The 54,144-nt window shown below is 68.2% G+C and carries 60 protein-coding genes and 1 tRNA gene (1 of these 61 only partly in view); 30 read left to right on the forward strand and 31 right to left on the reverse strand.

Annotated elements, in window-relative coordinates; translation table 11 throughout:
* Positions 1-489 (forward strand): aminotransferase class IV (locus C441_RS14180; protein WP_007275699.1); only part of this gene is annotated, 489 nt, incomplete at its 5' end.
* Between the two features lie 21 nt (positions 490-510).
* On the opposite strand, the gene C441_RS14185 is transcribed toward C441_RS14180, so the two are convergent.
* The 5 genes from C441_RS14185 to C441_RS14205 form a co-directional block, all read right to left on the reverse strand.
* Positions 511-936, reverse strand: a complete 426-nt coding sequence (locus C441_RS14185) for a Rieske (2Fe-2S) protein (protein WP_007275700.1) — start codon at positions 934-936, stop codon at positions 511-513.
* Positions 937-1,011: 75 nt separating this feature from the next.
* Complete coding sequence (locus C441_RS14190; protein ID WP_007275701.1) at positions 1,012-1,221, reverse strand: hypothetical protein; 210 nt, start codon at positions 1,219-1,221, stop codon at positions 1,012-1,014.
* 487 nt (positions 1,222-1,708) lie between these two features.
* Positions 1,709-1,783 (reverse strand) — tRNA-Met (locus C441_RS14195).
* Positions 1,784-1,843: 60 nt separating this feature from the next.
* Entirely contained in the window at positions 1,844-2,311 is a 468-nt protein-coding gene (locus tag C441_RS14200; RefSeq protein ID WP_007275702.1) for a GtrA family protein, read from the reverse strand.
* A complete protein-coding gene (locus C441_RS14205; protein ID WP_049920609.1) occupies positions 2,304-3,089 on the reverse strand; it encodes a glycosyltransferase in 786 nt (261 codons plus the stop codon). The genes C441_RS14200 and C441_RS14205 overlap by 8 nt, the downstream gene beginning before the upstream one ends.
* 96 nt (positions 3,090-3,185) lie before the next feature.
* Here C441_RS14205 and C441_RS14210 point away from each other — a divergent pair, with 96 nt between their 5' ends.
* Positions 3,186-5,549 (forward strand): DUF2298 domain-containing protein, encoded by a 2,364-nt coding sequence (locus tag C441_RS14210; protein ID WP_007275704.1) that lies wholly within the window; start codon positions 3,186-3,188, stop codon positions 5,547-5,549.
* Here the strand turns inward: C441_RS14210 and C441_RS14215 are convergent.
* The gene (locus C441_RS14215) at positions 5,546-5,806 is read right to left on the reverse strand and encodes an HAH_0734 family protein (protein WP_007275705.1); all 261 of its coding nucleotides are present in this window, start codon (positions 5,804-5,806) and stop codon (positions 5,546-5,548) included. The genes C441_RS14210 and C441_RS14215 overlap by 4 nt on opposite strands.
* A gap of 200 nt (positions 5,807-6,006) precedes the next feature.
* Between C441_RS14215 and C441_RS14220 the strand changes: the two genes are divergently transcribed.
* Genes C441_RS14220 through C441_RS14240 form a run of 5 tightly spaced genes read left to right on the forward strand, consistent with a single transcriptional unit; the run spans position 6,007 to position 8,320 of the window.
* Positions 6,007-6,288 (forward strand): 50S ribosomal protein L44e, encoded by a 282-nt coding sequence (locus tag C441_RS14220; RefSeq protein WP_004044234.1) that lies wholly within the window; start codon positions 6,007-6,009, stop codon positions 6,286-6,288.
* 3 nt (positions 6,289-6,291) lie between these two features.
* Positions 6,292-6,486 (forward strand): 30S ribosomal protein S27e, encoded by a 195-nt coding sequence (locus tag C441_RS14225; protein WP_004044235.1) that lies wholly within the window; start codon positions 6,292-6,294, stop codon positions 6,484-6,486.
* Positions 6,487-6,504: 18 nt separating this feature from the next.
* Positions 6,505-7,305 carry a translation initiation factor IF-2 subunit alpha gene (locus C441_RS14230; RefSeq protein WP_007275706.1) on the forward strand — a complete coding sequence of 267 codons (801 nt, stop codon included), beginning with the start codon at positions 6,505-6,507 and terminating at the stop codon, positions 7,303-7,305.
* Between the two features lie 4 nt (positions 7,306-7,309).
* Positions 7,310-7,501 carry an RNA-protein complex protein Nop10 gene (locus tag C441_RS14235; protein WP_007275707.1) on the forward strand — a complete coding sequence of 64 codons (192 nt, stop codon included), beginning with the start codon at positions 7,310-7,312 and terminating at the stop codon, positions 7,499-7,501.
* A gap of 51 nt (positions 7,502-7,552) precedes the next feature.
* On the forward strand, positions 7,553-8,320 hold the full coding sequence (locus tag C441_RS14240; protein ID WP_004970122.1) for a proteasome assembly chaperone family protein: 768 nt from the start codon (positions 7,553-7,555) through the stop codon (positions 8,318-8,320).
* Positions 8,321-8,419: 99 nt separating this feature from the next.
* On the opposite strand, the gene C441_RS14245 is transcribed toward C441_RS14240, so the two are convergent.
* A complete protein-coding gene (locus C441_RS14245; protein WP_007275708.1) occupies positions 8,420-9,319 on the reverse strand; it encodes a PhzF family phenazine biosynthesis protein in 900 nt (299 codons plus the stop codon).
* Positions 9,320-9,440: 121 nt separating this feature from the next.
* The gene (locus C441_RS20005; protein WP_004970126.1) at positions 9,441-9,611 is read right to left on the reverse strand and encodes a DUF7563 family protein; all 171 of its coding nucleotides are present in this window, start codon (positions 9,609-9,611) and stop codon (positions 9,441-9,443) included.
* 211 nt (positions 9,612-9,822) lie between these two features.
* Here C441_RS20005 and C441_RS14250 point away from each other — a divergent pair, with 211 nt between their 5' ends.
* Positions 9,823-10,536, forward strand: a complete 714-nt coding sequence (locus tag C441_RS14250) for a phosphoribosyltransferase (protein WP_004970128.1) — start codon at positions 9,823-9,825, stop codon at positions 10,534-10,536.
* A 210-nt stretch (positions 10,537-10,746) separates the two neighbouring features.
* On the opposite strand, the gene C441_RS14255 is transcribed toward C441_RS14250, so the two are convergent.
* Complete coding sequence (locus tag C441_RS14255) at positions 10,747-11,187, reverse strand: YybH family protein (protein WP_226908732.1); 441 nt, start codon at positions 11,185-11,187, stop codon at positions 10,747-10,749.
* A 358-nt stretch (positions 11,188-11,545) separates the two neighbouring features.
* Between C441_RS14255 and C441_RS14260 the strand changes: the two genes are divergently transcribed.
* Positions 11,546-12,520, forward strand: coding sequence for an AEC family transporter (locus tag C441_RS14260; RefSeq protein WP_049920618.1), 975 nt, complete (start codon positions 11,546-11,548; stop codon positions 12,518-12,520).
* Between the two features lie 45 nt (positions 12,521-12,565).
* Positions 12,566-13,426 (forward strand): S-methyl-5'-thioadenosine phosphorylase, encoded by an 861-nt coding sequence (gene mtnP, locus C441_RS14265; protein ID WP_007275711.1) that lies wholly within the window; start codon positions 12,566-12,568, stop codon positions 13,424-13,426.
* A 9-nt stretch (positions 13,427-13,435) separates the two neighbouring features.
* Here the strand turns inward: mtnP and C441_RS14270 are convergent, their stop codons facing one another.
* From C441_RS14270 to C441_RS14300, 7 genes are all read right to left on the reverse strand, one after another.
* The gene (locus C441_RS14270; RefSeq protein ID WP_007275712.1) at positions 13,436-13,912 is read right to left on the reverse strand and encodes a hypothetical protein; all 477 of its coding nucleotides are present in this window, start codon (positions 13,910-13,912) and stop codon (positions 13,436-13,438) included.
* A 32-nt stretch (positions 13,913-13,944) separates the two neighbouring features.
* Complete coding sequence (locus tag C441_RS14275) at positions 13,945-15,081, reverse strand: segregation and condensation protein A (protein ID WP_007275713.1); 1,137 nt, start codon at positions 15,079-15,081, stop codon at positions 13,945-13,947.
* Positions 15,074-18,775: a chromosome segregation protein SMC gene (gene smc, locus C441_RS14280; protein ID WP_007275714.1), complete on the reverse strand. Its 3,702-nt coding sequence runs from the start codon at positions 18,773-18,775 to the stop codon at positions 15,074-15,076. The genes C441_RS14275 and smc overlap by 8 nt, the downstream gene beginning before the upstream one ends.
* Before the next feature lie 83 nt (positions 18,776-18,858).
* Positions 18,859-19,179, reverse strand: a complete 321-nt coding sequence (locus C441_RS14285) for a DUF7518 family protein (RefSeq protein ID WP_007275715.1) — start codon at positions 19,177-19,179, stop codon at positions 18,859-18,861.
* Between the two features lie 138 nt (positions 19,180-19,317).
* The gene (locus tag C441_RS14290) at positions 19,318-20,655 is read right to left on the reverse strand and encodes an amidohydrolase (RefSeq protein ID WP_007275716.1); all 1,338 of its coding nucleotides are present in this window, start codon (positions 20,653-20,655) and stop codon (positions 19,318-19,320) included.
* A gap of 64 nt (positions 20,656-20,719) precedes the next feature.
* Positions 20,720-21,184, reverse strand: coding sequence for a hypothetical protein (locus tag C441_RS14295; protein ID WP_007275717.1), 465 nt, complete (start codon positions 21,182-21,184; stop codon positions 20,720-20,722).
* A gap of 1 nt (position 21,185) precedes the next feature.
* On the reverse strand, positions 21,186-22,070 hold the full coding sequence (locus C441_RS14300) for a DUF3100 domain-containing protein (RefSeq protein ID WP_007275718.1): 885 nt from the start codon (positions 22,068-22,070) through the stop codon (positions 21,186-21,188).
* Between the two features lie 166 nt (positions 22,071-22,236).
* Here C441_RS14300 and gatB point away from each other — a divergent pair, with 166 nt between their 5' ends.
* Positions 22,237-23,727 (forward strand): Asp-tRNA(Asn)/Glu-tRNA(Gln) amidotransferase subunit GatB, encoded by a 1,491-nt coding sequence (gene gatB, locus C441_RS14305; protein ID WP_004970148.1) that lies wholly within the window; start codon positions 22,237-22,239, stop codon positions 23,725-23,727.
* An 86-nt stretch (positions 23,728-23,813) separates the two neighbouring features.
* Here gatB and C441_RS14310 read toward each other — a convergent pair whose 3' ends face one another.
* Positions 23,814-23,993, reverse strand: coding sequence for a hypothetical protein (locus C441_RS14310; RefSeq protein ID WP_049920610.1), 180 nt, complete (start codon positions 23,991-23,993; stop codon positions 23,814-23,816).
* Positions 23,994-24,106: 113 nt separating this feature from the next.
* Positions 24,107-25,534, reverse strand: coding sequence for an MATE family efflux transporter (locus C441_RS14315; protein ID WP_306452314.1), 1,428 nt, complete (start codon positions 25,532-25,534; stop codon positions 24,107-24,109).
* A 299-nt stretch (positions 25,535-25,833) separates the two neighbouring features.
* Here C441_RS14315 and C441_RS14320 point away from each other — a divergent pair, with 299 nt between their 5' ends.
* Positions 25,834-28,356: a DNA topoisomerase I gene (locus tag C441_RS14320; protein ID WP_007275720.1), complete on the forward strand. Its 2,523-nt coding sequence runs from the start codon at positions 25,834-25,836 to the stop codon at positions 28,354-28,356.
* Here the strand turns inward: C441_RS14320 and C441_RS14325 are convergent.
* Positions 28,353-29,357 (reverse strand): restriction endonuclease, encoded by a 1,005-nt coding sequence (locus C441_RS14325; RefSeq protein ID WP_007275721.1) that lies wholly within the window; start codon positions 29,355-29,357, stop codon positions 28,353-28,355. The genes C441_RS14320 and C441_RS14325 overlap by 4 nt on opposite strands.
* Positions 29,358-29,461: 104 nt before the next feature.
* Between C441_RS14325 and C441_RS14330 the strand changes: the two genes are divergently transcribed.
* Positions 29,462-30,184 carry a phosphoglycerol geranylgeranyltransferase gene (locus tag C441_RS14330; RefSeq protein WP_007275722.1) on the forward strand — a complete coding sequence of 241 codons (723 nt, stop codon included), beginning with the start codon at positions 29,462-29,464 and terminating at the stop codon, positions 30,182-30,184.
* Between the two features lie 24 nt (positions 30,185-30,208).
* On the opposite strand, the gene C441_RS14335 is transcribed toward C441_RS14330, so the two are convergent.
* Both C441_RS14335 and C441_RS14340 read right to left on the reverse strand, forming a co-directional pair.
* Positions 30,209-30,985, reverse strand: a complete 777-nt coding sequence (locus C441_RS14335; RefSeq protein ID WP_007275723.1) for a DUF4013 domain-containing protein — start codon at positions 30,983-30,985, stop codon at positions 30,209-30,211.
* 78 nt (positions 30,986-31,063) lie between these two features.
* The gene (locus C441_RS14340) at positions 31,064-31,666 is read right to left on the reverse strand and encodes a cupin domain-containing protein (protein WP_007275724.1); all 603 of its coding nucleotides are present in this window, start codon (positions 31,664-31,666) and stop codon (positions 31,064-31,066) included.
* Positions 31,667-31,825: 159 nt separating this feature from the next.
* Here C441_RS14340 and aspS point away from each other — a divergent pair, with 159 nt between their 5' ends.
* The 5 genes from aspS to C441_RS14365 all read left to right on the forward strand — a co-directional run bounded on the left by aspS (position 31,826) and on the right by C441_RS14365 (position 36,181).
* Positions 31,826-33,130: an aspartate--tRNA(Asn) ligase gene (gene aspS / locus C441_RS14345; RefSeq protein WP_007275725.1), complete on the forward strand. Its 1,305-nt coding sequence runs from the start codon at positions 31,826-31,828 to the stop codon at positions 33,128-33,130.
* 275 nt (positions 33,131-33,405) lie between these two features.
* Complete coding sequence (locus C441_RS14350; protein WP_007275726.1) at positions 33,406-33,858, forward strand: SHOCT domain-containing protein; 453 nt, start codon at positions 33,406-33,408, stop codon at positions 33,856-33,858.
* An 82-nt stretch (positions 33,859-33,940) separates the two neighbouring features.
* Positions 33,941-34,774, forward strand: coding sequence for a pantoate kinase (locus C441_RS14355; protein WP_007275727.1), 834 nt, complete (start codon positions 33,941-33,943; stop codon positions 34,772-34,774).
* Positions 34,775-34,870: 96 nt separating this feature from the next.
* Positions 34,871-35,626, forward strand: a complete 756-nt coding sequence (locus C441_RS14360; protein WP_007275728.1) for a 4-phosphopantoate--beta-alanine ligase — start codon at positions 34,871-34,873, stop codon at positions 35,624-35,626.
* 78 nt (positions 35,627-35,704) lie between these two features.
* Positions 35,705-36,181 (forward strand): hypothetical protein, encoded by a 477-nt coding sequence (locus tag C441_RS14365; RefSeq protein ID WP_049920611.1) that lies wholly within the window; start codon positions 35,705-35,707, stop codon positions 36,179-36,181.
* Positions 36,182-36,484: 303 nt separating this feature from the next.
* On the opposite strand, the gene C441_RS14370 is transcribed toward C441_RS14365, so the two are convergent.
* Both C441_RS14370 and C441_RS14375 read right to left on the reverse strand, forming a co-directional pair.
* Positions 36,485-37,558, reverse strand: coding sequence for a molybdopterin-dependent oxidoreductase (locus C441_RS14370; RefSeq protein ID WP_007275731.1), 1,074 nt, complete (start codon positions 37,556-37,558; stop codon positions 36,485-36,487).
* Positions 37,559-37,655: 97 nt separating this feature from the next.
* On the reverse strand, positions 37,656-38,636 hold the full coding sequence (locus tag C441_RS14375) for a glutathione S-transferase family protein (RefSeq protein ID WP_007275732.1): 981 nt from the start codon (positions 38,634-38,636) through the stop codon (positions 37,656-37,658).
* A gap of 250 nt (positions 38,637-38,886) precedes the next feature.
* Here C441_RS14375 and C441_RS14380 point away from each other — a divergent pair, with 250 nt between their 5' ends.
* The 3 genes from C441_RS14380 to C441_RS14390 are packed head-to-tail and all read left to right on the forward strand — an operon-like array spanning position 38,887 to position 41,969.
* On the forward strand, positions 38,887-39,921 hold the full coding sequence (locus C441_RS14380; RefSeq protein WP_007275733.1) for a thiamine pyrophosphate-dependent dehydrogenase E1 component subunit alpha: 1,035 nt from the start codon (positions 38,887-38,889) through the stop codon (positions 39,919-39,921).
* On the forward strand, positions 39,918-40,928 hold the full coding sequence (locus C441_RS14385; protein ID WP_007275734.1) for an alpha-ketoacid dehydrogenase subunit beta: 1,011 nt from the start codon (positions 39,918-39,920) through the stop codon (positions 40,926-40,928). Before C441_RS14380 ends, C441_RS14385 begins: the two co-directional genes overlap by 4 nt.
* Positions 40,929-41,969, forward strand: a complete 1,041-nt coding sequence (locus C441_RS14390) for an NAD(+)/NADH kinase (protein WP_007275735.1) — start codon at positions 40,929-40,931, stop codon at positions 41,967-41,969.
* Between the two features lie 69 nt (positions 41,970-42,038).
* On the opposite strand, the gene C441_RS14395 is transcribed toward C441_RS14390, so the two are convergent.
* Positions 42,039-43,529: a 2-oxo acid dehydrogenase subunit E2 gene (locus C441_RS14395; protein WP_049920612.1), complete on the reverse strand. Its 1,491-nt coding sequence runs from the start codon at positions 43,527-43,529 to the stop codon at positions 42,039-42,041.
* A 90-nt stretch (positions 43,530-43,619) separates the two neighbouring features.
* Here C441_RS14395 and C441_RS14400 point away from each other — a divergent pair, with 90 nt between their 5' ends.
* A complete protein-coding gene (locus C441_RS14400; RefSeq protein ID WP_007275737.1) occupies positions 43,620-44,543 on the forward strand; it encodes a sulfide-dependent adenosine diphosphate thiazole synthase in 924 nt (307 codons plus the stop codon).
* An 81-nt stretch (positions 44,544-44,624) separates the two neighbouring features.
* Here C441_RS14400 and C441_RS14405 read toward each other — a convergent pair whose 3' ends face one another.
* The 5 genes from C441_RS14405 to C441_RS14425 all read right to left on the reverse strand — a co-directional run bounded on the left by C441_RS14405 (position 44,625) and on the right by C441_RS14425 (position 48,177).
* Positions 44,625-45,086 carry a hypothetical protein gene (locus tag C441_RS14405; protein ID WP_007275738.1) on the reverse strand — a complete coding sequence of 154 codons (462 nt, stop codon included), beginning with the start codon at positions 45,084-45,086 and terminating at the stop codon, positions 44,625-44,627.
* 66 nt (positions 45,087-45,152) lie between these two features.
* On the reverse strand, positions 45,153-45,890 hold the full coding sequence (locus C441_RS14410; protein ID WP_007275739.1) for a class I SAM-dependent methyltransferase: 738 nt from the start codon (positions 45,888-45,890) through the stop codon (positions 45,153-45,155).
* A gap of 12 nt (positions 45,891-45,902) precedes the next feature.
* Complete coding sequence (locus C441_RS14415) at positions 45,903-46,802, reverse strand: thiamine-phosphate synthase family protein (RefSeq protein ID WP_007275740.1); 900 nt, start codon at positions 46,800-46,802, stop codon at positions 45,903-45,905.
* Positions 46,799-47,386: a dCTP deaminase gene (dcd, locus tag C441_RS14420; RefSeq protein WP_004065038.1), complete on the reverse strand. Its 588-nt coding sequence runs from the start codon at positions 47,384-47,386 to the stop codon at positions 46,799-46,801. Before dcd ends, C441_RS14415 begins: the two co-directional genes overlap by 4 nt.
* Positions 47,387-47,436: 50 nt before the next feature.
* A complete protein-coding gene (locus tag C441_RS14425; RefSeq protein ID WP_007275741.1) occupies positions 47,437-48,177 on the reverse strand; it encodes a Yip1 family protein in 741 nt (246 codons plus the stop codon).
* Positions 48,178-48,274: 97 nt separating this feature from the next.
* Here C441_RS14425 and pth2 point away from each other — a divergent pair, with 97 nt between their 5' ends.
* Positions 48,275-48,613 carry a peptidyl-tRNA hydrolase Pth2 gene (gene pth2 / locus C441_RS14430; RefSeq protein ID WP_007275742.1) on the forward strand — a complete coding sequence of 113 codons (339 nt, stop codon included), beginning with the start codon at positions 48,275-48,277 and terminating at the stop codon, positions 48,611-48,613.
* Complete coding sequence (gene truD, locus C441_RS14435) at positions 48,613-49,995, forward strand: tRNA pseudouridine(13) synthase TruD (RefSeq protein ID WP_007275743.1); 1,383 nt, start codon at positions 48,613-48,615, stop codon at positions 49,993-49,995. Before pth2 ends, truD begins: the two co-directional genes overlap by 1 nt.
* Positions 49,996-50,040: 45 nt before the next feature.
* Here the strand turns inward: truD and C441_RS14440 are convergent, their stop codons facing one another.
* Positions 50,041-50,853 carry a hypothetical protein gene (locus tag C441_RS14440; protein ID WP_007275744.1) on the reverse strand — a complete coding sequence of 271 codons (813 nt, stop codon included), beginning with the start codon at positions 50,851-50,853 and terminating at the stop codon, positions 50,041-50,043.
* A gap of 126 nt (positions 50,854-50,979) precedes the next feature.
* Here C441_RS14440 and C441_RS14445 point away from each other — a divergent pair, with 126 nt between their 5' ends.
* Positions 50,980-51,705 (forward strand): DUF2103 domain-containing protein, encoded by a 726-nt coding sequence (locus C441_RS14445; protein WP_007275745.1) that lies wholly within the window; start codon positions 50,980-50,982, stop codon positions 51,703-51,705.
* A 27-nt stretch (positions 51,706-51,732) separates the two neighbouring features.
* On the opposite strand, the gene C441_RS14450 is transcribed toward C441_RS14445, so the two are convergent.
* Positions 51,733-52,737, reverse strand: coding sequence for an NAD-dependent epimerase/dehydratase family protein (locus C441_RS14450; protein ID WP_007275746.1), 1,005 nt, complete (start codon positions 52,735-52,737; stop codon positions 51,733-51,735).
* A 102-nt stretch (positions 52,738-52,839) separates the two neighbouring features.
* Between C441_RS14450 and C441_RS14455 the strand changes: the two genes are divergently transcribed.
* The 5 genes in view from C441_RS14455 to C441_RS14475 are tightly spaced (at most 43 nt apart) and all read left to right on the forward strand, a layout consistent with a single transcriptional unit that may run on beyond the window.
* The gene (locus C441_RS14455; protein ID WP_007275747.1) at positions 52,840-53,109 is read left to right on the forward strand and encodes a hypothetical protein; all 270 of its coding nucleotides are present in this window, start codon (positions 52,840-52,842) and stop codon (positions 53,107-53,109) included.
* Positions 53,110-53,142: 33 nt separating this feature from the next.
* Entirely contained in the window at positions 53,143-53,277 is a 135-nt protein-coding gene (locus tag C441_RS14460) for a DNA-directed RNA polymerase subunit P (RefSeq protein ID WP_004044283.1), read from the forward strand.
* A gap of 1 nt (position 53,278) precedes the next feature.
* On the forward strand, positions 53,279-53,548 hold the full coding sequence (locus C441_RS14465) for a KEOPS complex subunit Pcc1 (protein WP_007275748.1): 270 nt from the start codon (positions 53,279-53,281) through the stop codon (positions 53,546-53,548).
* Positions 53,549-53,591: 43 nt separating this feature from the next.
* Positions 53,592-53,975, forward strand: coding sequence for a prefoldin subunit beta (locus C441_RS14470; RefSeq protein ID WP_007275749.1), 384 nt, complete (start codon positions 53,592-53,594; stop codon positions 53,973-53,975).
* Positions 53,976-54,144, forward strand: the 5' portion of a protein-coding gene (locus tag C441_RS14475) for a DUF3194 domain-containing protein (RefSeq protein WP_007275750.1). Its footprint extends 104 nt past the window's final position; the window shows 169 of its 273 coding nt (coding positions 1-169); its start codon is at positions 53,976-53,978; its stop codon lies off the right edge, out of view.

Genomic DNA, 54,144 nt, shown 5'->3' on the forward strand with positions numbered 1-54,144 from the left:
GCCCCCGACCGGTCGCTCCCCGCGCGGGCGAAGACGCACAACTATCTCAACGGCATCCTCGCGCGCGTCGAACTCCGCGTCACCGGCGCGGACGAGGCGCTCATGCTCGACGCCGACGGCTACGTCACCGAGGGCGCGACGAGCAACCTCTTTTTCGTCGACGACGATGCGCTCTGCACGCCGAGTCTCGACGGCCCGGTCCTCCCGGGCATCACCCGCCGCGTCGTCCTCGACTTCGCTCGACAGGAGGGCATCCCCATTCGGGAGCGGCGCTTCACGCCCGACGACGTGCGCGACGCGAACGAGGCGTTCCTCACGAACTCGACGTGGGAACTCCGACCCGTCGAGACGGTCGACGGCATCGAGGTCGGCGACGGCCCGGTGACAAAACTGCTCTCGCGGCTCTACGACGACTACGTGGAGCGACGCCACTACGGCGGTGGCGGTGGCGGTGGCGACGGCGACAGTGTCGGCGACGACGAGAACTGAGTCGCGCCGCCGCGCTCGCCGTCAGAACTCGACGTTCGAACTCGAACTCCGGTCGGCCGGGTCGGTCTCGATTTCGCCCTGCCCGACGTAGTCGAACTCGTCGTCGGCGAGGAAGACGTGGTCGCCGTCGACCGTGATTTCGAGGTCGTCGAGCACCGCGCCCTCGCAGGGGCCGTAGTTGCAGTAGCCCGTGTCGGCCTCGAAGTACGCGCCGTGGTTCTGGCAGATGACCTCGCCGTTTCGCATCGGCGCGCCCGAGCCCTTGTCGAGTTTGATGTGCGTCAGGTGCATGCAGTAGTTCAGCCACCCTTGGATGCCGTCGTCGGTGCGCACGAGGATGGCCTCGCGCTCCTCGGCGTCGGCGTCGTCGGCCGCGCGGACCCGAAAGAGAAAGGTCGTGTCGTCGGGCACGTCGCCGACCGCGCAGATTCGTTCGAGGTCGCTCATTGTGCTCTCGTTGGGTCGGGGTCGAAAATCTCCTTCGAAAGCGGTCGATTGGGACGACGGCGCGAAGTCTCGCCCTCACTCGTCGAGACCCATCCGAAAGAGGGAGAGTATCCAGTAGCCAGCACCCACGAACAGGAGGAGTCCGAAGCTACCCACGAGGAGATTTCCGGTTCCCAGTTGGCGTGTCCAACCGAACCCGAGTATCGCGACGATGGCGAGGAGTCCGCCGAGTATCGCTCGCTGGACCGCAGACCAAAGCTCTGTTCCCGAATCTGTAGAGGGCATACTCGGGCCCTACTCGCGGAGTGATTATCAATATGTGTTTCAAATTTGAAACTTCTGAAGGTTCGGGACTCACGCTGTCGCGAGTTCGAGAACGTAGACGTAGACCTCATTCGCACCGGTTCGCGGCGCTCCCCGGTTCAGCTCTACTGCGCTATGCGGCTGACCTCGTGGGTCGCGCCGAGCCGAGACTCGGCGCTCAGGAGTTGAGGTCGGCAAAACCATAGCGGGAGGTAGATTTGAACGACGCGAATCTCGCTTCGCTCGATTCTCTGGTTCAAACTACCTGTTGGGATTACCACGAAAAACGGGCCGCCGCGGCGCAATGAAACGCGCCGCTTGGGGTGTAGTTTTCAGGAGAATAGCGGGAGGTAGATTTGAACCTCGGTCGCTGACGCTCCCCGGTTCAACTCTACTGAGCTATGTGGCCGACCTCGTGGGTCGCGCCGAGCCGAGACTCGGCGCTTAGGAGTTGAGGTCGGCAAAACCATAGCGGGAGGTAGATTTGAACTACCGATCTCCGGGTTATGAGCCCGGCGGAATCTCCTGGCTATCCCATCCCGCTGAATCAACAAACGAGTCTGCTATTGTTAAGACTTCTGTTTCGGGAGCCGTGTGTCAATTTTCACCGTGAGTCGCGCTGACTCGAACGGGCCGCGATGCGCCAGGTGAACAGGCTTTCTGCGACGTAGTTCAGGAGCATCGACGCGCCGATAGCGAGGGGGAGCGGGATGAGTTCCCAGAGGTCGAGACCGGCGACCGGAATCGACAGCGGCACCTCGCCGAGCGCCCGGACGACGAGCACCTGCACGAGGAGGCCGCCGCTCCTGACGAGGTTCGACTTCACGAAGCGCCGCACCTTCGCGGTGAGCAGGTCCGAGCCGGCCCCCGCGAACGTCCAGCGGTCGTTGATGACGAACATGACGACGATGGCGAGTTCCGCGCCCGCGAGCTTCGCGAGTTCGTTGGCGACGCCGAAAAAGACGATGAGGAGACTGCTCAGAGAGAGGTCGAACACCGCGCCGACCGCGCCCACGGAGGCGAACTTGCCGAACCGAACGCCGGACGCGAGTTCCGACAGGCGGTCAGTCATCCGTGACCTCCGCCGAGAACCGCTCGACGAGGCTCCGCTCGTCGCTCCGAGCGTCAAGGAGTTCGTGGAGGCGGTCCTCGCGGATCGTCCGGGCGCGGTGGCGCGACCGGAGGAGCCCGCGGGCCATCTTGAGCGTCGTGTCGACCGGCGAGACCGTCGAGTTGGGCTGGTCCTCCCAGACGACCGGCACCTCGGCCACGCGGTGGCCGAACGCGCCCGAGACGGCGATGAGTTCGATGTCCCACGCGAACCCCGACTCGTACAGGTGGGTCCGAACGTCGTTCCACGCCGCGGCGGTGACGGCCTTCGCGCCGCACTGGTAGTCGTACAGCGGGACCTCGGTCAGGTGGCGGGCCAGCCACGCGAAGCCGTCGCCGAGGTAGCGCCGGGCGACCGTCTGGTGGGAGGCGACGGTCGCGTTCGGGTGGCGGCGCGACCCCACGGCGAGGTCGGCACCGTCGCGGACGGCGGCGACGACGTCGGCCATCGACGCGGCCGGCGTGCTCCCGTCGGCGTCGGCGAACGCGAGGACGTCCGTGCCGAGCGACTCGAATCCGGCGGTGATAGCCGCGCCCTTGCCGCGGCGGGCGTCGACGGCGTTCACGTCGGCGACGGCGGGGAGGTCGTCGAGGGCGTCGAGCGTCTCGGACCGCGGCGCGTCGAGTTCGACGCGGACCGCATCGGGGTCCAGCGCCTCGACGAGGGCGCGGACGTAGGGGACCAGACGCTCGGGGTCGGGCCGATAGGCGGGGACCACCACCCCGACAGACTGCGACATGCACGACCATTCACTCAATGGGGTAAAAAGCGAACCGCTCTGTGACGCACCGGCCATCACAAAACGTATTGCACCTGCGGCGCAGTCATCGGACAGATGGAGTACGCCCTCGTTGTCCGGTGGTTACTGCTGTTTGCGGCCCTCTGGGCGGTCGGCCTTCCACTCGCTACCCGCCTGTTCCGACGACTTCCGGGCCGCGGTGCCGGATTCGCCCTCCCCGTCTCGCTCGTCGCGTTGACCCTCCCGGCCTACTACGTCGGCCACCTCTCGTTCGGCTCCGCCGCCCTCGTCGCCGGCGTCGGGACGCTCCTCGTCGCCTCGGCAGTCGCGGGTCTCGACCTCGGCGCGCTCCGCCGCGGCGACCTCCGACTCGCGCCGGGCCTCGACATCGACCGGCGCGCCGTCGCCGACGCGGCCGCGGTGTTCCTCGTCGCCTTCCTGTTCGCCGTGGCGCTCCGGGCGCTCGACCCGGCAGTCCACGCCGGCGGCGGCGAGAAGTTCCTCGACTTCGGCCTCCTCCAGTCGCTCGCTCGCGCGTCGGTCCTCCCGCCGGAGGACATGTGGTTCGCCGGCGAGCCGGTCCGCTACTACTACGGCGGCCACCTCGTTTCGACTCTCCTCGCGCGGCTCGCCGGCACCGACCCGTCGTTCGCCTACAACCTCGCGCTCGCCGGCTTCTTCGGCCTCCTCGTCACCGCGGCGTTCGAACTCGGACGGGGCGTCGCGACCGCCGCGGGCGCGAACGGCCGACTCGCCGGCCTGCTTTCGGCGTTCTTCGTCGGCTTCGCCAGCAATCTCGTCACCGCGGGGCGCTTCCTCCTCGCCGCGCTCCCCGAGGGGCTCCGCCGCCCCGTCGCGCAGGCCGTCGCCGAGCGCTCGCAGTACACCGTCTCGCAGGTGCTCGCGGGCACGTCGAGCTTCTCGTACTGGGACGCGAGCCGCGTGATTCCGGGCACCATCAACGAGTTCCCGCTTTTCGCGTGGCTCAACGGCGACCTCCACGCCCACATGATGGGCACGCCGTTCCTCCTCCTCGCGGCCGGCCTCGCCTTTGCGTACTTCCGGACGCCGGAGGAGGCGGTCGGCGAGCGCCGACTCCTCGTCGCCGCGACGACGCTCGTCGGCGCGCTCCAAGTCGTCGTCGACACGTGGAGCTTCCCGTCGGTGTTCGGCGTGCTGTTCCTCGGGACGGTCTTCGCGCCCGCACGCCCGTGGACGTTATTTCCCGGTCGGGAGCGCGTTCGCTCGGTCGTCGGCGACAGCCCAGTCGCCGGTGAAGTGGCCCGCCTCGTCGGCGCGGTCGCGGCGGTCGGACTCGCGGGCGTCGCCGCCGCCGGCCTCGCCAGTCCGTTCCTCCTCGGCGCGGTCGCGGGCGGCGGGAGCGCCCGGACGGTCGAGCTTCTGTCGCCCGACCAGCGAAGCGGGTTCGGCGCGCTGGCGCTCGTCCACGGGGCGTTCCTCGCGGCGTTCGCGGGGTACTACGTCCGCCGCCTCGGCTCCCGAGACGGACTCGGCAGGCGCGAGTGGGCCGTCCTCATCGGGAGCGTCGCGGCGCTGACCGTCGTCGCGGCCGCCCAGTCGTTCGCCGCGCTCGCGCTCGTCGCGCCCCTCGTCGCCGTCGGGTGGGTGCTCCTCCGGTTCGCCGACGACCCGCGGTTCGAGACGGTGCTCGTCGTCGCCGGCGCGGGCCTCGTGACGCTCGTCGAACTCGTCTACGTCAACGAGCAGGCCGGCCCCGGTCGGATGAACACGGTGTTCAAGACGTACATGCAGGTGTGGGTGCTCTGGGGGAGCGCGATGGGGGCCGTGTTGGCCGGCTTCGTCGGCGACGCGGTCGCCGCGGGCGACGTGTCGCTCCCGAGAGTCGACCTCGGCGTTCGCGGGGGGGCGGTCCGGGTCGCCGGCGTCGGCTTCGTTGTCCTCCTCGTCGCCTCCACGTCGGTGTACGGGGGACTGGCCGTCGTCGACCACGCGAACTCGCCCCGACAGGAGGAGACGCTGGATGCGACGGCCTTCGCGGAGTGGCGGCACGGAAACGAGTCGACGGCCATCGCGTGGCTCGACGAGACCGTCGAGGGCAACCCGACGATGCTCACCGCGCCGGGGACGACGTGGTCCGAGACGGTGACAGACGAGCGCGAGACCGTCATGTACGGCTGGCGCGGGAACCCCGAATCGAGCCTGACGGGCGTGCCGACGGTCGCCGGCTGGGCGCACGAAGTCGGCTACCGCGGCCCCGAGGCGTACTACGACCGCGTGCGCGACGTGGACGCGATGTACGTCGGAAGCGAGTCGACGCGGGCGCGGCTCATCGAGCAGTACGACGTGCAGTACGTGTGGGTCGGCCCGGGCGAGCGCGCTCGCTACGGGGAGATAGAGACGGACGTGGCGTGGCTGACGCCGGTCCACCGGTCGGGGTCGGTCGCGGTCTACGAGGTAGAAGAAGCGAGGCTACCTTAGGCCGCGCCGCGCTCGCGGACGACCTCGACGGCCTCGGCGTCGACGCCCTCGGTGTCGAGCCAGTGCGGGACGAACTCGCGCTTTTCGAACGCCTCGCGCTCGTCTTCCGTGCCGACGGTACACCACAGCTGGACGCGGTCGGGGCCGTGCCAGTCGCCCTGTCGGTCGACGGAAAACAGGACGTACTCCTCGCCGTCGTGCTCGATGACGCCGTCGCGCCGGACGCCGGGGTCGCCGTGGATGATGAGCTTCTTCATGTGCCGGGATTGGTACAGTCACCGCTTAATCGCTTCGGCTTCGGGCGTGCCCCGCGAGGCGGGTGCGTCGCGGTCGCGCCCCCTCCGTGGCCTGCCCACACGTAACATGGCGAACGCCCGGTCGCGGCGGGTTCAGGGGCCGCGTCGAACCAAACGGGTTTTAACGGGCCACACCAAAACCCACCACAAGGTCGATATCTATGCAGATGCCACGCCGTTTCAACACGTACTGCCCGAACTGCAAGGGACACCACGAACACGAAGTGGAGAAAGTCCGGACGGGACGCCCGACCGGGATGAAGTGGAACGCCCGTCAGACGCGACGCGGCAAGGCCACTATCGGTAACGCCGGTAAGTTCTCCAAGGTCCCCGGTGGCGACAAGCCGACGAAGAAGACCCACCTGAAGTACATCTGCTCCGACTGCGGCAAGGCCCACATGCGCGAGGGCTGGCGCGCCGGTCGCCTGGAGTTCCAGGAGTAAATCATGGCAGGAAACTTCTACAAGGTCGCGTGTAGCGACTGCGAGAACGAACAGGTCGTCTTCGGAAAGGCCTCCTCGGTCGTCAACTGCGCCGTCTGCGGGACGACCCTCGCCACGCCGACCGGCGGCAACGCCGAGTTCCACGGCGAGGTCGTCGAGACGGTCGAGCGTCGCGACAGCGACGAACTTGAGGCGTAACTCCCCGGAGGACCTCGTATGAAGTACAGCGGATGGCCTGACCCCGGCGAACTCGTCGTCGGAAAGGTAGACGATATCGCGGACTTCGGCGTCTTCGTCGACCTCGAAGAGTACGAAGACAAACGCGGCCTCTGCCACATCAGCGAGGTCGCCAGCGGATGGATCAAGAACGTTCGCGACCACGTCCGCGAGGGACAGACAGTCGTCGCTAAAGTGCTCGAAGTCAACGAGAGTTCCCAGCAGATCGACCTCTCGATCAAGGACGTCAACGAGCACCAGCGCAAAGAGAAGATTCAGGAGTGGAAAAACGAGCAGAAGGCCGACAAGTGGATGGCGCTGGCGTTCGGCGAGGACATCGCCGACGACCGCTACCAGTCCATCGCCGACGCCCTGCTCGCCGAGTTCGAGTCGCTCTACGACGGCTTCGAGCAGGCCGCGATTCACGGTATCGAGGCGCTCGAAGGCGTCGAACTCGGCGACGACGAACTCGAAGCAATCGTCGACACCGCGCGTCAGAACGTGTCGGTGCCCTACGTCAACGTCACTGGCTACGTCGACCTGCGCTCGCCCGCGGGCGACGGCGTCGACGACGTGAAAGAGGCCCTGAAGGCCGCCGAGGGCGACGGCGAAATCGGCGACGAAATCGAGCTGTCTGTCACGTACGTCGGCGCGCCCGAGTACCGCGTCAAGGTCAAAGCGCCCGACTACAAGACCGCCGAGACGGAGCTCGAATCGAGCGTCGCTCGCGCCCGCGAGGTCATCGAGGCCGCGGGCGGCACCGCGGAGTACCACCGCGAACGTAGCGGCGACGAAGAGTAATCGCATGAAATCGGACATCCGGGTGTGTAGCGCGTGGCGCGACCGCCACGCCCGCCCGGTGTACTCGCTTTCTGAGACCTGTCCGGAGTGCGGCGCACCCACGGAGAACAGCGCGCCCGCCCCGTACAACCCCGAAGACCCCTACGGCGAGTATCGCCGCGCGCGGAAGCGCCGTCTCGCCGAGGAGTCGGAGTAGCCGGCTTCGGCTACCGACGCTCTCTTAACCGGCGCGTCCGCCACTACGTGCATGGACGACATCGAAATCGAGGCTGTCGAGGAGGTCGACCTCACCGACCCCGTGCTCATCGAGGGGCTACCGGGCGTCGGGAACGTCGGCAAACTCGCCGTCGAGCACCTGCTGGAGGAGTTCGAGGAGGCCACGCTGGTCCGCCGCGTCTACGCCGACGTGTTCCCGCCGCAGGTGACCATCGACGAGGGCGTCGCCGAGCTGACTCACGTCGCGATTCACGCCGTCGAGACGCCCGGCGAGGGGCCGGACCTCCTCCTTCTCACCGGCGACCACCAGGCCCAGTCGAACGAGGGACACTACCACCTCACCGACGCCTTCCTCGACATCGCCGAGGAGTTCGGCGTCGAGCGCCTGTTCGCGCTGGGCGGCGTCCCGACCGGCGAACTCGTCGACGAGCCGTCGGTCCTCGGGGCCGTCGCCGACGAGTCCCGCCTCGACGAACTCGAAGACGCGGGCGTCGAGTTCCGCGAGGACGAACCCGCCGGCGGCGTCGTCGGCGTCTCCGGGTTGCTTCTCGGCCTCGGCGGTCGCCGCGGGCTCGACGCGACCTGCCTGATGGGCGAGACGAGCGGCTACCTCGTCGACCCCCAGAGCGCGCAGGTCGTCATCGAAGTCCTGCAGGACCTCCTCGACTTCAGCGTCGACTTCGAGTCGCTCGAAGAGCGCGCGGAGGAGATGAAGGAGGTCGCCGCGAAGATCCAGGAGATGCAACAGCAACAGCAGGGAACCATCGCCAGCGACGACGACCTCCGGTACATCGGCTGAGGCCGCTCCGGCGTCGCGGGCCGTCGTCTCTCGTCTCGTCTCGACGCCTCTCTTCCCTTCGCGTCTCTTCGCGTCTCGTCTCGTTTTCGAACTGCGGTCTCAGGCTTCGATGATGTCGTCGTCTGCGAACTCCGGAACGACGATTTCGCCGTCGAGCGACTGCACCGCCCGGCCGCCGACGCGAATCTCCGCGCCGACCCGCACGCGGACGGTTCCCGGGCGGTCCACGAAGTGGCCCTGTTCGATGCGGAGTTCGTCGGGCATGGAGTCGAACGCGCCGACCTGCCGGAGGTACGCGCCGCAGGCGCCGGCGGCGGTGCCGGTCGCGGGATCCTCGGAGATGCCGATGCCGGGCGCGAAACACCGCGCGTGGAGCGTCGAGTCGCCGTCGATGGCGTCGAAGGTGTAGGCGTAGACGCCCGCCGTGTCGTGTTCGGCGGCGAGGTCGGCGATGGCGGCGTCGTCCGGGTCCGCACCCGAGAGGTGTTCGAGGAAGTTGACCGGGACGACGAGGAAGGGAAGCCCGGTGGAGGCGACCGCGACCGGGAGGTCCGCGCCAACGTCGCGGAGGGCGGCGTCGTCGACGCCGAGCGCCGCCGCGAGGCGGTCGTAGTCGACCTCCAAGGGCCGGACCGTCGGCGCGTCCTGCGTCATCCACACCTCGCCGAGGTCGCCGAGTTCGATGTCGAGGGTGCCGACGTTCGTCTCCAGCGTGTGCGTGCCCGGTTCGAGTTCGCGCTCGGCCGCGAGGTGGGCGTGAGCCGCGATAGTCGCGTGGCCGCAGAGGTCGACTTCCTGTTGCGGCGTGAAATAGCGGATGCGGCGGTCGGCGGCGGCCGACGAGCAGACGAACGCCGTCTCGCTCGCGCCGAGTTCGGCGGCGACGGCGCGCATCTGTTCCGCGTCGAGGCCGTCGGCGTCGGGGACGACCCCGGCCGCGTTGCCGGACAGCGGTTCGGTCGTGAAAGCGTCGACGAGGAGGGCGCGTCGGCTATCCATGGAAAGGCGCACTGCACGGCGATGTATCAAACCAGCGGGTCGGCGGTCGGGTCGTGTGAGAAGGGAGGAGGGCGATACGAGCGGGCGCGGTTCGGGCGCGAGTTGGTCGACCGCGACCGATTCACGCGCGGGTCCACCGGACGCGGCCGCTCGTTTGAGCCGCGCCGTCGCCCTGCATCACTTCGCGCATGTTCATACAGCCGGGACACCCGACGACCTCGTCCATGTCGTTGCCGAAGACGCGGACGAAGTCGCGGGAGACGAACTCACCACAGTTACCACACGTGTGCATTCCTGTTTCACCTACAAATCCGCATACTCCTGCGCTCGATATAACTATGCCCCTTGTTAACATACGTTAGTGTCCGCCTGAACGACGGATTTCCCGGTTAGTTGTTGAATAACGCCGGTTCGAGCGGTTTTGGCACGCCGACACACGGGCGGGGCGAGTCGTACAGATTAAAGGGCGTCAGGCGCGGCAGTACGCACGGTGAACGGAAGATATGGGCGACCTCCCCGACGAGTTTAACTGTACTATCACGAACTGGGAGTACATCTACGGCCTCTGCCGCGACGTCTCTGACGAGGTCAAGACATCCGAGTTCGAACCCGACGTCATCGTCGCGTTGGCCCGCGGCGGCTGGTTCGCGGGCCGGTGTATCTGTGACTTCCTCGGGCTGGACGACCTGACGAGCCTGAAGATGGAACACTACGTCGGGACGGCCCAGAAGTCGAACGAGCCGGAGGTCCGCTACCCGATGCCGGAAGGGAGCGTCGAGGGCAAGGACGTGCTCATCATCGACGACATCGCCGACACCGGCGGCTCCATCAAGCGCGCACACGAGTACGTCAACGAGCGCAACGCGGGCGAGGTCCGGACCGCGACGCTCCAACTCCTCCAGACCAGCGAGTTCGAACCCGACTACGTCGGCGAGCGCCTCGAAGCGTGGGCGTGGGTCGTCTACCCGTGGAACTTCATCGAGGACATGATAGACCTCACCTCGGGCGTCATGGCGAAGGCCGACGACGACACGTTCGAACTCGAAGACGTCCGCCACTACCTCGCGGAGTTCCACGACGTGGACCGCATCGAGATGGAAATCGCCCAACCCGACCGGATGCCGGAAGTCATGTCCGAGATGGAGCGCCGCGGCTACGTCGAGTCCACCGGCGACGGCGCGTGGCGACTCCTCGAAAACGACGGCGTCGGAGCCTGAACGCGGGGTCGCTCGCTCCGGCCTCGTTCGACTGCTTCGGCGCTGTTGAATTCTCTTGAGGTCGACAGGGCGAGTGTGACCCAGACGGCGGATGTAGTCAGCGCGGTTGCGACCGCCCGTAGAGACGCCGTCGCGGCTCACGGGCGAAAACAGGACCGGATGTCGGGCGAAGCGGCCGTCGAATCGTACGGACGTCCGGCGGTCGGTCGCTCAGGCACCCATGTTCGCCACTTTCTCGGCGAACTCGGCGTGGAGGTCGGCGTGGTGATGGACGACCTTCCACTCGCCTTTCTCCTTCCGGTAGACGTTGGTCGTCCGACCCTCCAGGGACATCGGTTCACCCGCAAACGTCCACGACACCGACTCAGTACAGAGTTCGTACGCGGCGTCGCCGATGACGCGGATGGCCTGGTCCGACCGGGTGACCGTGCCATCCGAACTCGCCGATGCGACGCCGGCGAAGGACCCGGAGACGGCCTCCCATCCCGTTTCCCGCCCACCGATTGGATGCATGGTCGTCACGTCGTCCTCGTGTGACCAGCTGTCCGCCATGGAGTCGGCGTTCCCGTTCGCCATCGCTTCTAGTGCCCCGTAGAACTGGTCGGATGCGGCTCGGACGTCGTCTTCGGCTGCTACGCGTTTTGTAGACATTACAAACCTCACCGTAACGACGACTCCTGAGCATATATACTAAATAGATGAGATTTCGTACGGTCAGCTATTTCGGACGTTTAGCCGGTTCGACCCCGACGACTCGTTTCGGCCAGAGTAAGACGGAGAGACAGTACACGCCGGTAACAGACTGTTCGCACGGACACTGGACACAAGACTCACACCGGGGATTCAGCACAGTCTCGACAAACTATCACCAGACGAGAATACCAACGGGGCCACGTATCCGACCGCTTCGACCGTCTGCTTCGACGTCCCTCCGACCTCTCACAGTCGCCCACCGCCCGGTCTCGCCCGAAGCGAAACGTTCCTTTGGGTGCCGCTCGTCGGCACGCGCATGTCGCTGTTTTCTATCTTCGTCAGTGCGCTCTTGCCGATTCTCGCCATCGGCGCGGTCGGCTTTCTCCTCGGGCGCGTCCGCGACGTGGACCCAGAACCGCTCAACACGGTGACGGTGTACGTCCTCGCGCCGGTGCTCGTGTTCTACAGCCTCGCGACGACCGAACTCGCCGGCGAGACGCTGGCGACCATCACCGCCGGCGTCGTCGCCTACCACGTCGCCATGCTCCTCGTCGCGGGCGGCGTCGCCCGGCTCGCGGGCGTCTCCGAGCCCCTCCTCGGCGCGCTCGTTCTCGTCGCCGCCTTTCCGAACTCGGGGAACTACGGCATCCCCGTCAGTTCCTTTGCCTTCGGCGACACCGGCCGCTCGACGGCCGTCGTCTACCTCGCCGTCCAGAGCGTCCTCATCTACACGTTAGGCGTGTACATCGCCGGGCGAGGGGCCGACCGCGACGGCGGCGCGCCGGGGTGGCGCGTCGGCCTCGAACGCATCGCCCGCATTCCCCTCGTCTACGCGGTCGTCGCCGCCCTCGCGGCTCGCTGGCTCGGCGTCGTCCCGCCGACGGGCGTCCCCGCGATGGAGACGCTCAGGCTCGTCGGCGACTCGTCGATTCCGATGATGCTCCTCATCCTCGGCATCCAGCTCGCGGGGGCCGACCTCGGCTCGACGCTCTCGGAGGTCGGCGTCGTCGCCGCGCTCAAGATAGTCGTCGCGCCCGCCGTCGCGGTCGGTATCGCGCTCGTCGCCGGCTTCGGCGACCCGACGGTCGCGCGGACGTTCGTCCTCGAATCCGCGATGCCCGCCGCGGTCACGCCGCTCATCCTCGTCGCGGAGTTCGGCGATGCCTCGGGGACCGGCTCGGCCACCTCGCTCGCGGAGTTCGTCTCCGCGGCCGTCTTCGCGACGACGCTTCTCAGCGTGCCCGCGCTGTCGGTGCTCATCTACCTGTTGAACCACGGCGTCGTGGTGTAGCCCCGGATTCGCCACGATTTTGTGCGCTCTGCCCGACCTTCGAGTATGAAAATCGGATTCATCGGTGGCAGTGGTATCTACGAGGCGCTCCCGCTGGAGAACACCCGCGAGGAACCCGTCGAGACGCCGTTCGGCGAGCCCTCGACGACGCCCGTCGTCGGCGAGTTCGGCGACACCGGCCGCGAGGTCGTCTTCCTCCCGCGACACGGCCCGGACCACCAGCACTCGCCGACGACGCTTCCCTACCGCGCGAACATCTTCGCGCTCAAGAAACTCGGCGTCACCCACGTCCTCGCCAGCAACGCCGTCGGGAGCCTCAAAGAGGACCTGCCGCCCCAGACGCTCGTCGTCCCCGACCAGATTTACGACCGCACGAAACACCGCCCGCTTACGTTCTTCGACGAGGGCATCGTCGTCCACCAGCCCTTCGCGATGCCGTACGACGAGGAACTCGTCTCCATCCTCGCCGAGGCCGCCGCGGAAGCGACCGACGCGCAGGTCCAAGAGGGCGGCACCTACGTCTGCATCGAGGGGCCGTCGTACTCCACGAAGGCCGAAAGCGAGCACTACCGCGCGCAGGGCTGGGACGTCATCGGCATGACGACCATCCCCGAAGCCAAACTCGCCCGCGAGGCCGAGATGGCCTACGCGACCATCACCGGCGTCACCGACTACGACGTCTGGAAGGAAGACAGCGAAGTCACGCTCGACGAGGTGCTGAAGAACGCCGCCGCCAACGAGGAGGCCATCAAGGAGACCGTCGAGGCCGCCATCCGCAAGATTCCCGACGGCCACGAGACCGACAGTCACTCCGCGCTCGAAGGCACCATCAACACGCCCGACGACGCCATCCCCGCCGAGACGAAAGAAAAGCTCGCGCCGCTCATCGACGAGTACGTCGACTGAGCCGGGGATTCAGTCGTTCAGTTCCGCGGATTCTGCCGAATCGCTCTCCGGCTCCGAAACCTCGCGTTCGCCGCGCGCCGCCTCGTCGGTCGGCGAGAACTCGACCGCGTGACAGCGCGTACAGTACTCGTTTTCCCCGCGGTCAGTCGTCGCGAGCGGGACGCCCGCGGCGACGAACTGCGTGCTGAACTCCCGGACGACGCCCCGGTCGTCGGCCTCGCCGCAGACGACGCACTCGCGGACCGCCCCCGGCGACGTGACCACCTCGCGGACGCGACCGAACGAGGTCGGACTGTACGAGACGTAGCCGGGCAAGTAGCAGTGCAACCAGAAGATGGGAAAGAAAAACAGGAGCGCCCACGTCCAGATGGCCGACTGGGGGAACAGGATAGCCGCCGCGAGCGCCGCGAACAGCGTCGACGTGACGACCGAGACCGCGACCGTCAGCCGTCGGAGCGTGCTGGAGAGCAGGGTCGGGTGGGGCACGTCCGAGAGTGACGGCGGGTCGGATAAAATAGCTAGTCGTCCGCGATGGCCTCGGCTTCGAGTTCGGGGTCGTCGGCGTCGTCACCGTCGCCGGCGGCGGCGTCGGAACCGCGGTCGACCGCCTCCGGGTCCGCTCTGTCGGCGTCTGCCGCGTCCGAATCGACTTCCGACCCCGCGCCGGGGTCGGCGTCGAACACCTCGGGGTTCCGAATCCAGAGGTCGCCGAACAGGTCGTCCTGCTTGAGATAGACCGTGCCCCGGTGGGACAGAAACAGGAGCGCGAGGTAGGTCGTCATCACGGTGTCGGCCACGTCGCGTATCTCCGCGAACAGCACCTCGTCGCGGCCCTTCTCGTAGTGGTCGGCGAGCACGTCGCCGACGGCTTCGACGACCGCCTCGATGTCCTCGTTGTGTGCGGTCCCCGTCACGTCGTCTTCGGTGGGTTCGCCCGCGCCGCGCATCTCGCCGGGCGTGTGGTAGTCGAGCGTCTGCGTCCCCCGGGAGAAGCCGCGCGGCGACTCGGAGGTGTCGTACTCGCGGCGGCGCTTCCACCACGACCCGCGTTCGACCTCCCGGAGTTCGCGGACGAGTTCGTCCAGCGTCTCCGGCGACCCGCGGGCCTGCTTGCGTTCGAGCCGCCGGTCCATCTCGTCTTCCAGCGCGTCGATAGGGTCGAAGCCGGGCGGGCCGCCGCCGCCGTCGCCGGGGTCGCCGGGGTGGCCCTCGTCGCCGCCCTGCAGGGCGAGTTCCCACGGTTCGAGTTCCTCCTCGTCGGGTTCGTCCGGCGCGAGGAGTTCGTCGGACTTCATCCGAAGGAGGACGCTCGCGTAGAACAGCGCCCGGCCGGTCGTCCGGAGGTCCATCGCGTCGAGGCGGTTCAGGAAAGCGTCCGTGACCTCCACGATGTCGATGTCCCACGGGTCGATAGTCCCCTCCTTGGCGAGTTGGACGAGGAGTTCGACCGGTTCCACCTCGTCGTCGTCAGTCTCCGAGACGTCCTCGGGAAGCACCTCGTCCATCGCGTCGGGTTCGGCGGGGGCGGCGTCCGCCTCGGAATCGGACGCGGCGTCGTCGCCGGCGAACGAGAAGACCGCGTCGTCACCGCCGTCGCCCGCGTCGCGCTTGCCGCGCCCGCGAGAGAGGTTCAGCTCGGGGATGTCGTCAGTCATCCGCCGGAACCTCCGCTTCCACGTCCGCGTCGGCCTCGCCGCCGTCACTACCGTCCGCGCCGTCCTCGGAGTCGTCGCCGCCGGAGTCGTCGCCGCCGCCCGACCCGTCCGCGTCGCTTCCGTCGCTTCCGGCCTCGTCGCCGCCGAACTGGATACCCGTGACGGCGCTGACGTTGTCGCCCTGCATCGTCACGCCGATGGCGCGCTCGGCGCGTTCGAGGAGCGCGGAGCGGTGCGAGACGACGACGAACTGGGCGTCGCCCGCGAGGTCGTCGACCATCTGGCCGACGCGCTCGGCGTTCGCGGCGTCGAGGAAGGCGTCCACCTCGTCGAGCGCGTAGAACGGCGCGGGGTTGTGCCGCTGGATGGCGAAGATAAAGGCGAGCGCCGTCAGCGACTTCTCGCCGCCGGACATGGCGTCGAGGCGCTGGATGGGCTTGTCGCCCGGCTGGGCCTTCATCGTCAGCCCTTCCTCGAAGGGGTCTTCGGGGTTCTCCAACTGAAGGCGGCCCGTCCCGTTCGACAGGCGCTCGAAGATATCGGTGAAGTTCTCCGCGATGGCGTCGAACGACTCCATGAACGTCGCCTTCTTCTGGGACTCGTACTGGTCGATGCGGTCGGCGATGGCGTCGCGCTCTTCGACCAGCACGTCGCGGCGCTCCCGGAGGTCTTCGAGGTCGGCTTTCACGTCGTCGTACTCGTCGATGGCGAGCATGTTGACCGGTTCGAGCTCCTCCATCTCCTCGGTGAGGCGCTCGATTTCCGACTCGACGGTGTCGTGGTCGGGAATCTCGTCGGGGTCGTAGTCGCCGACCTGCGATTCGAGCTCGTCGATTTCCCATTCGAGGCGCTCGGCGGCCGAGCGCATGCTTTCGAGCTTGGATTCGACCGCGTTCACGCGGTCTTTCTTCTCGTCGCGGGCGCTCCGGGCCTCACGGAGGTCCGCCTGTAGCTCCTTGCGGTCGTCTTTGAGGTCGACCAGTTCCTCTTCGAGTTCGGCGACCGCCTCGCGCTTGGCTTCGAGGTCGTCCTCGCGCTCCTCGATTTTCGACTCCGCCTCGGAGATGGAGCTTCGGGCCTCGGCCTTGCGGTTCTGGGCGGCCTCGACCGTGTCGTGGAGGTCGTCGACCGCGTCCTCGGCGTACTGCTTTTCGAGCTGAACCTCGTTGAGCCGGCCGTCGAGCGTGGACATCCGGTCTTCGAGGTCGTCGATGTCCGCGCGAATCTCGTCGGCGCGGGCGGTGAGCTTCGGAATCTCGGAGTCCGCGAGCTCGGTCTCGATGTCCTCGATGGCGGCCTCGACCGTCTCGATTTCGTCGTCGAGGTCGGCGATTTCGTCGTCGAGGTCGGACATCTGCTCGTCCACGGACTCGCGTTCGGACTGGAGTTCGTCGATGCGGTCGTTCAGCCGGTCGATTTCGGCTTCGGCCTCCTCGATGTCCTCTTCTGCGTCCTCGATTTCGCGCTCGATGGTCCGGACGCGGTCGGCGGCGTCGGAGGCCCGCCCGCGGGCGTCGTCGAGGTCGTCGTCGATGTCCCGAATCTCCTCGTTGAGCGAGCGACGGCGGTCTTCGAGCTTCGTAATCTCCTTCGCGAGGCGGTCGAGTTTGCCCTCGCCGGACTTCGAAAACGAGTAGCGAGAGCCGCCGCCGGAGCCCCCGGTCATCGCCCCGGAGCGCTCGACGAGGTCGCCGTCGAGGGTGACCATGCGGTAGTCGCCCATCAGGTCGCGGGCGGTCTCCATGTCTTCGACGACGAGCGTCGAGCCGAGGACGTACGAGAAAATCGACTCGTACTGGCTGTCGTAGTCGACGAGGTTGCGGGCGAAGTCCACGACGCCGGGGCGGTTCGGCTTGCGCGGGAGGCCCCGGTTGTCCATCTTCGTTATGGGCAGGAACGTCGCGCGACCCGCGTTGCGGGACTTCAGGTGGTCGATACAGGACGACCCCACGCCGTCGTCGTCGACGACGACGTTGGCGAGGCGACCGCCGGCGGCCGTCTCGCAGGCCTTGGCGTACTCGCCGTCGACCGAGCCGAGTTGGCCGACCGCGCCGTGGACGCCGGAGATTCCGGCGTTGAGTATGGTCGTGACCGCTCTGGGCCACGAGTTGTCGCCGTCTTTGCCGGCGCGGGCTTCGAGGCGGGCGTACTCGGACTGCTTGGTCTGGAGTTCGTCCGTGACCTCCGAGAGTTCGTCGTTCAGGTCGGCCTTCTCGACCTGCAGGTCCTCGATGACGCCGTCTATCTTCGCCTTGTTCTTCTCGGCGGTGTCGAGTTCGCTGTGCAGGTCGGAGATCGTCGCCTTCAGTTCGGGGACGCGCTCGCGGGCGCGTTCGAGTTCGTCCCGCGTCTCCGAAATCTGGTTCGAGCGGCGGCGCGCGTCGTCCAGCAGGCGGTCCTTGGCTCGCTGGCGATCGTTCTTCTCGTCTTTGAGCTCGTCGAGCGTCTCCTTTCTCGCCGCGAGTTCGGACTTCAGCTCGTCGAACTCGGTGTCGACCGAGTCGATTTCGGCCTGCACCTCGGAGAGTTCGACCCGCTTGGACTGGATGTCGCTTTTGACCGACGCCTTCTCGACTTTGACCTCGCGGATGTCGTCTTCGAGGTCGTCTATCTGTTCTTGCTTGCGGTCGATGTCGATGAACGCCTTGCGGCGCTCGGCCTCGGCGTCGTCGCGCTTTTCCTCGGCGGCCTCGATGGCGTTCTCCAGCCGGGAGATGTCGCCTTTTATCTCCTCCATCTCCGACTTGATGCGGAGCTGTTCGTCCTCGCCCTTGCGCTCGATTTCGCGGGTGAGGTCTTCGAGGTCCTCTTCGAGGCGGGTGACTTTCCCCTGTCGCTCGTCGAGTTCGGCCTGCAAGTCTTCGAGGTCCGCCTCGGTGGACTCGATGCGCGATTCGGTCCGCGAGAGGTCGTCGCGCTTGTCTTCGAGTTCCGCGGCCTTCAGGTAGCCCTCGTACTCCTCTTTCTCCTCGCGGAGTCCCTTGTAGGTGAGCGCGGTCTCGCGCTCGTCGGCGAGTTGGTCGAGGCGCGTCTCCTTTTCCTCGATGCGGAGGTCCGCCTCGTCGACGCGCTCTTCGACCGCCTCCAACTCCTCGAAGGCGGCGTCTTTCTTCTCGTCGAACTCGGCGACGCCCGCGATTTCGTCGATGATGCCCCGTCGCTGGTAGGGCGTCATGTTGATGATTTCGGTCACGTCGCCCTGCATGACGACGTTGTAGCCCTCGGGGGAGATGCCCGCCTGCGCGAGCAGGTCCTTGATGTCCGAGAGGTTGACCGAGCGCTCGTTGAGGTAGTAGTACGAGTAGTAGTTGTCCGGCGTCTCCTTGACGCGGCGCTTGATGGTTATCTCCTCGACGTCGCCGACCTTGTCGGTCCCGGCGGCGTTGACGACCTGCGAGCGGTCGAGCGTCCCCTCGGAGTTGTCGAGGACGACCGTGACGCTGGCCTCTTTGGGCTGTTTCGCGGCCTCGTCGCTCCCGTCGGCGTGACCGGGGTTGTAGATGAGGTCCGTCAGCTTCTCGGCGCGAATCCCGCGGGTGCGGGCGAGGCCGAGCGCGAAGAGGACGCCGTCGATGATGTTCGATTTGCCGGAACCGTTCGGGCCCGTAACGACCGTGAAATCCTCGTAGAACGGGATGCGAGTCGGCCGCCCGAAGCTCTTGAAACCGTCAAGGACGAGCTCTTTGATGTGCATGGGTTGGTGTTCACGCGGGCGACGCCCGCAGGTGGAGCGCGCCGCATGAACACGGGGCGCGCTCGCTCGGACGGCGCGCCCGATTACGCGACGATGATGTCGTCGTCGGGCGTCTCGCCGTCGCCTTCGTCAGTCTCGTCGGCCTCGTCGGGTTTAGTCTCATCGCCGTCGGCCGACGCCACCTCGTCGGCTTCGGCGGTCTCCGCGGCGGGGTCCGCGGCGGGGTCGTCTTCGGTCTCCCAGTCGCCGCGACGGGTCGCGGCCCGCGAGGGGACCTCCACGTCGTTGGCGTCTTCGAGCTGTCGAAGCCGTTCTTTGGTCTCGACGAGTTCCTCGGTGAGCCCGTTCACGGCGGCCTGCAGTTCTGCGACTTTGGATTCGAGTTCCTCCACCCGGTTACTCATGGGTAACATAGCCCCGCGCGTGAGACATAAATGTGCGTCAGACAATCACCGAAAATGTGATACGTGTGCGAGTGGGAACGTCCCCGGACCCGCGTCGTCGGTCGCTCTGGGCGTCGCCGGCCTGCCGTCGGCGGGCGCTCAGTCGCGGTACGATTCGGTCGTCGTCGCCCGGAGCGACCGGACCGCGTCGAGGTACTCCTCGCGGCCGCGCTTTTCGGCTTTCGCCTCGCGGACCGCCGCCATCGCCTCGTGGCTGGTGAGCAGGTCGACCAGCGTGCAGGCGGTGAGTTTCGCGGGGATGACGTAGGCCATCTCCTCGTCGACGACGCGGAAGTCGCGGGCGTGGACCGCGCCCTCGAAGCCGCCGGTCCACGGGTGGATGCCGGGGACGAGTTGCGTGATGTCGCCCATGTCGGTCGACCCCGAGAGGTGCGGCGACCCCTCCGTGACCGCGTCGGGGCCGACGATGTCGCGGGCGTTCTCGTCGTAGAACGCGACTATCGTCTCGTCGGTCCGAAGCGGCATGTAGCCGGGGTAGTCCTCGATTTCCACGTCGCCGCCGACGCCCATCGCGCCGGCGGCGAGCGCCCGGTTGACCGACTCGTTCGCCTCGGCGACGGCCTCGACGGAGGCCGCGCGGACGTACGACTCCATCGTCACCTCGGCGGGGACGACGTTGACGCCGTCGCCGCCGCGGGTGATGATGGGGTGGACGCGGACGTGGTCCTCGTCGCGGAAGCGCTCGCGCTGGGCGTGGACCGCGTTCATCCCGAGCATCGCGGCGTTGAGCGCGTTGACGCCCTCTTCGGGGGCCGCGCCGGCGTGCGCCTCGGTCCCGCGGTAGGTGACGAACTTACCGACGAAACCGTTCGTCGAGAAGTCGCTCGTAATCGTCCGCTCGGGCGTGTCGCTCCCGGCGTGCATCATCGCGGCGGCGTCCCAGTCGTCGACGTAGCCGCGGCGGATGAGCTCCTGTTTGCCGCCGAAGAACTCGATGTCGCCGGCTTCGAGCAGGCCGCGCCGGTAGTCGAGGTCGAGGTACTCCTCGGCCGGGACGGCGACGAACTCGACCGCGCCGTCGAGGTCGTCGACGACGCCACTTCCGACGAGGCCGAACGCGGTCCCCACGAGCTGTGCGAGTTGGGCGTTGTGGCCGCAGGCGTGGACCGCGCCGGTCTCGGGGTCCGCCATCGGGTGGTCCGGGTTGACGAGCGCGTCGAGTTCGCCGAGGACGGCGGCGACGAAGTCGCCCGACCCCGCTCGGGCGCGAGCGCCGGTAATCGCCAGTTCCGTCTCCACGTCGAGGTCGAGGTCTTCGAACAGCGAGACGACCTTCTCGGTCGTCTTCACCTCCTTGTAGCCGAGTTCCGGCTCCGCCTGCACGTCCTTCGCGAAGGCGATAATCTCGTCCGCGCGGTCGTCGATAGCGTCGCAGACGCGCGCTTTGAGGGTCGCGGTTCGGTCGTCGCCGGTCATCGCGTCTCACTCCGGCGCGCGCGGCGGTCGGTCGCGGGGGTCGCGGAGGTTGCGGGGGTCGCCATCAGATAATCCCCTGCGCGGAGAGCACGGCCTGCGAGATGAGCGCGGAGCCGAAGAACGTCCCGAAGAAGACGAACACGGCCACGAGGACGAGCTTCCAGCTGACCTCCTTCATCTTCCCGGTCTGGAGCCCGATAGAGAGCCCCGCGTAGGCGAGAATCGGCGTCGTCGTCGCGAGGAAGTCGACCTCGCCGACGGCGGCGAGAAACGGCGCTTGAACCGGCGAAAACGGCAGTGCGAGCGCGAACGCGAGAATCATCGCGTAGGCGAACGCCGGCAGGTCGAGCGGAATCAGCCGCCCCATGAGCAGGGCGACGAGACCGATGAGGACGATGAGCGCCATGCCGGGGAGCGCGGCGACGAAGCCGGTGCCGGTGGCGATGAAGTTGGCCGTCAGCGTCAGGAACGCGACCACGAGCAACATCTTCAGCGATTCGACGGATAACTCCGGCGTGGACATCGACATCTCACTCACCTCCGTCGGCCGCGGCCGTGTCGCGGCCGAACACGGGCGCGAGGACGGCGTACAGGCGCGTGATGACCGGGAGACCGACGAGGATGACCATGTAGAGTCCCGTGATGCCGGTCAGGAGGTTGCTCGTCGCGGCGAAGCTCAGAATCTGGTCCTCGGCGACGCCCGCGCCGCCGGCGGCCGCCGCCAGCGACGTGGAACAGGCGGTCATCATGCTCGCCGACCCCATGCCGCAGGCCATCGACAGCGCGAGCGGGTGAAGCCCCGTCGCGGGGGCGAAACCCCCGAGCAGGCCGAAGAAGACGGTTCCGAGGACCGTACCGGTCATGTAGGTGCCGAGGACGCCGCGACCCTCGGGCGACTCGATGCCGTACTTGTCGGTGATGACGCCGAGGGTCGGTTCGCGGGCGATGCTGACCGCCGCGCCGATGGACTCGCGTTTGAGGCCCAAAAGCAGGGCGAGCGGGAGCGCGATGAGAATCGTGCCGAGGTTGCCGAACTCCTGTAAGACGAACGCCGGCCCGGCCGCCACGAGGTCGTAGAACGACGGCGCGACGAGCGTCCCGTACTTGACGCCGAGCGGCATCAGCGCGATGACGAGAAGCGGCGAGGCGATGCGGCTCACGTCCTCGTCGACGACCGACCGGAGGGGTTCGATGACCGACCCGAGGACGCTGTAACTGACGCCGAGCCCGAGGACGACAGCGTACAGAAGCGGCAGGAGCACGACCTGACCCGGTCCGAGCGGGAACGTTATCGTGCCGATGAGTTCCGCGACGACGACGATGAGAAGGACCGTCAGATGCGTCCGGAGATGCGCCGAAAGCCGACCGGCGGTCCGAATCGGTGCCCATCTATCAGCAGTGGTATCGTTTGTCATATGTGAACAAAGTCTGTGAATCGTGGAGATGAAACGCCGGTATATAAAACCTCGTTAGTAATTGTCTGTCAGGTGTGACGGCCGCGCGGCGGGACACCACCCGCGGCCGAGCGGCTCTGCGACCAGTCCCGTTAGTCTTTAGCCCACCGCCGTCGAAGCGCGGCCAATGACTGCGCAAGCGCTCGAACAGCGCGAACTCGCGGTCGTCATCGGGTTGGAGGTCCACGTTCAACTCGAAACGGCCACGAAGATTTTCTGTAGCTGTTCGACCGAGCCTGCCGAGGACGAGGAGCCGAACACCCGCGTGTGCCCCGTCTGCCTCGGGCTACCGGGCGCGCTCCCGGTGCTCAACGAGGCGGCGGTGGAGTCGGCGGTCAAAATCGGCAAGGCGCTGAACGCCGACATCGCCGAGGACACCCGCTTCCACCGGAAGAACTACTACTACCCCGACCTGCCCAAGAACTTCCAGATCACCCAGTACGACGCGCCCATCTGCGCCGACGGGACGCTCGAGGTGTCTGTCGAGGGCACCCGCCGCGACATCGGCATCACCCGCGCCCACCTCGAAGAGGACCCCGGGAGCCTCCAGCACAAAGGCGGCAGTATCGACACGGCGGACTACACGCTCGTCAACTACAACCGCGCCGGCACGCCGCTGGTCGAAATCGTCACCGAGCCCGACTTCCGGAGCCCCCAAGAGACCCGCGCGTTCCTCGCCAAGCTCGAAGAGGTGCTCGAATATCTCGGCGTGTTCGACGCCACCCGCGACGGCTCGCTCCGCATCGACGCCAACATCTCGCTCGTCCCCGCCGACGAGGTCGACGACGACGGCGCGATTTCCGACGAGGCGCTCGAAGCGGCCAACCGCACCGAGGTCAAGAACATCTCCAGCCACAAGGGCGCAGAGAAGGCGCTGGCCTACGAGGTCACCCGCCAGAAGAACGCCATCAAGCGCGGTCGCGCTGTCGAACAGGAGACGCGCCACTGGGACGAGTCCCGCGGCATCACGGTCTCGATGCGCTCGAAGGAAGAAGAAAAGGACTACCGCTACTTCCGCGAGGCCGACCTCCCGCCGCTCCAGGTCGCCCACTGGAAAGAGGAGATTCCGATTCCGGAGCTTCCCGACGCCCGCCGCGAGCGCTTCCACACCGAGTACGGCATCGACGAGGAGTCCGCCTCGAAGCTCACCTCGACCAAGGAGGTCGCGGACTTCTTCGAGGACGTGGCCGCCGAGTTCGACGCCGACCTCGCCGCGACGTGGGTCGCCGACAACCTCCTCGGCGAACTCAACTACCGCGACATGCACATCACGGACGTGTCGGACCGCCTCGACGAGTTCACGCGACTCGTCGAGCTCGTCGCCGCCGACGAGGTGACGACGAAGAACGCCGAGGAAATCGTCCTCCGCGAGATGCTCGACGAGGGCAAAGACCCCGACACCATCGTCGACGAGGAGGGTCTCGGGAAGGCCGACGACGACGAAATCGGCGGCTTCGTCCAAGAGGCAATCGACGAGAACCCCGACGCCGTCGAGGACTACCACGACGGCGAGGGCGGCGCGCTGAACTTCCTCGTCGGACAGGTCATGCAGAAGTCCAAGGGGAGCGCCGACCCCGGCACGGTGAACCAGTTGCTCCGCGAGCGACTGGACGAGTAACGCGACCGACCGCAGAAAGCGACGCCGCACCGACGCGGCGCGCGTCAGGTTCGCTCTGTCCTTCGACCCTCGATTCGTCGCGCCGCTCAGCCGAGCACGTGGTTCACGTACTGGTCGAACCGAACGAACTCCGTCGAGTCGCAGGCGGCGCACTCGTCGGGGGCGCTGTAGTGGTACATCCCTTCCTCGTGCCTCACCGACCCGGCGTAGACCGCGTGGCAGTCGGTGCAGACGTATCGGTCCGGTAACTCAGGCGTGTGAGCCATGCGTCTCTATTGTACCCGGTCATACATGATTCTACCTTGCCAAAAGGCGACGGCCGTGGCTACGACCCGTCGGCGTCGCGAGGGGAGTCGAGAGTACTCGAAGGCGGCCGAGGCTAATCGTCGCCCGCCGACGGCGTCGCCCCGCGGTCGAGGACGCCCTCGCGCCACGTGCCGAGTCGGAACCACGCGACGGCGACCGCGAAGGAGGCGACAGCGCCGATAACGTAGGCCCACCAGAGGCCTTCGACGCCCCACGCGAGCCCCGAGACGGAGCCGACGACCGGCACCGAGACGGTCCACGTGAACGCGACCGCGAGGGCGACCGGCACGCGGAAAATCCACCGCGAGAGGAACGACAGCGCCATCGCGGCCTTCGTGACGCCCGCGCCGCGGAACGCCCCCTGAATCACCATCACGCCACCGAAGAACGCCCACGACGGGGCGACGATGCGGAGGAACGTCACGCCCTCGTCGACGACGGCCTGTTCGCCGATAAACAGGCGCATCGCCTCGGCCGGGAAGGCCACGACGAGCGCCGCGGCCGCAAAGAGCAGTCCCATCGTCCCCGCCATCGCGGTCCAGGTGACCGAGGCGGCCCGGTCGGGTGTCCGAGCGCCGAGGTTCTGCCCGACGCCGGTCGCCGTCGCCTGCCCGACCGCGCCGGAGACGGTCCACGAGACGGACATGAGGCGGACGCCGATACCGTAGGCCGCGGTCGGCGTCGGCCCGAACCGGGCGACGAACGCGGCCATCACGACCGCCGAAAAGCTCCGCGCCCAGCCGTCGAGGGTCGCGGGATAGCCGATATCGACCAGCTTTCTGAGGCGTTCGGGGTCGGGTCGGAGGTCGGCGAGTCGGAGCCTGACGCCCCAGTCGCCGCGCAGGAGGATGTAGACGCCGGCGGCCGTGGCGAACAGTCGGGCGATGAGCGTCGCAATCGCCGCGCCGCGGGTTCCCATCCCCGCGATGGGGCCCCAGCCAAGGATGAGAATCGGGTCGAGAACGACGTTGAGGCCGGCGGAGGCGACCATGAGCCACATCGCGGTCTTCGTGTCGCCCGCGCCCTGGAGCGCCGCCCGGAACGCGAAAAACAGGAACGTGAGCGGCAGTGCGAGGAAGACGACCTCGATGTAGGCGAGCGCCTCGGTGAACACGGCACCCTCCGCGCCGATGAGTTCCAAAAGCGGATATCTGAGCGCGAAGCCGCCGACGGCGAGGACGACCGAGACGGCGAGGGTGAGAAGCACCGTCTGGCCGACGACGCGGTCGGCCTCGCGGTCGTCGCCCGCGCCGACGTGTTGCGAGACGAGGGCGATGGTCGCGGCGGTGATGCCCATCGCGGTCGAGACGAACATCCAGCTCGTCGGGAACATGAGCGAGACGGCGGCGACGGCGTCCGCGCCGACGCGGCCGACCCAGAACACGTCCGCGAGGTTGTACAGCGTCTGAAGGAGGTTCCCCGCGACGAGCGGCCACGAGAGCGAGAGCAGTTTGGGGGCGATTTTCCCCTCGGTCATGTCGATTCGCGAATCACCCGACACGGTCTCGGGGTTCGGCGCGAAGGGGTTATCGGTTCTGGTGTCGCGGGCACGTTCGGGTGTCGCGGGCACGTTCGGGTGTCGCAGTCGTCTCGGGTGTCGTCGTCGGTCCCAGCGACGAGTCGGCAGAGCGAATCGGCGAATTCACACGGGAGACGCGGCGTGTCGCGGACGCGTCGGCAGACACACACCTTCGCGCGCGAGGGCGCTCACTCGCACGCCCGTATCCGCGCGCGTCGGGGCCGCTACTGCACGAATTCGGCACGAAAGGTTTAGGACACCCCACATCATATCGCCGCTCAATGAGCAGGGGTCCGGAACTCATCATCACGGAGAAGGACAACGCCGCGAGGCGCATCGCCGACATCCTGAGCGGCGAGACCGCCTCCGCGGAGCGGATGAACGGCGTGAACGTCTACAAGTGGGGCGGCAAGCGCTGTATCGGGCTGTCGGGCCACGTCGTCGGCGTGGACTTCCCGCCGGAGTACAACGACTGGCGCGACGTGGAGCCGGTCGAACTCATCGGCGCGCCCGTCGAGAAACACCCAACGCAGGAGAACATCGTCGCCGCGCTCCGCCGGCTCGCCCGCCGCGCGGGCAAGGTCACCATCGCGACCGACTACGACCGCGAGGGCGAACTCATCGGCAAGGAGGCGTACGAACTCGTCCGCGACGTCAACGAGGACGTGCCCGTCGACCGGGTGCGGTTTTCCTCCATCACGAACCGCGAGGTGACGGAGGCGTTCGAGAACCCCGACGACCTCGACTTCGACCTCGCCGCCGCCGGCGAGGCCCGACAGATTATCGACCTCGTCTGGGGGGCGGCGCTCACGCGCTTCCTCTCGCTTTCGGCCCGCCAACTCGGCAACGACTTCATCTCGGTCGGCCGCGTGCAAGGGCCGACGCTGAAGCTCATCGTCGACCGCGAGCGCGAAATCGAGGCGTTCGACCCCGAGGACTACTGGGAGCTGTTCTCCAAGCTGACGAAGGACGCCGACGGCGACGCCGAGTCCTTCGAGGCGCAGTACTTCTACCTCGACGACGACGGCACCGAGGCCGAGCGCATCTGGGACGAGGAGTCCGCCGAGTCGGCCTACCAGACGCTCCTCGGCGTCGAGGCCGCCGAGGTCTCGTCGGTCAATCGCCGCACGCGGGCCGACACGCCGCCCGCGCCGTTCAACACCACGCAGTTCATCCGCGCCGCCGGCTCTATCGGCTACTCCGCCCAGCGGGCGATGAGCATCGCCGAGGACCTCTACACGGCCGGCTACATCACCTACCCGCGGACCGACAACACGGTGTACCCCGACGACCTCGACCCGCGCGAACTGCTCGGCGCGTTCGAGGGCGACCGCCGGTTCAAGGAGGACGCCGAGTCCCTCCTCGAACAGGAGGAAATCGAGCCGACCGAGGGCGACAACGAGACGACCGACCACCCGCCGATTCACCCGACCGGCGAACTCCCCTCGGCGTCCGACCTCTCGGACGACGAGTGGGACGTGTACGAACTCGTCGTCCGGCGCTTCTTCGCCACCGTCGCCGAGGACGCCGTCTGGGAGCACCTCCGCGTCGTCGCCGAGGTCGAGGGGCTCTCGCTGAAGGCCAACGGCAAGCGCCTGCTCGAAGCGGGCTACCACGACGTCTACCCGTACTTCAACTCCACCGAGTCGTTCGTGCCCGACGTCGAGGAAGGCGAGTCGCTCGTGCTGTCCGACACGCACCTCGACGCCAAGCAGACCCAGCCCCCGCGGCGCTACGGCCAGTCGCGGCTCATCGAGACGATGGAACAGATGGGCATCGGGACGAAGGCGACCCGCCACGACGTGATTCAGAAGCTCTACGACCGCGGCTACATCGAGAGCGACCCGCCGCGGCCGACCCGGCTCGCGCGGGCGGTCGTGGAGGCCTCCGAGGACTTCGCGAAACTCATCGTCAGCGAGGAGATGACCTCGCAACTCGAATCCGACATGCTGGCTATCGCCCGCGGCGAGGCCACCCTCGAAGACGTGACCGAGGAGTCCAAAGAGATGCTCGGAGACGTGTTCGAGGGGCTGATGGAGTCCCGCGAGGAACTCGGCAAACAGCTCCAGGACTCGCTGAAGGCCGACAAGACGGTCGGCAGCTGCCCCGACTGCGGCGGCGATCTCGTCGTCAGAAAGAGCCGCCGCGGCTCGTACTTCATCGGCTGTGACTCCTACCCCGACTGCACCTACACCCTGCCGCTTCCCTCCACGGGCAAGCCGCTCATCATGGAGGACTCCTGCGAGGACCACGACCTCCACCACATCAAGATGCTCGCCGGCCGCAAGACGTTCGTCCACGGCTGTCCGCTCTGTAAGGCCGAGGAGGCCGACGAGGAAGACGACCTCGTCATCGGGTCGTGTCCCGAGTGTGGTGCGGAGGAAGGAGGAGAGCTAGCTATCAAGCGCCTCCGGTCGGGCTCCCGGCTCGTCGGCTGTACCCGCTATCCCGACTGCGACTACTCCCTCCCGTTGCCCCGCCGCGGCGACATCGAGGTGACAGACGAGTCCTGCGAGGAACACGACCTCCCGGAGCTCCGCATCACCTACGAGGGCGACCGCGAGCCGTGGGAACTCGGCTGTCCCATCTGCAACTACCGCGAGTACCAGGCCCAGCAGAACGGCGAGGGCGGCTCCGAGTTGGAGAGCATCAGCGGTATCGGCGCGAAGACCGCCGAGAAGCTGAAAGACGCCGGCATCGAGGACGTGAAAACGCTGAAGGCGTCCGAACCCGACGACGTCGCCGCGAAAGTCGAAGGCGTGGGGGCCGATACAGTTCGGAAGTGGCAGACTGCGGCCGATTAATTCCCGTTCCAGACGTATCGTTTTCCCCGGCCATTTTCGACCGAAACCTCGGGGAGCCGAGCGAGCCAAACGCCGACCGAACTCCCCCGGCGCTTCGCACTACTCCGAGATAGCTCCGACTCGGACGCGATGAAGTCAACGAGCTCGCCGTGTCCGAACGACCCCGATTCCACGAGCGAATCTACGATTCGCTCGATTATCTCCGCGTTTCGAATCCCGCCGAGAAGGAGGGATTCGGCCTCATCAGCGAGTTCCGCCGTTCGATAGGCGACGTATCGAGCGCCGCTTCGGGTGAGCGACCAGCGGCGCTGTCTGTGGGTGCCCTCGTCGGGCCACTCTTGATGAACGAACCCGAGAATCCAGCCCGCAATCGCGTACAGGTCCGCGTGACGGGGCGACACGCCCGCGGACTCGACGATATCGTCTTTCTCGCCGCGGGAGTCACCGATGGACGAGAGAACCGTGTCGAGGGTTTCGAACGAATTGGCGAGTGGGATTCGTTTCGACGGAATCGGACCCGTCTCGTCGGCCTCCCCGAACAGGTTCCAGAACTCTTCGTCGGGTTCGAACCGAGTACTCTGCCGGCGAACGCCGACGCGAAGGTCGACCATCGACTCGAACAGCTCGGGGCCGTCCACCAAGTGTATCCCCGCTCGTTCGGCGCTTTCGGCGGCTGGTGTGGTAAACGAACTCGTCGTGACGACCGTCCCGGTGTCGCATCCCGTATCGGCCAGTGCACCCTGAAATCGCTGTATTGCGGGCGAACCGACCGTGTTGCGTGGGTCGTACTGCTTCGCCTGAACGCCGAGCGAAACGTCCAAAAGCGAGTTTCTGATGCGTCCATCGATGTCGATACCGCCGTCCTGACGGAACGCGGTGACCGAGAACCGCGCCGGGGGAAGCGACTCTGAGAGCACCGACTCGCAGAGTAGCTCGAACTCCTCTGCGGACAGGGCCATCGCTCGGCGTTCGACGTACTCAGTCGCCGCGACAGCGTCCATCGTACACCGCATTTGGTGACAGGTAGGTTAAAATTCACCCTTGGCCGTATGTACGTCCAATTCATCCGCACGCTTTTTACGCCACCTCAAGCATAGAGCGACCAATGAGCTATCCGTGGGAAGACTGGGATCATATCACCAAAATCGACCCTGACAAGGACCTCGTCGACGGCGAGACGTTCGAAGACGTGTGTGAGACGGGCACCGACGCCCTCGAAATCGGCGGCACGCTCGACATCACAGAAGAGAAGATGGAGCGCGTCATCGAGGCGACCTCGAAGTACGACGTGCCCATCTATCAGGAGCCGTCGAACCCCGGCGTCGTCATCGACGACGACGCGCTGGACGGCTACCTCATCCCGACGGTGTTCAACGCGAGCGACTCGTTTTGGATCACCGGCGCGCACAAGGAGTGGGTCCGCATCGAAGACGGCCTCGACTGGGACCGCACCCACACCGAGGCGTACATCGTGTTGAACCCCGAGTCGTCGGTCGCCGAGTACACCGACGCCGACACCGACCAGTCCGCCGATGACGTGGCCTCGTTCGCCCGCGTCGCCGAGAAGATGTTCGGCCAGAAAATCATCTACGTCGAGTACTCGGGCACCTACGGCGACCCCGAGAAGGTCGGCGCGGCCCACGACGCGCTCGACGACGCGACGCTGTTCTACGGCGGCGGCATCCACGACTACGAGTCGGCCTACGAGATGGGCCAGCACGCCGACGCGATCGTCGTCGGCAACCTCCTGCACGACGAGGGCGTCGACGCGGTCCGCGAGACGGTCGAGGGTGCGAAGGACGCGACGGCCGAACTCGTCGCCGAGTAATCCCCACGGGCGCGGTTTCTGTTTCTACGCCGACGGCACCGACTCCGCTGACTCCGTCGACTCCACCGACTCCGCGTTCACGCCGTCGGCGTGCGACTCCCGAGTCGCGTCGGCACCGAGCGACGGCGCATCCCGCGCGCCGCGACCGAGGAGCGTCGCCGACACGATGAGAAAGAGGAACGACGCGGTCGCGGCGAGGGGAGTTCCGGCGACCGGCACCGCGGCGCAGAGGGCGACGAACAGGTTGGCGGCGAAGACGACGAGCGCGACGGCCGAGGCGACGCGAACGAACGAGCGGTCGAACGCGAGGTCGCGCGTGGCCGGAATCGCCGCGGCGAGCGACCCCTCGCGGGCGAGGGCGACCGTCGCCGCAAGCGAGAGATACGAACCCGCCAGCGAAGCGAGACCGGCCGCGGCGAGCGTGGCGGTGTCGAGCGGGGTGAGGCCGAGGAGCCCGAGCATCGACGGGTTGGTCGCGTACGAGAGCGTCGCGAGCGACGGCCCGGAACCCGGAAGGGCGGCGGTCGCGAGGCCGACCGCGGGGAGTTGGAGCGCGACGAGCGCGGCCGAGAGGCGAGCGCCGTCTGCGACCATGCCGGCGAGGTCGTCGAACGAGGGGAGCGCGGCCGCCTCGCGGTCGCCGGCGCGAACGAGGCGGACGGCGTAGCCCGCGAGCAAGATGCTCGCCAGCGGCGTGGCGAGCGACGCGAGCGTCGAGAGGACGCCGATGACGGCCGTGTCGACCGAGGTGTCTTCGGCGAGCGGGAGTGCGAACGCGGCTTCGAGGTCTGAAACGTCCATGTCCGAGGCGAGATGGTCGCGGGTTCGTATATAAATCTCAGCGCCGGAGCCGTCGCCGTGACCCGGCGCGCGGCCGGTTCACTCCTCGTCGGTCGGTTCGCCGTCCCAGTAGCCGACTTCGGCGTCTCGCGGGAAGTAGCCGTGGAGCGTTCGGGCGACCTTGTCACCGCCCGGCGGCGCGCCGCAGAACACCCCGACTTTGTCGGAGTCGGGGTAGACGGTCACGTCGGGGTGGTTCATCGTCGAGAGCGCGAGGTACCGGAGCGGTTCGTCGCCGTCGTTCTCGATTTGCCTGACGTAGTCGGCCCCCGCGGGGAGCGCGACGTAGGTGTCCGGTTCGAGGTCGAGGTCGGCCGCGCCCTCGCGCGTCAGGAGCGTTCCCGACCCCGAGAGCACGTACAGCGCCTCCTCGTTGCCCTCGTGGTAGTGCGTCGGCCACGGCCGCTTGTCGGGCGGGACTTCGTAGAGCGAACAGCCGAGGTCGCGGCCGCCGGCGCGGTCAGCGAGTCGCTTCCGGCGGAACGCGAAGCGGTCCCCGCGCCCGCTTTCGGACCAGTCGAGGTCGGCGGCGCGAGCGGCGTTCGGTGCCGGGTCGGACTCCGAGGGCGCGTCGGCGTCGGTGTCAGCATCGTCGTCGGTGCGCGGTTCGTCCGCCGGCGCGTCGGATGAGTCGGGAGCCATACCGGGGCGACGCGCGCCGCGGACTAAGTACCGCGGGACCGACTGCCACGAGAAGTCGTGTCTCGCGTTCGACTCAGCGGGCGAGAGAGTGGACGGTCGAACGCCTCCGAGCGAGGCGAAGACACGATGTTTAAGACGAACGGTCGGGAACCACGTCGTATGCGAAACCGAACGTACACGGCCGACGCCGAGCCCGGTGACACGGTCACCGTCGCCGGCTGGGTCCACGAAATCCGTGACCTCGGCGGCATCGCGTTTCTGATTCTCCGGGACACCTCCGGCAAGATCCAGGTCAAGTTCGAGAAAGACGAGATGGACGACGACCTCGTCGAGACGGGTCTCGGCGTCCACCGCGAGAGCGTCATCTCCGTCACCGGTGAGGTCGCCGAAGAGCCGCGCGCGCCGACGGGCGTCGAGGTCACGCCCGAGAGCCTCGACGTCATCGCCGAGGCCGAGGCACAGCTTCCCCTCGACCCCTCCGGAAAGGTCGACGCCGAGCTCTCGACGCGCCTCGACAACCGCACGCTCGACCTCCGCAAGGACGAGGTCAAGGCCATCTTCGAGATTCGCGCCGAGGTCCAGCGCGCCGTCCGCGAGCAGTTCCGCGACCTCCGCGCGACCGAAATCAACACGCCGAAAATCGTCGCCACGGGGACCGAAGGCGGCACCGAACTCTTCCCCATCACCTACTTCGGCAAGGAGGCGTTCATGAACCAGTCGCCCCAGCTGTTCAAACAGCTGATGGTCGGCTCCGGACTCGAACGCGTCTTCGAGGTCGGCCCCATCTTCCGCGCCGAAGAGCACAACACGCCCCGCCACCTCAACGAGGCGACCTCCATCGACTTCGAGTCGGCGTTCATCGACCACACCGAGGCGATGGACGTGTGCGAGGCCGTCGTCACGGCCGCCTACGAGGCCGTCGAGGAGAGCTGTCAGGACGAGCTCGAAGCGCTCGGTCTCGAAGAGGAGTTCGAAGCGCCGTCCGGCGAGTTCCCGCGGCTCACCTACGAGGAGGCCATCCAGCGCATCAACGCGACCGGCAAGCTCGACGAACAGCTCGTCTGGGGCGACGACCTCCCGACCGAGGGCGAGAAGGCGCTCGGCGAGGACGTCGGCGAGCACTACTTCATCACCGACTGGCCCAGCGAGATCAAGCCGTTCTACATCAAGGACCACGACGACGACGAGACGCTCTCGACGGGCTTCGACATGATGCACCCGAACATGGAGCTCGTCTCGGGCGGCCAGCGTGAACACCGCTTCGACCACCTCGTCGCCGGCTTCGAACAGCAGGGTCTCGACCCCGACGCGTTCGAGTACTACACGAAGATGTTCAAGTACGGCATGCCCCCGCACGCAGGGTTCGGGCTCGGCGGCGAGCGGCTCATCATGACGATGCTCGGACTGGAGAACATCCGGGAAGCGGTTCTGTTCCCACGAGACAGACAACGCCTGAGTCCGTAGACGAAGGCGTTTCTGCGAGTGGGTGCTCGTCGGACGAACGACGTGAGTCCGACGGTGTTCCCGCGAGACCGTCAGCGTCTCTCTCCGTAGAGACGCACCTGACGAGCGGGGACAGGGAGCAACGCGAAGCGTTGCGAGTGAGTTCCCGCGAGACCGTCAGCGCCTGTCGCCCTAGGCGACGGCGAACCACCGACGCGCCGTCTTTTTTGCGAAACAGTCGTTATCTCCCGGACGCGTTAGAGCACCATGCACGACCGTCGTCGCGGGGGAGACCGATGACCGACTCGAAGCGAATCGTCGACGACGCCATCGACGACGCCGGCGACGACGAGGACTCGGCGCTCGAACAGTTGGTCGCCGGCGTCGTCGTGGCGCTCATCTTTCTGGTCGGGTTCGGCCTGCTCGCACTCGGAGAGTGGTGGTTCTGGGTCGTCTTCCCGGTCGGCTTCGCGGGCGTGCTCCCCGCCGCGATAGCCCTCGTGCGCATCTACGAGTCCCGCCGCGGCGACGACGCGGACGAGTCGATGACGACCGAGACCGAAGACGCGCTCGAAACGCTCCGGCGGCGCTACGCGACCGGCGAGCTCTCGGAGGAGGAGTTCGAGTCGAAAGTCGAGCGACTGTTGGAGACGGAGACGGTCGCTGACGCTCGGGAGTCAGCCACGGCGCGCCGGCGTGAGGGCGACGCGAGCGAGACAAAGCGGGAGACGGAGTTCGACCGCGATTGAGCGCGAACCGCGAACGAGGCGGGTACGACTCGGACGCGACGAAACGCAACACCGTTAACCGACCCCCGTCGTAGAGACACCGATGAGCGACGACGCGACGGCGTTCGTGCCCGGCCACGTGACGGGGTTTTTCAGCGCCCACCCCGCCGACGACCCGGCGGTCGCCGGCTCTCGCGGCGCGGGACTGACGCTCTCCCACGGCGTCACCGTGACGGTCGAACCGGCGCAGGAGACCACCGTCAGCCTCGACGGCGAGGCGGTCGAGATGCCGCCCGTCGCGGACGTGCTTCGAGCGCTCGGTGTGACCGCCGCCGTCGACGCCGAAAGCGACCTCCCGCTGGGCGCGGGCTTCGGCGTCTCGGGCGCGATGGCGCTCGGGACGGCGCTCGCGGCGAACGCCGTCTTCGGGTGTGGCCGGTCGGAGAACGAGCTCGTCACCCTCGCCCACGTCGCCGAGGTCCGCGCGGGGACCGGCCTCGGCGACGTGGTCGCGCAGGCCCGCGGCGGGATGCCCGTCCGGGTCGAACCGGGCGCGCCGGACTACGGCCGGATGGACGGCATCCCCGCGCGCCCCGAAATCGAGTACGTCGCCTTCGGCGGACTCTCGACGGCCGACGTGCTGTCCGGGGACACGGCCGCGCTCACCGCCGCCGGCGAGACGGCCCTCGAAGCGCTCCGCGCCGAACCGACGCTCGACCGCTTCGTCGCGGAATCGCGGCTGTTCGCCCGCGACGCCGGCTTGCTGACCGACCGGGTCGAGGCCGCCATCGACGACGTGCGCGCGGCCGGCGGCGACGGTTCGATGGCGATGCTCGGCGAGACGGTGTTCGCGGTGGGGTCGGGACTGTCGGACGCCGGCTACGACCCGGAGCGGTGTCGCGTCCACCCTGCCGGCGCGACGCTTCGGAGCGACTGACGGCCACGAGAGCCTCGCAGACCCGCCGCAGAGTGTTGGACCGCCAGCCGTCCCGATGAGAAAACGTGTTACTGTCGCGGCGACGACCCACCACCAATGAGCGACATCGAGATTCCCGAGAGCCACCCGAGATACCAGTCGCTTCTCACCCGCCACCGCATCGAGGAGGGCGTCGAGAAGGGTATCACGAGCCGGCAGGGACTCATCGCGCAGGGGCGCGGCGAGGCGTTCGACTACCTGCTCGGCGAGCGGACGATTCCGAGCGCGGACGAGGCGGCGCGGACGGCCGCGGCGCACCTCCTGCTCGCGGACCAGCCGGTCATCTCGGTCAACGGGAACGTCGCGGCGCTCTGTCCCGGCGAAATCGTCGACCTCGCCGCGGCCGTCGACGCCGACATCGAGGTGAACCTGTTCAACCGCACCGACGAGCGCATGCGGGCCATCGCGGACCACCTGCGCGACCACGGCGCGAACGAGGTAAAGGGACTCACCGCCGACGGGCGGATCCCGGGCATCGACCACGAGCGCGCGAAGGTCGACGCCGACGGCATCGGGAGCGCCGACGTGGTCGTCGTCCCGCTGGAGGACGGCGACCGCGCCGAGGCGCTCGGCGCGATGGACAAAGTCGAAATCGTCGTCGACCTCAACCCGATGTCGCGGTCGGCGCAGGTCGCCACGGTCCCCATCGTGGACAACATCGTGCGCGCGGTGCCGAATATCGCGGCTCACGCCCGCGACCTGCGGGACGCCGGCGCGACGCGCGAGGAACTGGAGGCAATCGTCGCCGAGTTCGACGCGGCGGAGGCGCTCGAAGCGGCCGAGCGGGCGATTCGGAGCGGAAGCGACGAGTGAGAAACGGGCGACGAGTGAGAAACGGGCGAGGCCCGACCGGTCGCAAAGCTATTTCTGAGAGACACGAGTCGTGACGATATGGACCGTCAGCGAACCCTCGCAGTCGTGATGGCTGTCGTCGGATTCGGAGCCGTCGTCGCCGGAATCCATCAGGAACTGCTCCACGTCGAACCCGGATACGACGGGACGATAACGACGGGGTGGGGCGGTCGGCTCAACCACGAGGAGTACCTGCTGGCGCGGCTCGGGGGCGTCGGCGTCGTCGGGGCGCTGGCCGCACTCCGATGGAAGTACGCCGCGGCCCTCCCAGTCGCGGTCGGCGGTGTCGAAGTCGGCTATTCGCTCGTGGCCGTGTCCCACTACGTCCGGGAGCCGGGACTCTACACCACGGTCCAGACGTTCGACGGGACGACGCGACTCGTCCTCGGCGCGGAACCGTTCTTGCTCGTCGCCGGCGGCCTCCTGCTTTTCGGTGCCGGCCTCGTCGCGTGGCGGTCTCACGGTGGGCGCGCCGCGACCCGCGACGCGGCGACAGAGGCCTCCGCGCACGCCTGACGGTCGAACACACAGAATCCGCGGCGTTCCGGCGACCGCGATGGGAACCGGTCTGCGAACCTCCGTCACCGACCGAACCGTGCCGCTCGTCGCTCGTCATCGGGTCTCGATGCGGCGCACGGGGTCACAGAAGGTATTCGTACGCTGACGAGTATGGGGCGAGTATGCCCTCCAGCGACGCGCGCTCCGGACAGCCCGGACGCCGACGAGGCGTCGACCGACGATAGGACCGACGACGAGCGCGAACAGTCGATTTTAGACCGCCTCGTCGACATACTGTGGATTCTCCCGTGGTGAGCGCCGCTAGCTGAACCCGCTTACCAGCACCGCGAACCACTGCGCCGGGTCGCGTCGCCGACGGACCTCGACCGAATCGACCCACTTGACCCACTGGAAGCCGCGGCGGTTCGGCGCGACCAGTCGGAGCGGCGCGCCGTGGCCGTGCGAGAGCGGGTCGCCGCCGACGCGCGTCGCCAACAGCATCTCGCGGGCCTCCGCGATTGGAAACGACCACCGAAAGCCCGTCACCGACCGGACCGTCACCCACCGCGCCGACGAGTGAACACCCGCGGAATCGAGCGCGTCGCCGAGTCTCACGCCGGTCCAGTTCTGCTCGGTGTACCAGCCGCTCGTGCAGTCCAAGAGGACCGACCGCGTCTCGTCGGGCGCGAGGTCGCTCCGGTGGAGTTCGAGCGGGCGGTCGACCAACCCCGTGACCGAAAGCGACCACGAGTCGGCGTCTATCGGGTCGGGGTCGTCGGCGACCCAACTCGTCACCGGAAAGGCGTCGTTTCCCCCGCCGGGCGGGAGCGGCCGCGACCCGGTGAACCGGCGGCCGACGCCGCGGAGCGACCCAACCGTCTCGGTCGCCCGGTAGGTCGCCGCGCCGAAGACGAGTATCGCGCCGTACTGGAGCGCCCGGCGGCGCGCCGCGAAATCGACCGCGCGGGGCGGGCGGAAGCGCGCCCGGAGGTGGACGAACAGAATCGGGACCACGAGCAGGCCGAGGCCGATGTGGACGTTGAGAAGCGTCCAGAAGGCGATTCGGACCTCGACGCCGAGCACCCACGCGACGCCGGTGCCGAGGGCCGCGAGCGCGACGACGGCAAGGAGCACCGAGAGCGCGGTGTGACGGTCGCGGAGCCGCGAGTCGAGCACGCGGCGGCGGACGCGGTGGAGCTTGAACCCGACGAGAACGACGAGCGAGAGTCCGGCGACGCCGTGGACGACGAACAGGAGGCCGTTGGCCGGGTGGCCGGCCCCGAGGCTCAACACGCCCGAGAGCGTCTCGAAGACGACGAGCGCGAAGATGGACCAGTCGACCGCCCGCGGCGGCGGTTCGACCCGCCGGAGCGCGCGGGGCGCGCGGCTTGCCATGTGAAGTGATAGCGCTTCAAGCGGGAATAGGGTGTCGCGGGAGGCGACGAGAACGGGGACGGGGCGGAGACGAGCGCGAAAACCGAGCGGAGACGGCTCAGTCGTCGGCCGTCAGCGCCGCGGGGAGGTCCGCGGGGAGGCGGTCGCGGTCGTGTTCTGCCTCGAAGTCGAGGTCGGGGCCGACGCCGTAGATGCGCTTGGGGTTGATGTCGCCGTGGCTGACGAAGTAGTGCCGGACGATGTGGTCCATGTTGACCGTCTTCTCGATGCCGGGGAGTTGGTAGAACTCCTTCGTGTAGTTCCAGAGGTTATCGTACTCGTGGATAGCCCTCTTGTTGCACTTGAAGTGCGTGTGGTAGACGTGGTCGAAGCGGATGAGCGTCGCGAACATCGCGACGTCCGCCTCGGTGAGCACGTCGCCCGCGAGGAACCGCTGGTCGTCGAGCACCTCGTCCCAGTGGTCCAGCGCGTCGAACAGCTCCTCGACGGCCTCCTCGTAGGCTTCTTGGGTGGTTGCGAACCCGGCGCGGTAGACGCCGTTGTTGACCGGCTCGTAAATCTCGTCGATGAGGCGGTCGACCTCCTCTTCGTAGCCGTCGGGGTTGAGGTCCACGTCGTTGTCGGCGAGGGGGGCGAACGCCTCGTCGAGCATCCGCATTATCTCGCGGGACTCGTTGTTGACGATGGTCTCGCGCTGTTTGTCCCACAGCACGGGCACGGTGACGCGCCCGGTGAACTCGTCGTCGGCGCGGAGGTAGATATCGCGGAGGAACTCCTCGCCGTACAGCGGGTCCGGGAGGTCCTCGGAGAACTCCCAGCCGTCGTCGATGCGGACGGGTTCGACGAGCGACAGCGAAACCGCGTCTTCGAGGCCCTTCAGCGCGCGCGTCATCGCGGTGCGGTGGGCCCACGGGCACGCGCGGCAGATGTAGAGGTGATACCGGCCGGCCTCGACCGGGAACCGCTCGTCCTCGCCGACCCAGTTGCGGAATTCGGTCGTCTGGCGCTCGAACTCGCCGTCTTCGTTGTTGGCGACGAACTTGTCGGTTCGCCACTCGCCCTCGTAGAGCATGTTCATGCGACCACGACCTGGAGTACTTGCATGCCCGTCCGTTGGGACGTGAGCACCAAAAGTTGGGAGGCGACATCGGTGTAACCGGGCGTCGAACGGGGTCGCCATCGCGCGGTCGCCGCTACATGTGTGATTTCCATCACAAACGGGCCACGTCCATGCTACTCGATTACACAGTTAGATTCGCGAGACTGAATCGAGAACTGTCACGTTGAGTAAAAGTCATCATAGATTATGGCAATTGTTGGTACGTCGCATGGTGGTACTAGACATCGAGACGGAGGATGGACAGCGCGAGGCGCTTCGCCGGATGCTCACGATTCGGGCGTTCGACACGAAGGCGGCCGACCTATTCAGCGACGGCGAACTCCCCGGGTTCGTCCACCTCTACGTCGGTGAGGAAGCGGTCGGGGTCGGCGCGTGTTCGGCCCTCGAATCGGACGACTACATCACGAGCACACACAGGGGTCACGGCCACTGTATCGCGAAGGGACTCGACCCGGACCTGATGATGGCCGAACTGTACGGTAAGGCCAACGGCTACTGTAACGGCAAAGGCGGGTCGATGCACATCGCGGACGTCGACGCGGGGATGCTCGGAGCGAACGGCATCGTCGGCGCGGGGCCACCGCTGGCGACGGGTGCCGCGCTCACGTCGCACCTGAAAGGCGAAGACACCGTCGCGCTGGCGTTCTTCGGCGACGGCGCGGTCGCACAGGGACAGGTCCACGAGGCCATCAACCTCGCGGCGACGTGGAACCTCCCTGCGGTGTTCCTCGTCGAAAACAACCAGTACGGCGAGGCGACGCCCGTCGAGAAACAGCACAACGTCCAGAACCTCAGCGAGACCGCGGAGGCGTACAACATCCCCGGCTTCACCGTCGACGGGATGGACATCACCGCCGTCTACGAGGCCGTCAAGGAGGCGCGCAAGCGGGCCGCCGACGGCGAGGGGCCGACGTTCATCGAGGCCGAGACGTATCGGTACCACGGCCACTTCGAGGGCGACCAACAGCCGTACCGGACCGAAGAGGACGTGGCGATCTGGAAGGACCGCGACGCCATCGAGACGTTCAAGCGACGGCTCGTAGAGGCGGGGACGATAACCGAAGACGAGTTCGACGAGATGAAAGCCGAAATCGACCAGCAGATCGAAGACGCCGTCGGGAAGGCGAAAGACGCGGCGTACCCGGACCCCAGCGAGGCGTACGAGGACATGTTCAACGCGGCCGTCCCGGAGATTAGCGACTTCTCCAGCGGCATGCGGGCCGACGGAGGTGAGGACCGATGAGCACCGAGACCGGTAGCGGGACCGGCCCGGACCGGACGGAGGAGATGACCATCCGGGAGGCGATTCGACTCGCCCTCCGCGAGGAGCTCGAACGCGACGACGACGTGTTCGTCATGGGCGAGGACGTCGGCGCGTTCGGCGGCGTCTACGAGGTCACGGGCGACCTCGTCGAGCAGTTCGGCGAGGAGCGCGTCCGCGACACGCCCATCAGCGAGGCCGGCTTCATGGGCGCGGCGGTCGGCGCGGCGGCGACCGGGACGCGGCCGGTCGTCGAAATCATGTTCTCGGACTTCATCGGCGTCTGCTCCGAGCAGATAATCAACCAGATGGCGAAGAACCGCTACATGTTCGGCGGCAAGACGGAGATGCCCGTCACCGTCCGAACGACAGAGGGCGGCGGGAGCGGCGCGGCCAGCCAGCACTCCGGGACGATTCACACGTGGTTCGCCCACTTCCCCGGCGTGATGGCCGTCGCGCCCGCGACCCCCGCGTCCGCCAAGGGGCTCCTGAAGTCGGCCATCCGGTCGGACGACCCGGTCATCGTCTTCGAGAACAAGCAGATATACGAACAGAAGGGCGAGGTACCGCTCGACGACGACTTCACCATCCCAATCGGCACCGCGAGCGTCGAGCGCGAGGGCGAGGACGTGACCGTCGTCGCCACCCAGCGCATGGTCGGCGAGTCGCTCGAACTCGCCGAGGAACTCGCGGGACAGACGAGCGTCGAGGTCGTCGACCTCCGGTCGCTGTACCCGATGGACACCGAGACGCTGGTCGAGAGCGTCAAGAAGACCGGCCGCCTCGTCATCGCCGACGAGAGCCCGCTGTCGTACGGGACCCACGCCGAGGTGGCGACGCGCGTCATGGAGAACGCGTTCTACAGCCTCGACGCGCCCATCCAGCGGGTCGGCGTCGCCGACGTCCACATCCCCTTCAGCCCCGCGCTCGAAGCGGAGGTGCTCCCACACGGCTCCGACGTGGAAGCCGCAATCAACCGCATCGTGTAAGTGACGACCACTATCGGGCTCGTCGTCAACCCCGCCGCCGGCCGCGACATCCGCCGGCTCACCGGCGGCGCGAGCGTCAGTAACAACTACGCGAAACGCCGCACCGCGGGCTGTGTCCTCGCCGGGCTGACGCTCGTCGACGACGTGGAGGTGCTGGTCATGCCCGACAGCACGGGCCTCGCCGACCGCATCGTCGACGACGCGCCCGACGGTGTCAGCGTCGAGTTCGTGGAGATGACGGTCACCGCGTCGGGACGGGACAGCCGAGCGGCCGCGGCCCACTTCGCGGACCACGCCGACGCCGTCGTCGTCCTCGGCGGCGACGGCACGACGCGGGACGTGGCCCAGACCATCGGCGACGTGCCGGTCGTGAGCATCTCGACGGGGACGAACAACGTCGTCCCGACGCCCATCGACGGCACCGTCGCGGGCGCGGCCGCCGCGCTCGTCGGAAGCGGGGCCGTCTCCGCGGCGGCGGCGACGACGCGCCACGGGACCGTCGAGGTCGACGTCGTCCGGTCCGAGGAGACGACGGTCATCCGCGGCCTCGCCACCGTCGGCGTCCTCGACCGCCCCTTCGTCGGCACGCGGGCGATTCTCGACCCGAGCGACATCGTCGGCGGCGTCGTCTCGCGGTCGTCGCCCGCGGAAATCGGACTGTCGGGCATCGCCGGCGGTCTCGTCACGCACAGACCGGACGAACCCGGCGGCGTCGGCTTCCGACTGGCCCGTGACGGGGGTGACGGGACAGACGCGCCGGATGCGGCGGACGCGGCGACCGGCCCGGCGACGGCGGTCAGAGCGATTACCGTCCCCGGACGCCTCTCGACGGTCGACGTGGTCGAACATCGCGTCCTCGACGACGGCGAGGACTACGCGTTCGAGGTCGACCGCGGGGTGATAAGCGTCGACGGCGAGCGGGAACACGAGGTGCGAAACGGGACCGTCCGCCTCCGCCCGGTGAGCGACGGCCCGCGACTGGTCGACGTCGAGGCGGTCCTCGAACGGGCGGCCGACGACGGGCGCTTCAGGCTCGGGTGAGACGGCGGGGCCGAGTCGGTTCGGCCCGCCCGACCGGTTCGACTTGCGGTTGTTCGACCTGCGATTTTTTCACCGTCCGCCGGCGGCGATGACGAGCGACCACGGGTTCTCGACGTGTTCGACGAGCGTGCCGAGCATGCGGGCGGCGTCCGCCCCGTCGACGATGCGGTGGTCGAACGACAGCGAAAAGGAGATGACCCGGCGGACGGCCACGTCGCCGTCGTCGGTCGGCACGGCCTCCCGGCGAATCGTGTTGACGCCGAGGATGGCGACCTGCGGCGGGTTGATGACCGGGTCGAACGACTCGACGCCGAGGACGCCGAGGTTCGAGACGGTGAACGTGCCACCCGAGAGGTCGTCCATCGTGAAGTCGCCCGACAGCGCCCGCTGGGTGACCTCGGCGCGGGTCTCGGCGAGTTCGGCGAGCGACAGCGAGGCGACGTCGCGGACGACCGGCGCGATGAGTCCCTCGTCGATATCGACCGCGATGCAGACGTTGTGTTCCCCGTGGAGCCTGTGGACGCCGTCTTCGAAGGTCGCGTTGAACTCGGGGTGTTCGTCGAGCGACGCCGAGAGCGCGAGGAGTAGGACGTCCGTTATCGACACGTCCACGCCGAGGGCGTCGTCGGCGGCGTTCGCCGCGGCGAGCAGTTCCTCCGCGTCGGCGCGGCGGTCGACCGTGACGTGGACCGCCTCGCGGTAGCTCTCGCCGAGGCGGTCGGCGATGGTGCGGCGCATCCCCGACAGCGGGCGTTCGGTCTCGACCGGTTCGCTCGCGGCGGTCGCCTCGGCCCCGGCGGCCGCCGCGGAGTCGGTTGCCGCCGCGCTCGCGCCGCCCGCCGCCCGCACGTCGGACTCGGTGATGCGACCGTTCTGTCCCGTCCCCTCGACGGCCCCGATGTCGACGCCGAGTTCGCGGGCGAGGCGGCGGGCGCTCGGCGGAGCGAACACGCGCTTGTCCGCCGTGTCGGCGGCCGCCCCGGAGTCGTCGGCCTCGGCGGCCGCGCCCGAGTCCGCCGCGGCTTCCACGTCGCTTTCGGTGATTGCGCCCTGCGGCCCGGAGCCCTCGACGGTCGTGAGGTCGACCCCGAGGTCGTCCGCGAGTCGCTTCGCGCGCGGCGACGCGCGGACCTCGCCGTTCCCCGACGGGCCATCCGACCCGCTCGGGCGTTGCTTCGTGACCGACGAGGCGTCCCCCGTCGCCGCCGCCGTCTCGGTCGCCTCGGCCGCGCCCGAGTCCGCCGCGGAGTCGTCGGTCGCGGCGGGTTCGTCGCCGCCCGCACCGACGCCCGCGTCCGCCTCCAACCCGGAGATGTCCTCGTCCGCCCCGGCGACGATGGCCAGCGCGCCGCCGGGCGCTGTCGACTCGCCCTCGGCGAGCACGACGCGCCGCAGAACGCCGTCTTCCTTGGCGTCAATCTCCGCGGTCGTCTTCTCCGACTCGATTTCGGCGATTGGCTCGCCCTCGGTGACCTCGTCGCCCTCCGAGACGAGCCACGCCGAGAGCTCGCCGGACTTCATCTCTAACCCAAGCTTGGGCATCTTGACTACGTACGCCATGACAGTAACATACACAATAGAACGTGATATATCTAGGTCGCCGCGACCGCGACCACCAGATTTTACTACTAGGTTGTATCACTAGGTAGTATGTCGTTCGACGGATTCACCGACGCGACAGAAGCACAGGTCACGCGCGCGATCTCGGACTCGTGGATGGAGGAGTTCCGCGAGCGCACCGACACCGAGGTCATCGTCGTCGGCGGCGGCCCCTCCGGGCTCGTCGCGGCCAAGGAACTCGCCGAGCGCGGCGTCGAGGTGACCATCGTGGAGAAGAACAACTACCTCGGCGGCGGCTTCTGGCTGGGCGGCTTCCTCATGAACAAGGTGACCGTCCGCGACCCGGCCCAGCGCGTCCTCGACGAACTCGGCGTCCCCTACGAGGAGAGCGACGAGGCCGAGGGGCTGTACGTCGCCGACGGCCCGCACGCCTGTTCCGCGCTCATCAAGGCCGCCTGCGACGCCGGCGCGAAGATCCAGAACATGACGGAGTTCACCGACGTCGTCCTCCGCGAGGGTGACCGCGTCGGCGGCATCGTCATGAACTGGACGCCGGTCCACGCGCTCCCGCGCGAACTCACCTGCGTCGACCCCATCGCGGTCGAGTCCGACCTCGTCCTCGACGCGACCGGCCACGACGCCGTCGTCCTCTCGAAGCTCTCCGAGCGCGGCGTCCTCGACGTCGACGGCATCGAACACGCCAAGGAACACAACACGGGCATGGACAAGACCGCCGACGGCGAGTACGGCGCGCCCGGCCACGACTCCCCCGGCCACGACTCGATGTGGGTCGCAGAGAGCGAAGACAGCATCGTGGACGCGACGGGCGTCGTCCACCCCGGCGTCGTCGCCTCCGGCATGGCCGTCGCCACCGCCCACCACCTGCCGCGGATGGGCCCGACGTTCGGCGCGATGTTGCTGTCCGGGCGACAGGCGGCGCAGTCCTGTCTCGACGAACTCGGCCGCGACGCGCCCGAGGTGAGCATCTCCGGTCCCGCTCCGGCCGACGACTGACCGTCTCCCGACGGTCCGATTGTCGGCTCCCCCGACGCCTCTGACACTCGTTCTGGGTCGCTCCCGACCCGTTTTCCGTTACTAGATTCCCTCGCGTTCCTGCTCGTGAACCCAGCCGAGCGTTCGCCTGAGTCGCGCCCACCCACGGTTCCACACGAGCAGAAAGCCGGGGACGACACCGACGGCGAGCAACGCGAGATAGTACTGCAACTCGACGACCGGTGGGTACGCCACCGACGCGATTACGTCGAGGAGTCGCAATGCGAACCAGAGCCGCGCCGCGACGAAGTGACCGATAACGAAACTGCCGACGAGCCGCTCCTGAACGCCCGCGGGCTCAGTCCGCCCGCCGATACGGCTCCGGTAGAGCAGATACCCGACGACGAGCGGTTCGAAGACGACACAGCCGAGCGCCCACAGGAGACTCGCGTTGCTCCCTCGCTCGGCGGCGTCGAGAGACACCCAGTAGCCGACGAGCCCCAAGAACAAGAGGTGAAACGCGTTGAAGGGCGCGCCGAGAAGCTCCGCGAGGAACGAGGCCATACCACCCGTCGACAGCGGGGCGACATATCGCTTCTGTCGGCCGGTCGGACCGCACGACGGCGATTGCTACTCCACCGCGCCCGCACGAACCCGAGCGAAGCCGAGCGCGTGGGTCGTCTCGTGAGTCACCCGACACCGCGATTCGAGCGCCCGGTGGGCCGCGACGAGCCGCCGGTTCAGCATCTTCGTCGGCGACGCGCGCATCGTGCGCGACCCCGGCGGCGCGGTGACGCGGACGAGCGCCCGAAACGCCGGATTGAGCGGTCGCCAGCGCGGGTCGGTCGTCTCCGCGAGGTCGACGAGACAGAGCCGACCGCCCGGCCCGACGAGGTCGGCCCACGACGAGACCGCGGCCCCGGGGTCGTCGAACATCCCCGAGACGAACGTGGCGAGGACGGCGTCCGGGGCGTCGGGGACGCCGGCGGCGTCGTTCGGTCGGACCGGCGGTCGGGTCGCGTCGGCGCGGACGAGGTGGACGTTCGGGTACTCGCGGGTCCGCTCGCGGGCCACGTCGAGGACACCCGGAGAGAAATCGACGCCGACGACGGTCCCCGCGGGACCGACGCGCTCGGCGAGATACGGGAGGTTCGCGCCCGTTCCGCATCCCATCTCGACGACCGTCTCGCCCGGAGAGAGCGCGAGCGCGTCGGCGGCTTCGGTTCTGACGCTTCCGACGCCGGGCGCGCGGCGGGCGAGCGCGTCGTACAGCGTCGCCCAGCGGGTGTAGAACGACTGGGCGACAGACGACGGCGAGCGAGAGCCGGAACGAGGGCGGGAACGGGAACGGGACTGTTCGGCAGTCATGAAACGGGAGCCTCAGAGCAGGACGCGGACCACGTCGGCGACGGCGGGCGCGTCGGGGCCGAGGATGTACGTGATGGGTTCGATGCCGTAGCCGCCGCTCTGGTAGACGACGAACGTCTCCGGGAGGTCTCGGCCGGCGAGGAGTTCGCGGACCGGGTCGGTCGGCGCGTCGGGGTCGAACTCGATGCACTCGTAGCCCGCGGCTTCGAGGTCCTCGATGACGCCCGCGTCGTAGACGATGTTGAGCGCGGCGTTCACGTCGGCACCGGCGGCGCGGGCCGAAAGCAGGACGCCCGCGACGTGGCCGCTGACGCCGAACTCGGGTTCGCCGGGGACGGTCGCCTGCCCCTTCACGTCGAAGATGCGGCCGGGGATGGCGGCCACGTCGTCGACGCTGTCGGCGTCAGGGAGCGACTCCACGAGGTTGGAGCCGACGTTCGGGATGAGCCCCGCGAAGCCGGAGGTGTTCGTGAGCATGCGGAGGCCGCGGCGGACCGACGAGCGGACCTGCTCGACGGTTCGGAGCCGGCCCTCGGGGTCGTGGATGCTCCGGAAGCCGTCGTGGGAGGCGAGTTCGGGCATCCCCTCTTCGTGGAGGTCCGAAAGCAAGTCGCCCTCTTCGAGTTGGCGGATGAGGACCTCGGCCTCGACGAGCGCCTGCACGGGCGTCATGTCGCCGGTGGCGAGGCCGTCGCCGACGCGGGAGACGAGGTCGACGACGCGAGGGTCGTCTGCGACCCGCTCGTTCGTGGCGACCTCGCCGTGGGCGTACTTCGAGACGGCGCTCTGGCTGATGCCGAGCGCCTCTGCGACCTCCGACTGGGTGAACCCGCGGTCGCGGAGGTCCTCCGCGAGGAGCGCGCGGAACGTCGGGAGGAACGCGTCCACGACGATTTCCTCGATGAACTTCATTCGTCGCCACCGAACTCGGGGTCGGAGCTGAGCCGTGACGCCTGCGGCCCGCGCTGGCCCTGATACTTCGAGCCGCGTTCGACCCCGTAGGGGCGGTCGGCGGGCGACTTCATCTCCGTGAACACGAGCTGTGAGATGCGCATGCCGGGCGTGAGCGCGACCGGCGCGGTGCCGAGGTTCGACAGTTCGAGCGTGATTTGGCCCTCGTAGCCGGGGTCGACGATGCCGGCGGTGGCGTGGATGACGACCGCGAGGCGGCCGAGCGACGACCGGCCCTCGACGGTCGCCAGCAGGTCGGCGGGAATCTCCACGCGCTCTTTGGTCGTGCCGAGGACGAAGTCGCCGGGGTGGAGGATGAAGTCGTCGCCCTCCGGGACGTGCGTCTCGCGGACGTACTCGGAGACCTCGCTCTCGCGGTTCGGGTGGATACAGGAGATGTTCGTGCGCTGGAACTCCAGGAATTCGGTGCCGAGACGGAGGTCGACGCTCGCGGGCTGGACCTGCATGTCCACGTCGTCTATCGGGTCGACCACGAGGTCACCCTCGGCGAGGCGGGAGAGGATGTCCGAGTCGGAGAGTATCATACTCGAAGGGAGCGCGTCGCGGACAAGTAAATCCACCTTCTCGGCGCGGCTCAGGGGAGTTCGAACAGGAGGCCGACGAGGCTCAGGCCGACGGTGACGACCGCGGCCGACCCGACGTCGAGGTCGCGGGCGCGGGCCATCCCGTAGGTCCGGACGTACGTCGCCCACGCGACCGTGACGACCACGACGGCCCCGCTGACGAGGCCGAATCCGGAGAGCGCCGACTGCATCGCGGCGACCGCGGCGTCGGGCGTCGACGGGAGGTCGATTCGCGGGAGGGCGTAGGCGAGGTAGCCGGCGAGCGCGAGGGCGCGGGCCGCGCTTGGGACCATTCCCCACGCGGCGACCGTCAGCGTCTCGGTGAAGTCGCCCTCGCCGCCGACGAGCGACGTTCCGAGGTGGAGCATCGCCGCCTCGAACAGCCAGAACAGCGGCACGCCGACGAGCATCGCCCACGGCACCCACGAGATTTCCTGCCAGACGAGGTCGCCGAGGCGCTCGTCGAGCTGTTCGGGCACCGACGGGTCACAGCCCGCGGGCGCGTCCATGTCGGCGAACGGGCCGCCCTCTTCGTAGTTTTCGCACATCCAGTCGGGGGCGTGGTCCGGGTTGTCGACGCTGACCCGCTGGTCGAGCTGTTGGGTGAACGTGACGAGGATGCTCCCGGTGGCGGCCGCGACGACGAGCGTCACGAGCGCGACGACGGCGAGCGCCCGCCCGGCGTCGAGCGGTCGCGGCCGCGACGCGAAGTACTCGCGCGGCTTGCGGAGGGGGGTTCGGGGACCTGCCATCGGTCGAACCACGGAGATGTCGGGGAAATGCCTTCTGCCCGCCGGCGCGACGCCCGCGATGGGAGGACATTTACCGCGTCGGCGGGGAGTAGCGGGCATGAAACAGGCCATCGTCGCACGCGCCGACCTCGGCATGGGCCGGGGAAAGCTCGCCGCGCAGGTCGCCCACGCCTCGCTGTCCGCCTACGAGGACACCGACTCGCAGACCCGGAAGCGCTGGAAGGGCGGCGGACAGAAGAAGGTCGTCCTCAAGGCCAACGGCGAGTCCGAACTGTTCAAACTCGCCGACAAGGCCGAGCGGGCGGGCATCCCCCACGCCATCATCCGCGACGCGGGACACACGCAACTCGACCCCGGCACGGTGACGGCGCTCGCCGTCGGCCCCGCCGACGACGACGAAATCGACCGCGTGACCGGCGACCTCTCGCTGTACTGATGCGCGAGGCACACCCGCTTGAGCGCGCGGTCGGCATCGACAGCTACGTGAGCGACGCCGACGGCGTCGGCGGCCGCCTTCGCGTCGCCCCCGAGGACTTCCGCGTGCGCGAACTCGAACTCGACTCGCTGAACGTCCGCCCGCCGGACGCGCCGACCGGCGACTTCCCGAACCTCGTGCTCCGCGTCACCCTCCGCGGCTGGGACACCAACGACTTCGCGGGTCGGCTCTCTGACGAACTCGACGCGAGCAGAGAGCGCGTCTCGTGGGCCGGCACGAAGGACAAACACGCCGTGACGACCCAGCTTTTCACCGTCAACGGCGGCGACGCCGCCGACGTGCCCGAGATTCCGAACGCCGACATCGAGGTGGTCGGTCGCCTCGGCCGCACGCTCGACTTCGGCGACCTCGCGGGCAACGGCTTCCGCATCCGCGTCCGCGACCCCGAGAACCCCGACAACGCCGCGGCCGTCACCGACGCCCTCGCCGACTTCGGCGGCCGCGAGGGCCGCGTCGGCGTCCCGAACTTCTTCGGCCACCAGCGGTTCGGCAGTATCCGCCCCATCACGCACAAAGTCGGCCTCCACGTCGTCCGCGGCGAGTGGCGCGAGGCCGTGTTGGCGTACTGCGGCGGCCCGACCGAGGACGAACCCGAGGAGACACAGGAGGGCCGCGCCGTCGTCGACGAGGAAGCCGCGTCGGCCGACCCCGACTGGCACCGCGCGCTCGACGCGATTCCGGGCTATCTCGGCTACGAGCGAGGGATGCTCCACCGACTCGCCGAGGACGGCGCGGAGACCGACGAGGACTGGCGCAACGCGCTCGAATCGGTCCCGTCGAACCTCCAGCGGCTGTTCGTCAACGCCGCGCAGTCCTACGCGTTCAACCGGATGCTCTCGGAGCGCCTCGACCGCGGTCTCCCGTTCGACGAACCCGTCGAGGGCGACGTGGTCTGCTTCGCCGACCGCGACGCGCCCGAGGGACTGGAACTCCCCGACGTGAGCCGGCTTCAGACCGCGACGGGCCGCCGGGTCGACGTCATGAGCCGCCACATCGAGCGCGGCCGCGCGTTCGTCACGGCCCCGCTCGTCGGCACGGACACCGAACTCGCCGAGGGCGAACAGGGCGACATCGAGCGGGCCGTCCTCGACGACCTCGACCTCGAACCGGGCGACTTCGACCTCCCCGGCAACTTCCGGTCGACCGGGACGCGCCGGGCGATTCTCGTCCGCACCGACCTCGACGTGGACCGCGAGAGCGGCGACGCCGACGACGCCGACGGCGCTGGCGACGACCTCGTCTTCGACTTCGCGCTCCCCCACGGCTCGTACGCGACGGCCGTGATGCGCGAGTACCTGAAGGCCGGACCGCTCGACCTCTGAGAATCGAACCGAGACGCGAACTCACAATCGAACCGAGACGCGGGCCTACTGTTCTACGGCGTTCGCGGCGGGACTGGCTCCCGCCTGCCGCGTCGCGTCCGCGGTGCGCGTGGTCGCGTAGCCGATGGCCGCGAAGGGAAGCGAGAGAAGCGTCGCGGCGACCGCGAAGCCGACCGCGAGGCCGACGGCCACCGGGTCGAAGCCGGCGGCCTCCGCGGCCGGCGGGAAGTACGACCACGCGGGGACGGCGAACGCGAGCGCCGAGACCGCCGCGCCGAGGCGGAACCGGCCGCGGGCGCTGGCGACGCCGAGGGCGTAGCCGACGGCCAGCGGGAGCGCCAGCGTGGCGGTCCGGGCGACCGCGGGCCCGGCGACGAGCGCCGCGACGACACTGGCGAGGGCCACGGGAGCCATCGCGTACAGCGACCCGGTGACGACGCCCTCGGCGTTCGAGCGGCCGGCGAAGACCGCACCCGCGGCGGCGAGGAGCGCGACGCCCGCGCCGGCGACGACGACCGGCCGGTCGCGCGCGAAGACGACCACGAGCGGGACGGTCGCCGAGGCGACGAGCGCGAACGCGATTTCGGCGGTCGTCCGCGTGTCCGCGGGGTCGCGGTGGGCGACGAAGGCGCGGAAGCTCCCGGCGGCGACCCACGCGAAGGCGGCGAACAGCGCGGTCGAAAGCGGCGCGGCCCGGCCGAGATACGAGGCGACCCCGCGGCCCGTGTCGAGCGCCGACTGGCCCAGTTGCGTCGCGAGGCGGACGGTCGTCTCGGGGTCGGCCGCGAGCGCGACCAGTCCGACGAGACCGGCGAGCGCGAGCGGCGACAGCGACGCGAGAAGGGCGCGGCGGCGCATACGGAGTGGTCTCTCGGACACGGGGACGAATATGTTTCGCCGGGCGCGTCGCGCGCCGGGAGCCGCGGCGCGCCCGCCCCGACCCGCATAAACGACCTTTTGTACGCGCACGCCCGACACGTCGATATGCACTGTCGGCGGTGTGGAAACCCGTTAGAGAAGCCGGGAGACTACTGTCTCACCTGCAACACCGCCAACTGCGACGCCGTCGTGGCCGTCTTCGAGGCCGACCGCGCGACGCTGACGTTCCTCGACGAAGAAGACGTGCTCGGCGAGACGACGGTCACGACGATACCCGAGTCGGACGACGAGACGAAGGTGGTCCAGCTCCGGAACTTCGCCGGCCTCGTCGCCGACGAGATTCGGCGCAAGCGCCCCGAAACCGTGTACGCCGCGGGTGCGCGCGCGCCGCTTCGCGAGACGCGCGCGCAACTCCACCACGAGTTCTACCGCGTCTCCGACGACGACCCCGTCCAGCGCGTCCTCGACACCCGCGGCGAGCGGACGCTCGAAGTCGTCGATATCCCGCCCGCGGAGAAACTGGGCGGGAGCCACAGCACGCTCATCGGCGGGCGGCGGGGTCGCCGGGCAATCGGCGTCGTCGCCGGCCACCCGCACGTCAAGAAGGTCATCCCCGGCCCCATCGACGCCGGCGGCACCGGGTCGCGGACGGGGCTCCGGGCGAAGGTCACCCGCGCCGACGACAACGGGAACGTCAGGCTCCTCCTGCGAGACGGGTCGAGCGTCCAAGAAAACCGCATCGTCACGACGGCGATGAACCGCGAGACGGGCGAGCGCGTCCGCGACGACCTGAACGAGGCGTTGCGCGAAGACGGGTTACAAGGCGAGTAGCGAAGAAAGGAGCGTCGGACGACCGACTCAGGCCGACTCGGTCGCGCCCTCCGGGGCCGTCTCGATGTGAATCGGCTCCGTCTCGCCCGCCTCCCCCTGTGATTCGTACCACGCGACCGTCTCGGCGATGGCGTCTCGCAGGGGGGTCGGTTCGACGGCGTCGCCGAACGCCTCGCGGAACTTCGCGTCGCGGACGACGTACGGCTCCTCGAAGGCGTACCGCATCTCCGAGAGCTCTTTCAGCGGTGCGCTCAGGTAGCCGCCGAGGGTCAGCGCGAGCCCCGGCGCGGCGATGATGCGCGGGAAGCCGGGGTCGACCTCGGCGGCCTCGTAGACGAGGTCGACGAAGCGGCGCGTCGAGACCGTCTCGGGGTTCGGGACGTGCCAGACCTCGCCGAGCGCCTCGTCGCGCTCGCCGAGGAGGACGAGCGCCCGCGCGAAGTCGGGGACGTAGGTGTAGGTGTGGGCGAGTCGCGGGTCGCCGAACACCTTGGCGCGCTTGCCGGCGACGGCGGCTCCGAACACCTGCTCGCCGACGACCGACTCGCGGACGCGCGGACCGAAGAAGTCGCTGGCGCGGCCGATGGTCGCCTCGACGCGGCCCGCCTCGTGGGCGTCGAGGACGATGTCGGCGCACTCGGCTCTGGTCTGTCCCTTCGGGCCGGTCGCGGCATAGGGGAGGTCCTCGGTGAGCCGCACTTGCACCGGGCCGTACATGTAGAGGTTCTCGGCGACGACGAGGCGCGCGCCGGCGGCTTCGGCCCCCGCGACGATGCCGCGGGTGAGGTCGGGGAACAGTTCGGGCCAGTCGTCGTACGGCGGTTTGGCGCAGTGGTAGACGACATCCGCGTCCGCGAACGCGGCGACGGCGCGGTCGGGGTAGAGCACGTCGGCGAGGCGGCTCTCGACGCCTTCGGGGAGGAAGTCGGGTTCGTGGCGGGTCACCGCGGCCACGTCCTCCCCGCGTTCTCGGAGCTGTTCCATCACCGCGAGTCCGACGGGACCGGCCCCCACCACCACGTGTTGTGTCATGGCCTCCCGTACGCGCGCCGGCGACAAAGCGGTGTCTAGGCCCGTCAGGTCCCGAGACGACTCGTAGGGTTTATCCATACCGGCGAGGTAGTTCGCGGTACTATGGCCGACAACAAGGCACGATCCGTCGGTAGTTCCGGGCGCTTCGGCGCGCGGTACGGCCGCGTCGCTCGACGCCGCGTCAAGGAAATCGAAGCAGAGATGCGCAACTCCAAAGTCGACGGCGACGACGTCACTCGCGTCGAAACCGGCGTCTGGAAGAACGAGGAGACCGGCGAGGTTTTCACCGGCGGCACCTACCGCCCGCAGACCCCCGCCGGCAAGCAGGTCCGCCGCTCCATCCGCGCCGCGCTCACCGGCGAGGACGAATAACTCCCAAGTAGTCTCGACGCTTTCCATCTCACAATGAGCTACAAGTGTTCCCGGTGCAAGCGCGATGTCGAACTGGACGAGTTCGGTGGCGTCCGCTGTCCGTACTGCGGCCACCGCGTCCTGCTGAAAGAGCGGTCGCCCAACGTCAAAGAAGTCGCCGTCGAGTAGCGTGCGCCCAGCGCACAGCGCTTCGCTCGAATTCGACTATTCTACCGAGCGGCGCGCGCGCGTCGTCGAGCGAAGCGTCGCCGTCGAAACGGGTGAGATAGACGACGCTCGGTCCGGTGCGCGCGTCGCCCGCGAGGGGCGGACCGTCATCGTCACCGTCGAGGCCGGCGACCTCGTCGCGCTCCGAGCGGGCGTGAACTCGTGGATACGCCTCGTAGAGACCGCAGAGCGCGTCGCTTCGGCGGGGAGCGCGCTGTCGGAGTCCGCGTAGGAGACCGCGGGTGTTTTAGGGCCGGCGTCCCGTCGGTTCGGGTATGCAGGGAAGTCTACCGCCGGAAGCCCAGGAGAAGCTCGAAGAACTGCAGAACCTTCAGGAGACCGCCCAGAACGTCTCCGAGCAGAAGCAGTCCTCCGAGACGGCGCTCAACGAGGCGCAGACGGCGCTCACCACGCTCGAAGAGATTGACGGTGACTCGAAGATGTACCGCGAGGTCGGCGAACTCCTCATCGAGACCGACTACGAGTCGGCCAAAGACGACCTCGAAGAGAAGGTCGAGAACCTCGAAGTGCGCGTCGAACAGCTCACGAAGCAGGAGACGCGCGTGCAGGAGAAGTTCGAGAGCCTGCAGGAAGAACTCCAGCAGATGCTCCAGGGCGGCGCGGGCGGCGCGGGTCCGATGGGCCCCGGCGGCGCGTAAATGCCACAGCCGACGGACGAAGAAGTGGTCGAGACCGCCGCGGAGGCGGCTGAAGGCCTCATCTTCGCCCGCTTCAAGCAGTCTCGCGTCAAGGACTTCGACGTCACCGTGACGTTCGAAGACGGCGTCCTCGACGTTGACGTGTACGTCAACGCGCCCGACGACGCCG

It is taken from the genome of Haloferax sulfurifontis ATCC BAA-897 (assembly GCF_000337835.1).
In the GTDB taxonomy this organism is placed as follows: Archaea; Halobacteriota; Halobacteria; order Halobacteriales; family Haloferacaceae; genus Haloferax; species Haloferax denitrificans.

Excerpts from the sequence above, each read along its gene's own strand:
- C441_RS14250 (WP_004970128.1), top strand. The coding sequence starts at position 9,823 with ATGGGCGACCTCCCCGACGAGTTTAACTGTACTATCACGAACTGGGAG.
- C441_RS14365 (WP_049920611.1), top strand. The coding sequence starts at position 35,705 with ATGGACCGTCAGCGAACCCTCGCAGTCGTGATGGCTGTCGTCGGATTC.
- C441_RS14440 (WP_007275744.1), bottom strand. The coding sequence starts at position 50,853 with ATGCGCCGCCGCGCCCTTCTCGCGTCGCTGTCGCCGCTCGCGCTCGCC.
- C441_RS14460 (WP_004044283.1), top strand. The coding sequence starts at position 53,143 with ATGAGCTACAAGTGTTCCCGGTGCAAGCGCGATGTCGAACTGGACGAG.
- C441_RS14260 (WP_049920618.1), top strand. The coding sequence starts at position 11,546 with ATGTCGCTGTTTTCTATCTTCGTCAGTGCGCTCTTGCCGATTCTCGCC.
- C441_RS14340 (WP_007275724.1), bottom strand. The coding sequence starts at position 31,666 with ATGGCTCCCGACTCATCCGACGCGCCGGCGGACGAACCGCGCACCGAC.
- C441_RS14415 (WP_007275740.1), bottom strand. The coding sequence starts at position 46,802 with ATGAAGTTCATCGAGGAAATCGTCGTGGACGCGTTCCTCCCGACGTTC.
- C441_RS14300 (WP_007275718.1), bottom strand. The coding sequence starts at position 22,070 with ATGACAAACGATACCACTGCTGATAGATGGGCACCGATTCGGACCGCC.
- C441_RS14330 (WP_007275722.1), top strand. The coding sequence starts at position 29,462 with ATGAGCTATCCGTGGGAAGACTGGGATCATATCACCAAAATCGACCCT.
- C441_RS14385 (WP_007275734.1), top strand. The coding sequence starts at position 39,918 with ATGAGCACCGAGACCGGTAGCGGGACCGGCCCGGACCGGACGGAGGAG.
- C441_RS14200 (WP_007275702.1), bottom strand. The coding sequence starts at position 2,311 with ATGACTGACCGCCTGTCGGAACTCGCGTCCGGCGTTCGGTTCGGCAAG.
- C441_RS14285 (WP_007275715.1), bottom strand. The coding sequence starts at position 19,179 with ATGAGTAACCGGGTGGAGGAACTCGAATCCAAAGTCGCAGAACTGCAG.
- C441_RS14350 (WP_007275726.1), top strand. The coding sequence starts at position 33,406 with ATGACCGACTCGAAGCGAATCGTCGACGACGCCATCGACGACGCCGGC.
- C441_RS14255 (WP_226908732.1), bottom strand. The coding sequence starts at position 11,187 with ATGTCTACAAAACGCGTAGCAGCCGAAGACGACGTCCGAGCCGCATCC.
- C441_RS14225 (WP_004044235.1), top strand. The coding sequence starts at position 6,292 with ATGGCAGGAAACTTCTACAAGGTCGCGTGTAGCGACTGCGAGAACGAA.
- C441_RS14370 (WP_007275731.1), bottom strand. The coding sequence starts at position 37,558 with ATGGCAAGCCGCGCGCCCCGCGCGCTCCGGCGGGTCGAACCGCCGCCG.
- C441_RS14235 (WP_007275707.1), top strand. The coding sequence starts at position 7,310 with ATGAAATCGGACATCCGGGTGTGTAGCGCGTGGCGCGACCGCCACGCC.
- C441_RS14220 (WP_004044234.1), top strand. The coding sequence starts at position 6,007 with ATGCAGATGCCACGCCGTTTCAACACGTACTGCCCGAACTGCAAGGGA.
- C441_RS14320 (WP_007275720.1), top strand. The coding sequence starts at position 25,834 with ATGAGCAGGGGTCCGGAACTCATCATCACGGAGAAGGACAACGCCGCG.
- mtnP (WP_007275711.1), top strand. The coding sequence starts at position 12,566 with ATGAAAATCGGATTCATCGGTGGCAGTGGTATCTACGAGGCGCTCCCG.
- dcd (WP_004065038.1), bottom strand. The coding sequence starts at position 47,386 with ATGATACTCTCCGACTCGGACATCCTCTCCCGCCTCGCCGAGGGTGAC.
- C441_RS14240 (WP_004970122.1), top strand. The coding sequence starts at position 7,553 with ATGGACGACATCGAAATCGAGGCTGTCGAGGAGGTCGACCTCACCGAC.
- C441_RS14380 (WP_007275733.1), top strand. The coding sequence starts at position 38,887 with ATGGTGGTACTAGACATCGAGACGGAGGATGGACAGCGCGAGGCGCTT.
- C441_RS14205 (WP_049920609.1), bottom strand. The coding sequence starts at position 3,089 with ATGTCGCAGTCTGTCGGGGTGGTGGTCCCCGCCTATCGGCCCGACCCC.
- C441_RS14325 (WP_007275721.1), bottom strand. The coding sequence starts at position 29,357 with ATGGACGCTGTCGCGGCGACTGAGTACGTCGAACGCCGAGCGATGGCC.
- pth2 (WP_007275742.1), top strand. The coding sequence starts at position 48,275 with ATGAAACAGGCCATCGTCGCACGCGCCGACCTCGGCATGGGCCGGGGA.
- C441_RS14245 (WP_007275708.1), bottom strand. The coding sequence starts at position 9,319 with ATGGATAGCCGACGCGCCCTCCTCGTCGACGCTTTCACGACCGAACCG.
- C441_RS14215 (WP_007275705.1), bottom strand. The coding sequence starts at position 5,806 with ATGAAGAAGCTCATCATCCACGGCGACCCCGGCGTCCGGCGCGACGGC.
- C441_RS14425 (WP_007275741.1), bottom strand. The coding sequence starts at position 48,177 with ATGGCAGGTCCCCGAACCCCCCTCCGCAAGCCGCGCGAGTACTTCGCG.
- smc (WP_007275714.1), bottom strand. The coding sequence starts at position 18,775 with ATGCACATCAAAGAGCTCGTCCTTGACGGTTTCAAGAGCTTCGGGCGG.
- C441_RS14395 (WP_049920612.1), bottom strand. The coding sequence starts at position 43,529 with ATGGCGTACGTAGTCAAGATGCCCAAGCTTGGGTTAGAGATGAAGTCC.
- C441_RS14335 (WP_007275723.1), bottom strand. The coding sequence starts at position 30,985 with ATGGACGTTTCAGACCTCGAAGCCGCGTTCGCACTCCCGCTCGCCGAA.
- C441_RS14400 (WP_007275737.1), top strand. The coding sequence starts at position 43,620 with ATGTCGTTCGACGGATTCACCGACGCGACAGAAGCACAGGTCACGCGC.
- C441_RS14210 (WP_007275704.1), top strand. The coding sequence starts at position 3,186 with ATGGAGTACGCCCTCGTTGTCCGGTGGTTACTGCTGTTTGCGGCCCTC.
- C441_RS14185 (WP_007275700.1), bottom strand. The coding sequence starts at position 936 with ATGAGCGACCTCGAACGAATCTGCGCGGTCGGCGACGTGCCCGACGAC.
- C441_RS14275 (WP_007275713.1), bottom strand. The coding sequence starts at position 15,081 with ATGACTGACGACATCCCCGAGCTGAACCTCTCTCGCGGGCGCGGCAAG.
- gatB (WP_004970148.1), top strand. The coding sequence starts at position 22,237 with ATGACTGCGCAAGCGCTCGAACAGCGCGAACTCGCGGTCGTCATCGGG.
- C441_RS14230 (WP_007275706.1), top strand. The coding sequence starts at position 6,505 with ATGAAGTACAGCGGATGGCCTGACCCCGGCGAACTCGTCGTCGGAAAG.
- C441_RS14450 (WP_007275746.1), bottom strand. The coding sequence starts at position 52,737 with ATGACACAACACGTGGTGGTGGGGGCCGGTCCCGTCGGACTCGCGGTG.
- C441_RS14355 (WP_007275727.1), top strand. The coding sequence starts at position 33,941 with ATGAGCGACGACGCGACGGCGTTCGTGCCCGGCCACGTGACGGGGTTT.
- C441_RS14290 (WP_007275716.1), bottom strand. The coding sequence starts at position 20,655 with ATGACCGGCGACGACCGAACCGCGACCCTCAAAGCGCGCGTCTGCGAC.
- C441_RS14190 (WP_007275701.1), bottom strand. The coding sequence starts at position 1,221 with ATGCCCTCTACAGATTCGGGAACAGAGCTTTGGTCTGCGGTCCAGCGA.
- C441_RS14455 (WP_007275747.1), top strand. The coding sequence starts at position 52,840 with ATGGCCGACAACAAGGCACGATCCGTCGGTAGTTCCGGGCGCTTCGGC.
- C441_RS14470 (WP_007275749.1), top strand. The coding sequence starts at position 53,592 with ATGCAGGGAAGTCTACCGCCGGAAGCCCAGGAGAAGCTCGAAGAACTG.
- truD (WP_007275743.1), top strand. The coding sequence starts at position 48,613 with ATGCGCGAGGCACACCCGCTTGAGCGCGCGGTCGGCATCGACAGCTAC.
- C441_RS14310 (WP_049920610.1), bottom strand. The coding sequence starts at position 23,993 with ATGGCTCACACGCCTGAGTTACCGGACCGATACGTCTGCACCGACTGC.
- C441_RS14410 (WP_007275739.1), bottom strand. The coding sequence starts at position 45,890 with ATGACTGCCGAACAGTCCCGTTCCCGTTCCCGCCCTCGTTCCGGCTCT.
- C441_RS14445 (WP_007275745.1), top strand. The coding sequence starts at position 50,980 with ATGCACTGTCGGCGGTGTGGAAACCCGTTAGAGAAGCCGGGAGACTAC.
- C441_RS20005 (WP_004970126.1), bottom strand. The coding sequence starts at position 9,611 with ATGCACACGTGTGGTAACTGTGGTGAGTTCGTCTCCCGCGACTTCGTC.
- C441_RS14405 (WP_007275738.1), bottom strand. The coding sequence starts at position 45,086 with ATGGCCTCGTTCCTCGCGGAGCTTCTCGGCGCGCCCTTCAACGCGTTT.
- C441_RS14375 (WP_007275732.1), bottom strand. The coding sequence starts at position 38,636 with ATGAACATGCTCTACGAGGGCGAGTGGCGAACCGACAAGTTCGTCGCC.
- C441_RS14360 (WP_007275728.1), top strand. The coding sequence starts at position 34,871 with ATGAGCGACATCGAGATTCCCGAGAGCCACCCGAGATACCAGTCGCTT.
- C441_RS14295 (WP_007275717.1), bottom strand. The coding sequence starts at position 21,184 with ATGTCGATGTCCACGCCGGAGTTATCCGTCGAATCGCTGAAGATGTTG.
- aspS (WP_007275725.1), top strand. The coding sequence starts at position 31,826 with ATGCGAAACCGAACGTACACGGCCGACGCCGAGCCCGGTGACACGGTC.